Raw genomic sequence first — 55253 nt, forward strand, 5'->3', positions numbered from 1 at the left:
CTACCGCGTCATTGGACCGGGCTGCTTCGAGTGGACCAGTCCCCACGGCCATCGGTTCCGACGCGACTTCACCGGCACGCGACTGATCGACGAGCCTGAGACACCCCCGCCGCCCGGCATCCCGCGACCCCGCCGACGATGACCCCGCCCCGCACCCCGCCAGTCCCCACGATGGCGGGGGCACGATCACGCTCGCTGCACGAGGTACTCATCGCGGCTACTAAGAGACGTCCCTCAGGATCGGTGTCTGGCCAGACTTCGATCTAGGTGGTCGGCGGGACGCTCTCAATCGCGGCTGCCCACCCGGGCTCTAGGTGTGGCTCTCATCTGGACTGCGACCCGCCGGTCACCGTGACGAGGAGTGGCTCCAGAGGGGTCTGCCCAGCTCGTAGTAGCAATGCCCACCTCGTCGACCCACTGGTTCCAGGCGAAGACGAGGTGAGCAGATGAGCGAGAAGAAGAAGGGCGTGATCATCGGGGTCGATCCCCACAAGATGTCGGTCACGATCGAGGTCGTCGATACCCGCGAACGGTTGCTCGGCAGCGGCCGGTTCGACACCAACAACGCCGGCTACGCCGCGATGAGGCGTTATGTGAAGCAGTGGCCCGACCGGGTCTGGGCGGTCGAGGGAGCCAACGGCGCGGGCCGGCCCCTGGCCCAACGGTTAGTCGCCGCGGGCGAGCGGGTGGTCGATGTCCCGGCCAAGCTGGCAGCTCGGGTGCGGCTTTTCGACACCGGTCACAACCGCAAGACCGACGCCCTGGACGCCCACTCCATCGCGGTGGTCGCGGTCCGCACCGAAGGGTTTCGGGTCGTGACCGAGGACGGCGAGCTCGAGGCCCTGCGGATGCTCACCGACCGCCGCGACGAGCTCACCCACCAACGGGTGCAGACGGTCAACCGGTTGCAGCGTCTGCTCAGCGAGCTGCTGCCTGGCCAGCGCAAACGCGACCTGTCCGCTGCTCAGGCCAAAGCCATGCTGGCAACCGTGCGGCTCCGCGACATCGCGGGCAAGACCCGCCGCCGGATGGCCGCTGAGGAGATCGCTGACCTGGTCGCGGTCGATGCGAAGCTGAAGAAGATCAAGGCCGAGCTGAAGGCCGCGGTCACCGCCCGCGGATCCGGGCTGATGGACATCTACGGCGTTGGCCCGGCCGGCGCTGCCCGGGTGCTGGCCGACGTCGGCGACGTGGCCCGGTTCGCCGATCGCAACCGGTTCGCGTCCTGGACCGGCACCGCGCCCCTGGACGCCTCGTCCGGGGAGCAGAACCGGCACCGGTTGTCCCGGGCCGGGAACCGGCGGATGAACCACGTCCTGCATGTCGCGGCGATCGTGCAGATCCGTCACGACACCGAGGGCCGGGCCTACTACCGACGCAAGCTCGACGCCGGCAAGACACCGATGGAAGCACTGAGGTGCCTGAAGCGGCGTCTGTCCGACGTCGTCTACCGCCAGCTCGTCGCCGACGCCCAGCGGATGAGGCAGTCGGATGAGGCGGGTCCGGGAGGGCACTGCGGGGCGGCTCTTCAATCCAGCGCGGCCGACTCGCACCCGCTCATCGACACTTCGGATCAGCCACTTCCCGGACCCGCAAAGCCGACGCTACGCCGACCCTTAGCCAGCCGGAAGACCCTCGCTACGAGCGCTCCTTGACACAGAGGGGAGCCAGATGCGGAAGCTCATCGACCCGTGCCATCCAGTGCCGGGCCGTTGCGCCACTGCGGCGTGGCGCCGTCAGGATCGTTCGATACGGCGAGTGGCGTCGGCAGCGAACCAGCCGACGGCAAGGAGCAGCAGCACCCCACCGAGGAGTCGTTCCGGACCCGGTCCCTGGATGAGCAACCCGATGCCAGTGACGGCTGCGACAGGGCAGATGACCAGGAGGACCAGCAGCCGGACCATCTCGTCATGCCTCCTCGAGCAGTGGGTCAGGACAAGGCTGGCCACTGACTCGTGCGCGGGTGGTCGATGACACGTCAGGCAGTGACATCGGCACGTCCGGGCGTCAGCCGGAAGGCCCGTCGAGCGCTTCACGTCGCCGCTCGGTCGCCGGGCGCGTCAGCGCGAGGAGGTCGAAGCGGGCCAGTCCGACCATCACCTCGGCCTCGTCGACGTCGAGCAGCTGCGCGACCCGGACGAGCGCCTCGTCCGTGCTCTCCGCTTCCATGACCAGGCGCAGCACGTCGGCCGCGTTGTCGTGGACGGCCTGGGTGAACCGCAGGCGGCGGCGCCTCTGCTCCTCGGCGACCTCGGGATCTTGCGGATCGGGTGAGCGCAGCACGACGTCGGCGGCGTAGCGGTCCCCGTCGATCGCCCACAGGCGGTCGATGCGTGTCGCCACGGTGGTCAGGGCCGCGATGACCTCCGGCACCTGGTCGGTGCGGACCACCGCGGGTCCGCCATCGGACGTCCGCAGGCGCACGTGTGGACCCGGCGTGCCGCTGTCGGCGTGGCTCGCGAACCATCCCTCGCAGACGAGGCGCTGCCCTCGACGCCCGGTGTCGGTGCTGACCTGCGCATCGTCGTCGGGGCCGTGCTCAGGATCGGCGTCGGTCGGGGACATGCCCCGACGCTAGCGACCCGCCCGCTCCCACGCGCGGATCTCGACCGGGCACAGGTGGATGCACGTGGCAGGCTCTGGATCGTGTCCCACACCATCACCGGCCTGGTCGGCGTGTACGACGCCGACGGCGGCCTGCTCGGCGAGGCGGCGTACGTCTGGGGCAAGGTGCGCGGCACTCGCCACTGCTCCCTGTGCGACATCACGCACGGCACGCTCCGCCGCAAGCCCGAGTGGGACCGGATGGTCGCGGAGCTCGGGACGCCCGTCGACCTGGTCCACCTCAACGAGATGCCGCCCGACGTGCGCGCGGCGGTCGCCGAGTGCGGTGCGCCGGTGGTCCTGGCGCGGACGGTCGACGGCGTGCAGCCCCTCGTGCGCGCCGATGAGCTCGACGACCTGCACGGCTCGGTGGATCGGCTCGGCACGCTCCTGCGCGAGCGCATCGAGGCCGCCACGTGAGTGCCGGCTGGGTGGACACGGTGGTGTGGATCGCGATCGTCGCGGTCTATGCCGCCCTGGCGAGCACCTGGACCGCCCACGATCCCGGCTGGTACGCGGGACTCGCGAGGCCCTCCTTCCAGCCGCCGGACGTGGTCTTCGGGATCATGTGGCCGCTCAACTTCCTGGCCCTGTTCGCGGTCGGGGTGTGGTTCACCCGGTCGTCCGCCGCGGAGGACGTCTGGCCGACGATGGCCGTGCTGGCGGTCTCGGTGGTCGCCGCCCTCGCCTGGGCCTGGCTGTTCTACGTCCCGCACCGCATCGGGGCCGCGACGGTCGCGCTCGGCGTGGCGGCGGTCCTCACCTGGGTCCTCGTGGCGCTGGTCGCGCGGTCGCTGCCGTGGGCCGGCGTCCTGCTGGTGCCGTACGCCGCCTGGCTGAGCATCGCGACGGCGCTGTCGGTGCAGTACGCGCGCCTCAACTGACGCCGGCCCTAGGCTCGCTCCCATGTTCCGCGTGACGACGATCCTCGTCCTGCTGGCCGTCCTGGCCCCCACCTTCACGACACCGGCCGAGGCCGCCGTGGCCGAGCGCGCCGAGCGGCGCGTGGTGACGTACTCCGTCATCACCCGGGGCAAGGTCACCGCGTCGATGGAGGTCTTCCGCCGCCAGGCGCGGGAGACGTACGACGACGAGCGCGGCTGGCGGGCCGGCGGCGTGGAGCTCCGCCGGGTGCGGCGCGGCGGCGACTTCACGCTGGTCCTCGCGGCCGCGCGTGCGGTGCCGAGCTTCTCCTCGAGCTGCTCGGCGCAGTGGTCGTGCCGGGTGGGGCGCTACGTGATCATCAACCAGTACCGGTGGCGGCACGCCTCCGTCGCGTGGAACCGCTCGGGCAGGTCGCTCCGCGACTACCGCCACCTGGTGGTCAACCACGAGACCGGCCACTGGCTCGGGCTCGGGCACGCGACGTGCCCGAGCCGCGGCAGCAAGGCGCCGGTGATGATGCAGCAGTCCAAGGGCACCGGAGGCTGCCGGCTCAACCCCTGGCCGCTCCCGCGGGAGGCGGCCAGGGTCAGGTGATCCGGGTCGGGTGAGCCGTCAGCGCTTGTTGGCGTCGATCACCACGAGACCGATCCCGGGAGAGCCCACCAGCACCCCGTTGGAGGCCGCGCGGAGGGTGACGGCGACCAGCTCGCGCTCCTCGGTGACGTCGTCGTCGAGGATCCGCACCGGGACGTAGTGGCGCACCTCCCCGGGAGCGAAGGTGAACTGACCCTCGGCCGCGACGAAGTCGACGCCGGCCTCGGCGCTCACCCCGGTGACAGACCACGACACGTCGACGGCCGTGGTCATCGGGTCCTGCAGGTCGACGGGCACCCATACCGTGCGCTCGCGCTCGGTCGTGCGGCCGCGGAGGTCACCTACACGCACCTCGTTGCGGCTCATCCAGTGCGCCCGACCGGCGAGCCAGTCGCCGACGAACTCGACCTCGCCCTTGCGGGTGCGGGCGTGGCGGGTCCACTCGAGGTCGGCGTCGCCGGCGTGCCACAGGTCCCAGTCGGCCTCGGCCGACGGGGCGAGGGTCGCCGCGGCCTGCGGCAGCTGGGCGAGGACCGCGTCGACGGTCGGTCGCAGCACCTGCCAGCGCTTCTTGACCCGCCGGGCGAAGCCCGGGTCCTGCAGCAGCCGCGACATCCAGCTCGCGCCGGTCCGGGTGTACCACCCCTCGGGTGGCGTGGAGGCCTTCCACTTCGTCCCGGCGCTGAGGTCGAAGTCCCACACGGGTCCGAAGACGAACCGCTTGCCGGGGATCCAGCTGAAGTTCACGCTCGACTGGAAGTTCGAGTCCTGGTTGGCGAACAGCTCCTCGACGAGGTACCAGTCGATGAGCCGTCGTACGTCGACGTAGTTCCGGTAGCCGATCTTGGGATCGGCGAAGTCGGGCCCGTAGAGGACCTTCTCGAACCGCGTCACCGCACCGCGCACCTGCCGGCGCTGCTTCCTGGTCACCTCGTCGGGGTCCTTGAAGGCGATCGCGGAGCCGCGCTTGGTGCGGAAGCCCGGCTCGCCGTCGCGCAGGTAGCGCTTGTTGAACTCGAGCAGGTAGCCGTCGTCGGGCAGGTCCACACGGTCGCCGCCCTCCTCGACCTGCTCGGTGAGCATGTAGAGGCCCTGCGACTGGCCGTTGAGCACGACGTCGACGAAGCGGAACTTCGGCGTCCAGGCGAGTCGCGTCTGGGCGGCGATGGCGAACGCCGTGGCCGTACGCAGGCCGCTGCGGTCGCCGTAGTTGGCCAGCAGCACCCACTCGTCGTGGGCGTCGTCGCCGACGAGGGCGGCGTCCTCCTCGAGCTTGAGCTTGTAGGGCTTCTTGGCCCAGCTCCAGCTCGAGTTGCCGCGCCCACGAACCTCGGTGGTGTGCGTGACGCCGTCGAGGGTGACCGTGCCGGGCACGTAGTCCTCACGCCCGACCGGCGCGCCCAGTGTGTCGATGACGAGCTGGGTCGGCGGTGCCGGCGGCCAGCCGACGGCGGCCGCCGCAGCAGGGTCGGGCTCCGCGGCCGAGCCCGGGGACAGGGGCGCGAGGAGCGCCGCCGTGACGGACACGGCTACGGCCGCACACAGGGCTGGAACGCGCGTGACGATGTGCTCGAACATGGTGAAGCTCCCCCTTGACGACCCGGCCGGCTGCCCGGAACCCGGGCACTGTACGTCAGTTCGGGAGTGAGACGTCCAGGTCCTGCGCGGAGTTGTGCTCACTTCCGGGGACGGGGCCGAGGTCGAGCAGGTCGAGGGCGAGGTTGGCCAGGTCGCCGTTGCGGACCGGCTGGACCGACGCGCGGTAGGTGGTGCGCCGGGTGCCGGGGTCGCGGTAGTCGTCGGCGTTGAGGTCGTAGAGGTCGGCGCCCGCAGCCACGCCGGGACCGGCCACCATGAAGGCGACGCGGTAGTTGGCGAGCTTCGTGGCGTCGGAGTGGTCCTTGCCCCGACCGCCGTGGTCGCTGGTGAGGATGATCGCGGTGCTGCCGGCCCGCAGCGGGTCGGAGCGCACGGCTCCGACGATCTCGCCGACGAGGGCGTCGACCTTGCGGACGGCGCGCAGGTAGGCCTTCGACATGAAGCCCTTGTCGTGGCCGACCGCGTCCGGCAGCGACAGGTGCACGAAGCGGAAGGCCCGGGTCTCGTCGACCAGGTCGCGACGCACCGAGCGCGCGAGCACGGCGTTGTCCAGGCGGATCCGCGTCGTGTCGATGCTGAGCGGCCAGCTGCGCTTCCAGAGCGAGAACTTCGTCTTGCTGGCGAACAGCGCAGTGCTACCGCCGGCCTCGTGGATCGAGGTGAAGACCGACTCGATGCGCGTGCCCGCCGCGGCCTGCACGGTCGCCGGGCGGCGGCGGTCGTCGTTCCACGTCACGCCGTGACCGCCGGTGGCCGCCTCGATGCGACGCCCGGTGACCATGCCGGTGTGGTTGGGCAGCGTGATCGTCTTCTCGTGCTCGGTGCGTGCATTGAGCGTCGAGGCGCCGGTCGCCATCAGGTCGTGGAGGTGCGGCGTGCCGGCGGTGCCGAGCTGCTCGAGCGCGTCGGGGTTGAGCCCGTCGATCGAGATCGCGAGGACTGAGGTGATCGCGTCGTCGAGCGACCTCTTCTGCGCGTGCGTCTCGACGACGGGTGAGTCGCCGGTCGGCACCAGCGCGGGCGCCGAGGCCCCCGCGAGGACGATGCTGCTGCAGGTGAGCACGGACACGAGCACGGATCGCAGGGCCACCGAGCGACCCTAACGCGTGCGACCCGGTGTGACGGGGTCGACGCGTCGATGGGCGTGACCGGTGACCCGTCCAGCGCCTAGCCTGCTGCCTGTGCCGACCCCCAGCCCGACGAGCGCCGATGCCCCGATCGGCATCTTCGACTCCGGCTTCGGTGGCCTGACCGTCGCGCGCTCGGTGATCGACCAGCTCCCGCACGAGTCGGTGGTCTACCTCGGCGACACCGCCCGTCAGCCCTACGGCCAGAAGCCGATCGGCGAGGTCCGCGAGTACGCGCTCGAGTGCCTCGACCACCTCTACGAGCAGGGCGTCAAGGCACTCGTCATCGCCTGCAACTCCGCCAGCGCCGCGATGCTGCGCGACGCCCGCGAGCGCTACGACGTACCCGTCGTCGAGGTGATCCTCCCGGCCGCCCGCCGCGCCGCGGCCGCCACCCGCAACCGCCGGGTCGGCGTCATCTGCACCCGCGCCACGGCCAGCTCGATGGCGTACGACGACGCCTTCGCCGCCGCGCCCCACCTCGACCTGCACATCCAGGCGTGCCCGAGCTTCGTCGACTACGTGGAGCAGGGGATCACCGGCGGTGACGAGCTCCTCGCCGCCGCCCACGAGTACCTCGACCCGCTGGCCGCCGCCGGTGTCGACACCCTCATCCTCGGCTGCACCCACTACCCGCTGCTGACCGGCGTCATCTCCTACGTGATGGGCGACGAGGTCACCCTCGTGAGCTCGGCGGAGGAGTGCGCCAAGGACGTCTACAAGATGCTCGCCCGCACCGGGCTGATGCGCGAGGGCGGCGACGCCGAGTACACGTTCTCGACCACCGGCAGCCCCGAGGACTTCGCGACCATCGGCCGCCGGTTCCTCGGCTCCGAGCTCCTCGGCGCGAGCCAGTTCGCCGGCGGGCTGAGGTGATCCGGGCATGAGGCTCACCATCGTCGGGTGCTCCGGCTCCTACCCGGGGCCGGAGTCGTCGGCGAGCTGCTACCTCCTCGAGGAGGAGCACGAGGGGCGCACCTGGAGGATCCTGCTCGACCTCGGCAACGGCGCGCTCGGTCAGCTGCACCGCTACGCCGACCCGTTGGACATCGACGCCGTCCTGGTCAGCCACCTGCACGCCGACCACTGCCTCGACCTCTGCGGCTACTACGTGATGCGCAAGTACCACCCGTCGGGCCCGCAGCCGCGGATCCCCGTGTGGGGGCCGGACGGCACGGCCGACCGCATGGCGCGCGCCTACGACCTCCCCACCGACCCGGGGATGCACGAGGAGTTCGACTTCCGGGTCTGGGACAGCGTCATCGAGATCGGTCCGTTCACCGTCGAGCCCCGTCAGGTCGTGCACCCCGTGACGGCCTACTCGCTGCGGGTCACGGCCGGCGGTCGCACCGTCGTCTACTCCGGCGACACCGGGCCGTGCGACGCGCTCGACGACGTGGCGACCGGTGCCGACCTGCTGCTGGCCGAGGCCTCCTTCGAGACCGGTGCCGACAACCCGCCCGACCTGCACCTGACCGGCGCCGACTGCGGTCGTACGGCGGCACGCGCCGGCGTCGGCCGACTGGTCCTCACCCACGTGCCGCCGTGGCACGACCCGGCGGTCGCCGAGGCCGAGGCGCGCGGCGAGTGGTCCGGCCCGGTCGAGCTGGCCCGCGCCGGGGCGACGTACGAGCTCTGACCCCGGGACCGCTCAGACCAGTCCGGCGTCGTGCACCACCATCGCCACCTGCACCCGGTTGGTGCTGTCGAGCTTGGTGAGCAGGCGCGAGACGTGGGACTTCACGGTCGGCACCGAGAGGTAGAGCTCCGAGGCGATCTCGGAGTTGCTGAGACCGCGGCCGACGCAGACCGCGACCTCGAGCTCGCGCTCGGTCAGCACGGTCAGCCGGTCGGCGGCCACCGACGAGCGGTCGGTCGAGGTGGAGCTGCGCAGCCGCGCCAGGATGCTGCGGGTCGCCGACGGCGACAGCATCGCGTCACCCGCCGCGACCGTGCGGATGGCGTGGACGATGTCACCGGGCGGGGTGTCCTTGAGGAGGAACCCGTCGGCCCCGGCGGCGACGGCGCGGACGACGTGGTCATCGGCGTCGAACGTCGTCAGCACGACCACGGCGGGCGGTGCCGGCCGTTGGTGGAGGACCTGGGTGGCCTCGAGCCCGTCCATCTCGGGCATGCGGATGTCCATGAGCACCACGTCGGGTTCGAGCTCGCCGACGAGCGCGACGCCGTCCTGCCCGTTGGGGGCCTCGCCGACCACCTCGATGTCGCTCTGTCCGCCGAGCATCAGCGCCAACGCCGACCTGACCAGCGGGTCGTCGTCGACGAGCAGCACCCGGATCACGCCGTCCACGGTAGCCAAGCCTCCAGCACGAACGTCGCACCCTCGGTGCGCTGGTCGAGTCGTCCGCCTCGCAGCTCGGTGCGCTCGCGGAGCCCGACCAGGCCCAGGCCGGCGCCGGGTGCGCCTGCGCGGCGGGTGTGCGCAGGGTCGGCAACCGGGTCGGCCAGCGGGTTGGCCAGCACGACCGTGATCCCCGAGCGTGGGTCGCCGGTCGAGCTGATCGCGACCTCCGAGCCGGGGGCGTGCTTGCGCACGTTGGTGATGCCCTCCTGCACGATCCGGTAGACGGTGCGACCGGTCGCGGGTGGCACCGGCGTCGTGGCGTCCACGAGGTCGCTCCAGTCGACCTCGAGGCCGAGGTCCCGGGCCTCGGCGACCAGCGCCGGGATGTCGGCGTACGTCGGCTGGGGTCGCGCCGTGAGCGGTCCGGGATCGTCCTCGCGGAGCACGCCGAGGACGTCGCGCAGCTCGTGGAGGGCGTCGTTGGCCTGGCTCTGGATCTGCCCGAGGCCCTCGCGCAGGCGCTGGCTGTCGAGGTCGTCGCGGAAGGCGAGCGCGCCCGCCTGCATCGAGACCTGCGTGATCCGGTGCGCCAGGACGTCGTGCATCTCGCGGGCGATCCGGGCCCTCTCGGTGGAGCGGGCCTGGCCCAGCCGCAGGTCCTGCTCGGTCTCGGCGCGCTCGGCGCGGGTCCGGAGGGTCCACATGATCTCGCGCCGCGTGCCGATGTAGAGGCCCCAGCCCATCATCCCGGCGTTCACGACGAAGTTCACGACGGTCGTGATCACCTCGTCGTTGTCGGCGAACGGCGCGATCGTGGTCCAGGTCTGCGCCGCGGCGAAGTTGGCGGCGCCGACCAGCAGGACCTGGCGCAGGTCGCGGCGGGTCGCGACCGACACCGCGGCCAGGGTCGCCGGACCGGCCGCGACCCCGGACACGGCACTCATCGCAGCGATCACGAGCGCGATCGGGACCGGTGCGCGCCGGCGGAAGTGCACCAGCACGAAGGCCGCCGCGCCCAGGACCACCTCGACGAAGAAGAGCGCCCGGTGCTCGCGCCACTCGATGTCGGCGACGGTGAGCCACACGGCGGCGGAGAACGCCACGCAGAGCGCGTCACGCCACGCGTGGTCCATCCAGCGCAGTGCAGGCTGGGTCTCGGCGGCGGTGGGGCGGGTCTCCACCGGCGTGAGCCTAGCGATCGGCCCCCCTACTTTGGTCGCACACGAGAGCGCCGTTGGACCGATGCGCCCGACCTGCTGACAAGGCGACCCTTGGTCCACCACCGCGTGGAGGGAGCTGCGCGGCGTGGGGCTGCGCAACAGGGCCCCATGGGGTAGGGGCCTCGCAGCCGGGTCCGGTAACACACGGGGGTGACCGGACCCGGCTCAGCCAGAGCCGGTCGCGCGTCTAGGGTCGTCCCCATGACTGCCGAACCCCGTGCCATCCCTCGTGCAGACGGCCGCGCCGACGACGAGCTCCGCCCGATCACGATCACCCGCCACTGGCTCGACCACGCGGCCGGCTCGGTGCTCGTCGAGTTCGGCGGCACCAAGGTCCTCTGCGCCGCCTCGGCCTCCGAGGGCGTGCCGCGCTGGCGCAAGGGCTCGGGCCTGGGCTGGGTCACCGCCGAGTACGCGATGCTGCCCGCCGCGACGAACACCCGGTCCGACCGTGAGTCGGTCAAGGGACGCATCGGCGGACGGACCCACGAGATCTCGCGCCTGATCGGCCGCTCGCTGCGTGCCGTCATCGACTACGAGGCGCTCGGGGAGAACACCATCGTCCTCGACTGCGACGTCCTCCAGGCCGACGGCGGCACCCGTACCGCGGCGATCACCGGTGCGTACGTCGCCCTGGCCGACGCGGTCGCACACCTGCGCGGCAACGGCGCACTGACCGGCGAGCCGCTCACCGGGTCGGTGGCCGCGGTGAGCGTGGGCATCATCGACGGCGTGCCGCGCCTCGACCTGCCCTACGTCGAGGACGTGCGCGCCGAGACCGACATGAACGTCGTGATGACCGGCGACGGGAAGTTCGTCGAGGTGCAGGGCACCGCCGAGGGAGCCGCCTTCGACCGCGCCGAGCTCGACGCCCTCCTGGCCCTGGCCGAGAAGGGCTGTGCCGACCTCACGCGCATGCAGCAGGAGGCCCTGGCGCGATGACGCGCATCTTCCTCGCCTCGGGCAACGCCAAGAAGATCGGCGAGATGCAGCGCATCCTCGCCGAGCACGTCGCAGACGTCGAGGTCCTCGGCATCGGCGACATCGACGGCTACGTCGAGCCGGTGGAGGACCAGCCCACCTTCGAGGGCAACGCGCTGCTCAAGGCCCGCGCCGGCGTGGCCGCGACCGGGCTGCCGTCGATCGCGGACGACAGCGGGCTGTGCGTCGACGCGCTCAACGGGATGCCGGGCGTCCTGTCGGCGCGGTGGTCGGGACCTCCGACCCTTCGAGACGGCTCGTCCCTCGCCTCCTCAGGGACCGACGGTGTCTCGCTCCGCTCGAGTCAGGACGACCGGAACAACGCGCTGCTGCTCGACCAGCTGCACGACGTACCCGACGAGCGGCGCGGCGCGCACTTCACCTGTGCCATCGCCTGGGTCCTCCCCGACGGGCGCGAGCGGGTGGTCGAGGGGCGGATGCCCGGCAGGATCATCCGCGAGCAGCGGGGGAGCGGTGGCTTCGGCTACGACGTGGTCTTCGTCGCCGACGAGCACTCCGCGGAGGCGGACGGCCGCGGACTCACCTCGGCCGAGCTCGAGCCCGGAGAGAAGGACCGCATCTCCCACCGCGGACGAGCGCTGCGCGAGCTCGCGCCGACGGTGGCGGCGGACCTGTCAGGTCGCTGACGCGGTCTCGCGCTCGGCGACCCGTCGCGAGACCCACGTGCCCCACAGGGCCGCGAACAGGAACATGATCAGCGAGTAGACGGCCGCCGGCACCGAGATCTCGACCTCGTCGAGCACCTCGACCGCGACGAAGATCGCGAGCGTCGCGTTGTGCACGCCGACCTCCATCGAGGACGCGATCGCCTGCGGACCGGTGACGCCGAAGGCCTTCGGCACGACGTAGCCCACGACGAGGCTGATCGCGCAGAAGAGGGCGGCGATCAGGCCCACGTCGGCGAGGTAGTCACCGACGCTCTCGAGCTGGTCGAGCAGGATGCCGAGCACGAGGATCGCGAGGATCACCGCCGACCCGATGCGCACGGACCTGTCCATCCGACGGGCGAAGCCGGGCGCCCGGTCGTTGACGACCATGCCGATGCCCACGGGCACGAGGATCAGCGCGAACACCTTGACGATCTCGACCAGCGGCATCGTCACGTCGTCCTGCCGGTCGAAGTAGGCGATCGCGAACCCGGTGATCAGGGGGAGCGTCACGACCGCGATCACCGTGTTGATCGCGGTCAGCGTGATGTTGAGGGCCACGTCGCCCTTGAAGAGGTGGCTGAAGAGGTTGGCCGTGGTGCCGCCGGGGGACGCCGCGAGCAGCAGCATGCCGATGCCGAGCAGCGCGGGCAGGTCGAAGAGGACGACCAGGCCGAAGCAGATCAGCGGCAGCAGCACGATCTGGCAGGCCAGTGCGACGGCCACCGCCCGGGGTGCGCGCCCGACCCGCCGGAAGTCCGCGACCGTCAGGTCCAGGCCCAGCCCGAACATGATGATCGCGAGCGCGAGGGGCAGTCCGACAGTCGTCAGCGCGGAGTCCATGCGCGGACCCTAGTGGCGGCCCACGCCGCTCGGGAGTGGCTGGATCGAAGTCGGAACTTTGGTCGCGTCTGTGCCGAAGGCGGGATTCGAACCCGCACGCCCTGAGGCACGGCGTCCTAAGCGCCGCGTGTCTGCCGTTCCACCACTTCGGCTCAGCGAGGAAGTCTAGGAGGGCCCGTCCGTGCTGCGGTGCGGGGTCGTGTACTTGCCCCGGCTCCGCCCGGCGGGGTTCGGTGTCTGGCGATGGCAATTGGGACAGAGGAACCGGAGGTTGGAGATGAGGTTGTTGAGGTAGTCCCCGTCCATGTGGTCGACTTCGAGCGTCAGCGCGAGGCCCTGCCACGTCCCGTCACATCCGCAGAATGCGCATGCGTAGGGCACGCCGGACTCCACGAGACCGCGAGTGAGCATGTGTGGGCTCGCCCGGCGTGCACCGTGGGGGAGCCTCACGAGGATCTGGTCTGGCCCTTTGCGAGCATGGTGCTGCGCAGTAGGCAGCCCTCGGCGAAAGTGCGAGGTGTCGATCTCGAATGCCTCGATGGTGCGGCGGAGGTGCGCATGGGTCCCTCCCGCCGGGACCAACCCGAGGGAACGCATCACCCCCGCCATGGAGGTCGACGACGCAACTGTCTCGGCGAGGAGCTCACGTGTGTACGTGCGCCGCGTCGTCATGCCGGGACGCTACGGCCGGCCACCGACAGTCGTACGCCTCAGTCGACGCCCAGGTCCCGGCGCAGCTTGGCGACATGACCGGTGGCCTTCACGTTGTACTGGGCGAGCTCGACCTTCCCGGCCTCGTCGATCACGAAGGTCGAGCGGAGCACGCCCTCGACCTCCTTGCCGTACAGCTTCTTCGTGCCGTAGGCGCCGTAGGCCCGGTGCACGGCGAGGTCCTCGTCGGACAGCAGCGTGAGGGTGAGCGCGTCGCGCTCGCGGAACTTCGCGAGCTTGGCCGGCTTGTCCTTGGACACCCCGAGCACCTCGTAGCCGGCACCCCGCAGCGAGTCGAGCGACTCGGAGAAGTCGCAGGCCTGCTTCGTGCAGCCGGGGGTCATCGCGGCCGGGTAGAAGTAGACGATGACCTTCTTGCCGCGGAGGTCGGCGAGGCTCACCTGCTCCTCGGTGTCGCTGGTGAGGGTGAAGTCGGGTGCGGTGTCGCCGGGGGCGAGGCGGTCGGGCATCGAGATTCTCCTCAAGGGTGGCCAATCCGAATGGTTGGCTGTTGCGAATGACTTGCAATAGTGTCGGTGGGCCAGCTGGACTTGGGAACCGGCTGGCCACGAGACATCCAAGCAGCCGAGGTCAGGAGCCACCACGTGCACGTCCCCGACGGATTCCTCGACGCCCCCACCTCGGTGGCGACCGGCGTCGTGGCGGCCACCGCCGTCGCGGTCGCGCTCCGCGGCGCGCGACGTGAGCTCGACGACCGTACGGCGCCCCTGGCCGGCCTCGTCGCGACCTTCGTCTTCGCCGCCCAGATGATCAACTTCCCCGTCGGCGCGGGCACCAGCGGGCACCTCATGGGCGGGGCACTGGCCGCCGTCCTGGTCGGGCCGTGGACCGCGGTCCTGTGCGTCTCGGTGGTGCTCACCGTGCAGGCGCTGCTGATGGCCGACGGCGGCATCACGGCGATCGGCACCAACATCACCCTGATCGGCATCGTGACCGTCGCGGTGGGCTGGAGCGTCTTCGTGCTCCTGCGCCGCCTCCTGCCGAAGACCCTCGCCGTGGTGGCTCCCGCGGCCGCGGTCGCCGCGTTCGTGAGCGTCCCGGTGGCCGCCCTCGTGTTCACCGGCCTGTTCGCGGTCGGCGGCAACGCCCCGGTCGACCTCGGCGCGGTCGCCGCCGCGATGCTCGGCTGGCACACGGTCATCGGGATCGGCGAGGCCGTCGTCACCGGACTGGTCGTCGCCAGCGTGGTCGCCGCCCGTCCCGACCTGGTCCACGGTGCCGCCCCACTGATCGCCGAGCGCGAGCTCGTCACCCGGAAGGTCGATGTCTCATGACGAGCAGGACGAGCAACCGCCGCATCTTCGCCGTCGCACTGATCGTGAGCCTGCTCGTCGCGGGCGTCGCGAGCTACTACGCCAGTGCGCACCCCGACGGCCTCGAGTACGTCGCAGAGCAGACCGGGTTCCTCGACTCGGCCGAGGACTCGGCCGCCTCCGACAGCCCGCTGGCCGACTACCAGACCGAGGGCGTCGACGACGCCCGCATCAGCGGCGGCCTGGCCGGTGTCATCGGGGTCGTGGTGATGCTGGTGCTCAGCTCGGGGCTGTTCTGGGCGGTCCGCCGCCGCGAGCCCGCCGACACGGACGCCTGATGGGCGCCGGGCACGGACACCGGCTGCACTTCCACGGCCACAGCCCGGTCCACCGGGCGCCGGCACACGTCAAGGTGCTGGTGCTGCTGGGCTTCATGCTCGTCGTCGTCGCGACCCCGCGCCAGGCGTACGCCGTCCTCGCCGCCGAGGCCGCCGTCCTCCTCGGCGTGGTCCTGCTCTCGCGCGTCCCGCTGACCTACCTGCTGCCGCGGATGGTCGTCGAGGTGCCGTTCGTGGTCTTCGCGGTGCTCATGCCCTTCATCTCGCACGGACCCCGCACCGAGGTCCTCGGGCTCACGGTGTCCGAGCCCGGCCTGGTGGCGGGCATCGCGCTGCTCATCAAGGGCAGCATGGGTGTGCTCGGGGCGCTCACCCTGGCCGCGACCACCGAGCCGCAGGACCTGCTCCGCGGCCTCGAGCGACTGCGGATGCCCGACCTGATCGTGCAGATCATGGGCTTCATGATCCGCTACCTCGACGTCGTGACGGCGGAGCTCTCCCGGATGATGACCGCGCTCCGCTCGCGCGGGTGCGACCCGCGCTCGCCGCGCCACTGGCCGGTGCTCGCCCGGTCGCTCGGCGCGCTGTTCATCCGCTCCTACGAGCGCGGTGAGCGGGTCCACCTCGCCATGCTGTCGCGCGGCTACGACGGCAGGCTCCCCGACATGGAGCGCCCATGAACACCCCGGTCCTCGACGTCCAGGGCCTCGCCTTCGCCTACCCCGACGGCCACCAGGCCCTCTTCGGGGTCGACCTCCACGTCCACGCCGGCGAGCGGGTCGCGCTGCTCGGCCCCAACGGCGCCGGCAAGACCACACTGGTGCTGCACCTCAACGGGATCCTCAGTGCGGGCAGGGGCTCGGTCACCGTCAGCGGCCTGCCGGTCGCCAAGGAGCACCTGAAGGAGATCCGCCGCCGGGTCGGCATCGTCTTCCAGGATCCCGACGACCAGCTCTTCCTCGGCACGGTCCGCCAGGACGTCGCGTTCGGTCCGGCCAACCTCGGCGTCCGCGGCGCCGAGCTCGACCGCCGCGTGATGGACGCGCTCGACCGGGTCGGGATGGCCGACTTCGTCGACCGCCCGCCGCACCACCTGTCGTACGGCCAGAGGCGGCGCGTCGCGGTCGCCACGGTCCTGGCGATGGAGCCGGAGATCCTGGTGCTCGACGAGCCGTCCTCCAACCTCGACCCCGCCTCTCGCCGCGAGCTGGCCGAGATCCTGCGCAGCCTCGACGTGACGGTGCTGATGGTGACCCACGACCTGCCCTACGCGCTCGAGCTGTGCTCGCGGAGCATCGTGCTCAGCGAGGGCGTGGTCGTGGCCGACCGGTCGACCTTCGACGTGCTCACCGACGACGCGCTGATGGCCGCCCACCGCCTGGAGCTGCCGTGGGGTTTCGACCCCCGGCGCATTGATAGCCTTCCGACGTGACCCAGGACATGAGCGCGCTCGAGCGCGAGATCGAGGAGACGCGTCAGCGGCTGGCCTCGACCATCGACCAGCTCGCGCACCGCGCCCACCCCAAGACGATCGTCGGGCGCCAGGTGACGACGGTGAAGTCGACCTTCGTCGACCTCGACACCGGTGCCCCGCGCACCGACAACATCCTCAAGGTCGCGGGGGCGGTCGTCGGCGTGGTCGTGCTGTTCGCGCTGGTCCGCAAGGTCGCCGGCTGAGTGGAGGCGTCGTGAGCGCCCCGATCAAGATGCTCCACGACCGGGTCCTCGTCGAGGTCGACGAGGAGGCCGGTGAACGCCGCTCGAGCGGCGGCATCGTCATCCCGGCGACCGCGGCGATGGGCGCCCGGCGCCTGGCCTGGTCGCGCGTGATCGCCGTCGGCCCGCACGCGAGGTCCGTCGAGGCCGGCGACCGGGTGCTCTTCGACCCCGAGGACAAGGCCGAGGTCGAGGTCCAGGGCGAGGTCTACGTCGTGATGCGCGAGCGCGACGTCCACGCGGTCGCGGCCGAGCGCCTCGAGGGCGGATCGACCGGGCTCTACCTGTGATCACTCCACCTGTGAGGATGGCCTGATGGGCTACCTCGTCTCGCAGGCGGACCGTGCTCCCGCGGTCACCGAGCGCGTCCCCGTCGACGAGTCGCTGCCCCGCGCGTGCGTCATCGGGGCCGGCTCGTCGGGCATCGCCGCGGCCAAGCACCTCTACCTCGCCGGCATCCCGTTCGACTGCTTCGAGCGCGGCCACGACGTCGGCGGCAACTGGGTCTTCGACAACTCCAACGGCACGTCGGCCTGCTACGACAGCCTGGAGATCAACACCTCGTGCCCGCGGATGTCGTACTCCGACTTCCCGATGCCCGCCGACTACCCGCCCTACGCCCGCCATGACCAGGTCGCCGCCTACTTCGAGCAGTACGTCGACCACTTCGGGTTCCGCGACACGATCACCTTCGACACGTCGGTCGAGCAGGTCTCCCGGACCGCCGACGGACGGTGGGACGTCCAGGTCTCCGGGCCCGACGGCACCGAGACCCGGACCTACGACGCCGTGCTGGTCGCCAACGGCCACCACTGGGACGCCCGCTGGCCCGAGCCCGCCTATCCCGGCACCTTCGACGGAGAGCAGATCCACGCCCACGACTACCGCTCGCGCGAGCAGCTCGCCGGCCGCGACGTGGTGGTGGTCGGCGCCGGCAACTCCGCCATGGACATCTCCGTCGAGTCGTCCTTCGTCGCGAGGTCGACGACGTGGTCGGTGCGGCGCACCGAGTGGGTGCTGCGCAAGTTCTTCCTCGGCAAGCCCTCCGACCAGGGCCTCCTCCCGCCCGGCTGGGTGCCGTGGTGGGTGACCGCGCTGCGCCTCCGGATCGGCGCCCTCAGTGCGGGCAGCATGACGAAGTACGGCCTGCCGGCCCCGACGCACAAGCCCGGCCAGTCGCACCCGGTGCAGTCGGAGCGGATCCGCGAGCGGCTGGCCGCGAAGGCCGTCACGGCCAGGCCCGCGATCGAGCGCCTCGACGGCGATCGCGTCGTGTTCGTCGACGGCACCAGCGCGCCCGCCGACCTCATCGTGTGGGCCACCGGCTACCGGGTCACCTTCCCCTTCCTCTCGCCCGACCTCGTCTCGGCCGAGGGCAACGACCTGCCGCTGTGGAAGCGGGCCGTCCACCCCGACCTGCCCGGCCTCTACTTCCTCGGCCTGCTCCAGCCGCTCGGCGCGGTCATGCCGCTCGCCGAGGCCCAGGCGGCGTGGATCACCGACATGCTGACCGGCGACTACGTGCCGCCTGCGGACTCCGTCGTACGCCGTCAGATGCGGGCCGAGCACGAGCGCGACACCCGGCAGTTCTACCCGTCTCCGCGCCACACGCTCGAGGTCGACTTCGACCACTACCTCTGGGACCTCGCGCGCGAGCGCAAGAAGGGACGTGCCCGTGCTTCGACGTGAGGTCGCGAGGCTCGCCCTGCGCGCCGTGCGCTGGCAGGCCGTCGGTGAGGTGCCCGAGCGCGGGGTGCTCGTCGGCGCGCCGCACACCTCCAACTGGGACTGGGTCCTGACCCTGCTGCTCGGCTGGACCTACGGCATCGACATCAAGCTGCTGGTCAAGCAGGAGCTCTTCGTCGGCCCGCTCGGCTGGCTGCTGCGGCGCACCGGCGCCGTCGAGCTCGACCGCAAGAACCCGTCGGCGACGATCAAGACGATGCTCGCCGAGTCCGAGGGCGACGCCCCGTGGCTGATCGGGATCGCCGCCGAGGGCACGCGCTCCCGGGGCGAGTACTGGAAGTCCGGCTTCTACCGGATCGCGCAGCAGACCGGCCTCCCGATCACGCTCGCCTTCCTCGACGTGCCGTCGCGCACCGTCGGCTGGGGGCCGACCTTCCACCCGACCGGTGACGTGAAGGCCGACATGGACGTGCTGCGCGCGTTCTACGCCGACAAGACCGGCTTCAACCCCGAGGACTTCACGCCGCCGCGGCTGCGCGAGGAGGGCCCGGCGCTGGAGGCATGAGGCGGGCCATCCGTCGGGGTGTGGCTCGTTGGGGCCAGGTTCGCGCGAGGGCTAGGTTGGGGACGAAACCTAGGGAGGGAGCAACGCAATGATGTTTCTGCTGTGGATCCTCGCCGTCATCCTCGTGGTGTCCGGCATCGTCTCGCTCGTCCGTGGCCAGATGCTCTGGGGGATCGTCCTCATCATCGTCGGTCTCGCGGTCGGACCGGGCGGGTACAGCATCTTCAAGTAGCTGTCTCCGTGAGGAGCACGACGAGGAGCCGGTCCACGGACCGGCTCCTCGTCGCTGGAGAGAGGACGACAGATGACCGGTGGGGCCAGGGACGAGGTCGAGCGGCTGCTCGACCGCATGGCTGTCGTCGAGCCGCTGGTCAACGCCGTCTGCACGCTCCACCCCGACGCCGTGGGCCAGGCCGACCTCCTCGACCGCGAGGCGGCCGACGGTCGTCGCCGCGGACCTCTGCACGGACGCGCCGTGCTGGTGAAGGACAACGTCGACACCCACGACCTGCCCACCACCGCGGGCTCCCTGGCGCTGGCGGACGCGCCGCCCCCGTCCCGCGACGCCGATCTCGTGGCGCGGTTGCGCCGGGCCGGGATGGTCGTCCTCGGCAAGACGAACCTGTCCGAGTGGGCCAACATCCGCGACGAGGGCTCCGCCTCCGGTTGGAGCGCCTTCGGCGGGCTGACCCGCAACCCCTACGCGCTCAACCGGTCGGCGGGCGGCTCCAGCTCCGGGAGCGGCGCAGCCGTGGCGGCCGGCCTGACGGCGTACGCCGTCGGCACCGAGACCGACGGGTCCATCACCTGCCCGGCGGCCTTCAACGGGTGTGTCGGCATCAAGCCCACGGTCGGCACCGTGCCCACGGCCGGGGTCGTCCCGATCTCCGGGTCGCAGGACTCTCCCGGCCCGATGGCGCGGACGGTCCGCGACGCGGCCGCGCTGCTGACGGTGCTCGCGGACGACGGTCGCGACCTCGCCTCGCACGCAGTGGACGGTCGGCTCGCCGGCAAGCGCATCGGCGTGCCCCGTACGACCTACTGGGGCTACTCGCCCCACGCAGACGCCGCCGCCGAGCGGGCCGTCGCGCTGCTGGCGGCCCACGGCGCCGTCATCGTCGACGCGACCGACCTGCCGACGCTGGAGGAGGAGGTCTGGGACGACGAGCTCGTGGTCCTGCTCGCCGAGTTCCGCTCGGGGGTCGCCGACTACCTCGCCACCAGGGCCGGTGACGTGCCACGAACGCTGGACGAGCTCGTGCGCTTCAACCGCGAGCACGCCGGCACCGAGCTCGCACACTTCGGGCAGTCCCTGTTCGAGAAGGCGCTCGACGGTCCTCGCGCCGGTGACCCGGCGCACCTCGACGCACGTGCGCGCAGCGCCCGCGCCACGCGCGAGGCCATCGACGGCGTGCTGCGCGATCACGACCTGGACGCCCTCGTCACTCCGTCGTACGCGCCCGCCCACCCGATCGACCTCGTCAACCCCGAGACCTTCCCCGGTTCGTGCAGCGGCCCGACGGCGGTGGCGGGCTACCCGCTGCTGACCGTGCCGACGGAGCTGACGGCGGGACTGCCCGTCGCCGTGTCCTTCTGGGGCAGTGCCGGGTCGGAGCCGACGCTCGTCGAGGTCGCCCACGGCTACGAGGTGGCACGGGACGCCTCCTCGGGCCCGCTCCCGGAGCCGACGTTCGAGACCTTCGTCTAGAGGTCGATGGCGCTCGTCAGCGCGACCAGACCCGCACCCAGTCCACCTTCGCGGTCTGCCGCATGATCCCGGGTGTCAGCTTCTCGAGCTCGTAGTCGGAGGTGAGCATCGACAGCAGGAGGTACTGCGGGGCCTGCGACACGATGCGGGTCTCGCGGTGGAACTCGCGGCCGTCGACGCGGAAGACGATCGCCTGGGGCGTCCACTCGGCGCTGAAGACGTGGAACGCGTTGGACCACGTCTCCGCGCGCTTCTTGAGGCGGTTGGCGCCGGGGAACTTGCCGCCCAGCTTGTAGTGCGTGTTGTCGGCGTCGTACCAGTGGAGGAACGCCGCGATGTGCGAGTCCTTCTTCGTGCGCCCGAAGAACTCCACGACGTCGATCTCGGTCCCCTTGGACGGATCGCCCGGGGTGTACCAGTTGGCCGGCTGCATCCAGAACGACGCGTGCATGCCCTTGTCGAGGTGCATCTTCATCCGCACGGCGGCGTAGCCGTAGGTGAAGTCGAACTTCCCGCCGGTGTAGAGCTGGGTGTTGAGCATGTAGGGGTGCGAGCCCGAGCGGCCGTTGAGCGTCCAGGAGCACGTCTGCCCGGCGCGCGCGGGGTCTTGAGCAACGCCCATGCGGAGCACGCCGGCCGAGATCGTTCGGGCCTTCGAGGACAGGCGCGAGCACATCCGCATGTGTGCCGGGGCCAGGGTCGGCTGGTCGGTCCACTTCGTGCGGTCGAGGCGCTTGCGGGAGAACTCGTCGCGGAAGAGGGTCGTGAAGGCGCGCCCGCGCACGATGTCGGTGACCGCGCGTGCGTCGCCCGAGCGTGAGAGTGCCACCGCCCGGTAGAGGCTCGTGGTGTCGGGCAGGGTGAAGATCGTCGAGCCGCTGCGGTGCTGTCGGCCGCGAGCCACCGTCTGCCAGCCCGACCCGTCGTCGCGCTGCAGCACGACGACCTGCCCGGTGCGGCCCTCGGAGAACGTCGCCAGCGCCTGGGTCTGGGAGAGCGACCGCGCTGGCCGCTTGCCGGGCTGGGCGATCGCGGGTCGCAGCTCGAGCGTGCCGGTGCCCACCTCGGCGTCGGCACGGGACGGCACCGTCGTGCTGCCGGAGGGTGCGGCCAGCAGGCTCACGGCGAGGGCGAGCCCGACCAGCAGGGATCGGATCGGCAATGGCACGGGTCGTACCTCTCGTGAGGACTGCGCACCCGTGCAGCAGCCATGTCCGGCGGTGTGGCGAGGCTAGTGGACCGAGCGATCCTCCCGCACGGAAACTCCGCCACGTCTCCCGGACGCTGCATCGTCGAGCCCGGTCAGTCGGTGGGTGGGGGTGGCGGCGTCGGCGCGCCGCGCGGCGGAGCGATGCGGGCAACCGCGGCGAGCGACGCACGTCCAGGCGCGGCTGCCTCCTCCGCGTTCGAGGTGCCGCTCGGCCTCTCGCGATGTGGAGCGGGGTCCCACCCTGCGTCGACCACTCGCTTCTGCCAGAGGATCGCGCCGCCGAGGATCACTGCCCCGACCAGGACGATCAGCGCGATGCCTGGTGACCCGAGCATCGCCGGGTAGCCGGTGGCAATGCCCACCCAGCCGAAGTCGGTGTCCCCGAAGGTCGTGTTGGCGTCGCCGAAGTCACCGAGCACCTGCAGCAGCAGCGTGGGCAGGAAGGTGATCAGCAGGCCGTTGATGAACCCGCCGGCAACTGCTCCAGCTCGCCCGCCGGAGGCGTTCCCGTAGACGCCTGCCGCGCCGCCGGTGAAGAAGTGGGGCACCAGACCGGGCAGGATGAGCGCCAGGCCGAGCCACGGGTTGAGCCACACCGACAGCACGGCCAGCCCGACCAGCCCGCCGGCGAAGCTGGACAGGAACCCGATGAGGACGGCGTTCTGCGCGTAGGGGAACACGATGGGCGCGTCGAGGGCAGGGATCGCTCCCGGGACCGCCTTGTTGGCAATGCCCTGGAAGGCCGGCACGAGCTCGGCCAGGATCGTGCGGACGCCGAAGAGGATGACCGCGACCGCGACGCCGAACTGGAGGCCCTGGGTCACCGACTGCATGACGTAGTCGCCCACACCGGTGGCGCCACCGTCGAAGGCGTCGAACGCGGTGTCGCGTCCCCGCCGGGCGAGGAAGGCCACGGCCAGCACGACGTACATGATCACCATGGACAGTGCGGTCGCGACCATGGAGTCGCGCAGGAACCGGAGCGACTCGGGCAGCCGCAGGTCCTCGGTGGAGCGGCTCTTGCGGCCGATGCGGCTGCCGACGGCGCCCGCGGCGACGTAGGCGGCGGTACCGAAGTGGCCGATCGCGATGCTGTCGTCACCCGTGATGCGCCTGGTCCAGGGGTGGGCGAACGCCGGCAGCGAGACCATCAGGATGCCGAGCACGAGGCCGCCGAGCCCAACGACGATCGCAGGTGCGTAGTCGGCGGAGGCGAGCACGATCGTGAGGAGGGTCGCCATGAAGAGCATGTGGTGGCCGGTCAGGAACACGTAGCGCAGGGGAGTGAAGCGGGCGAGCACCAGGCTGACGGCGAAGCCGAGGATCATCAACCACGAGACCTGGGCGCCGTACTCCGCCTGCGCGATGCCCGCGATGGCCTCGTTGGTCGGTACGACGCCACGGGCACCGGTCGCGCCCTGGATCATCACTCCGAGGGGTGCGAGAGAGGCCACGACGAGCGTGGCGCCGGCCCCGATCAGCAGGAAGCCGAGCGTGGCCTTGAGCGCACTGCCCACGACCTGTCCGACCGGACGTCGCAGCGCTGCGAGCCCCACTGCGGTGATGATGCCGATGAGGAAGGCGGGAACGCTCAGCACCTCGTTGACGACGAACTGTGCAATGGTCAGGAGCCAGTCCATGGCGGTATCTCCTCGCTGCCCGGGGTGGGCTCGCTAGATGTCGTACGACCCACGCAGTGCGGCGTCGATCTCTTTCTGGCTGGTGAAGTTCTCGATGACGACCACCGGCACGCCGACCTCCCCGAGCGCGCGGGCGATCTCGCCAGAGGTCAGGATGAGGTCGGCGTCCTTGGCCTTGCCGCGTGCCGAGACGGTGTCCGTGGCCTCGACGCTGATCAGTCCGCCCCATCCCCAGCGGTCGAGCACCTGCTCCAGGGTGTTCTTGAGGAACAGGCTCGTCCCGAGGCCGTTGCCACAGACGGTGAGGATGTGGTCACGGGTCCGGGCGACCCCGGACGACGATGCTTCGCGGGGAGGGTCGTGAGGCGCCTCGGCCTGATCGGACTTGTCGGCCTCGTGATCGTTCTCGCTCCGGAGCACCGCGTGGACCTCGGCGGGCGTGGTCGCGGCATCGAGCCGCGCGCGCAGCTCGTCGTCCGTCAGCAGGGTCGCGAGGGAGACCATCGCCTGCTGGTGGGTGGAGCTGTCAGTGGCTGCGAGAGCCACGACGAGGGTCACGGGGTCGTTGGCACGGCTGCCGAACTCGACGGGCGTCGCCAGCCGCACCCAGGCCATCCCGGTCCGACGGACCGCGGACGACGGCCGCGCGTGCGGGAACGCGAACCCGGGGGCCAGCACGATGTAGGGGCCGTTGTCGCGGACGCTGTCCACCATCGCCCGGGTGTACGCCGCCTCCGCCACGCCGGTCGACTCGAGCAGGCCACCGGCCAGCCGGATGGCGTCCTCCCAGGTCTCGGCGGTGAGGTCCAGGGCGATGGCGTCCTCGGCCAGCAGCTCGCTGAGCTCGGTCACTGGTCCTGCCCTTCCTTGGTGAACGTGGCGAGGAGGTAGTCCTCCGCGTCCTGGCTCCAGATGTGGTCGTGTGCCGCGCAGATCTCGGCGAGGCGCGCGAAGCGCTGGTCCCGGGCTGATCGCGCCTCGAAGTCGCTGATCGCGGTCAGGTCGAGGTCGACGTGGGGGTAGATGAGGATCTTGCCGCCGCGGAAGGACGGCAGGTCCGACAGTGCGTCGGGCACGGCGTCGAGCCCACCTACGTGGGTGACCATGCGCGAGGGGTTGATCATGCCCGTGGCCGAGAGCGCCAGGCTCTCCTCCATGTCGGTGCGCGACCCCCCGGACGTGCCGACGAGGTGGGTGCTCTCGTAGTGGATGTTGTAGAGGTTCAGCGACGCGGCGAAGGCACGGTCCGTCGGGCCGGCGAAGAAGTTGAGGCAGCCGTCGTTCGCGAGGACCGCATCGCCGGCCTCCACGAGCTCGGTGAGTGCAGCGAAGACGACGACGTCGTCGAACCCGTCGGGAGAGATCGAGCGCAAGGTCTCGACGAGGTCGGCGTCGCTCGCGTCCACCACCTCCAGGCGGCACCCGCTCCGGGCAGCCTCGTCGGCCGGGAAGAGCGTGCGCAGCCGCGCCAGCCGCTCGGCGTCCACATCCACGGCGACGACCAGGCTCGGGGAGAAGGGCCCGTGGAGCGCGTAGTCGAGGGCGCCGATGCCCATCGCGCCGCCGCTGCCCAGCAGGGCGAGGCGACCGCCGGGCCGGATGCCCATCCGGTGCTCCCACACCAGGGGCTCGGTGTGATAGCTCGAACGGAACGCGCCGATGATGCACGACATCGGCTCGGCCAGGGAGCCGTTGGCGTAGTAGCCGTCGTCGTAGGGCAGCACGCAGCCCTTCTCCACCGCGACCGCCGGAATGATGCAGTAGGTCGCATCGCCGCCGAAGTGGGGATAGCTGTAGCCCGGCGAGAAGCCGCTGGGCAGGCCCATCGTCGGCAGGATCGCCACGCTCGCGCCGACGGTGAAGCGGTCGGCGAGGTCCGCTCCGACCTCCTCCAGCACGCCGGCGAACTCGTGGCCGGTGATGACGGGCTCGGTGGCGATCGTGTCGGGGACGCGCTTGTGCTCGCTCCCCAACGAGAGGGCCTTGTAGGTGGACAGGCACATGCTGCTGCTCACGACCCGGAGCAGGAGCTCGTCCGGACCGATATCGGGGAGCTCCACCTCGCTGACGCCCACCTTGTGGCTCCCGTGGATGCGGGCAGCGCGGGCCAGGCGGGTGCGATCAGTGCTCGACATCGCTGGTCGCCCTCTCGGTCAGTCGGTCGCTGAGCGCGTCGAGGGCAGGGTCGCCCAGGTAGCTCTGGATGGTGACGAGCTCCACGTCGGGTCGCGCGGCCCGCGCACGGTGGGCGAGGTCCTGGTGCACCACCACCAGGTCGGCGTCGTCCGGCACGGCCTCGATCGCCGCGTGCGTCACGCGTACGTCGTCGCGACCGACTCCTCGTAGCCGCTTGCCGAACGCGCTCGCGCCCATCGCGCTGCTGCCCATGCCGGCGTCGCAGGCGAAGACGATGCGACGTACGTCCGTCGCGACCCGGTCGGTGCCGGGCATGGCGCCGGCCAGGACGGCGTTGCCCTCCGCCTTCATCGCCCGGGAGCGCGCCGCCTGCTCGTCGAGGTCAGCGTCGTCGGCTCCGCCGCCGAGCTTGAGGATCACGGAGGTGATCAGGAAGCTGACCGCGGCCGCGACGACCACGCCGGCGACGACCCCGACGTGGTCACCGGGCGGGGTGAGCGCGAGGTAGGCGAAGATCGAGCCCGGGCTGGGGCCAGCGGTCAGGCCGACGCCGAACAGCATGAAGGTCGCGATGCCGGAGGCTCCGCCGGCGATCATCGCCAGGATCGTCAGCGGCTTCATCAGCACGTAGGGGAAGTAGATCTCGTGGATGCCTCCGAAGAAGTGGATGATCACCGCTCCCGGCGCGCTGTCGCGGATGACGCGGTTGGGGCCGAAGAGCCAGAACGCGAGGAGCAGGCCGAGGCCGGGGCCGGGGTTGGAGGCGACCATGAAGAAGATCGACTTGCCCTCGTCGGCCGCGACCTGGAGGCCCAGCGGGTAGTAGATGCCCTGGTCGATCACGTTGTTGAGGAACAGCACCTTGGCCGGCTCGTTGAGGATCGAGAGGAGCGGCAGCGCCCCGGTGTCGACAAGGGCGTTGATCGCACGGAGCAGCTGGTCGTTCAGGGCGCTGATGACGGGACCGACGACACGGTAGGACCCCACGATCAGGCCGAGTCCGAGGATGCCGAGGGTGAAGTTGTTGACGACCATCTCGAATCCCGAGCGGATGCGGGGCTCGAGCACCTCGTCGACCTTCTTGATCAGCCACGCGCTGAGCGGGCCCATGATCATGGCGCCGAGGAACATCGGGATGTCGGCGCCCACGATCAGTCCGATGGTGCCGATCGCGCCGGCGACGCCACCGCGGTGCCCGTGCACCAGGCGTCCGCCGGTGAAGGCGAGCAGCAGGGGCAGCAGGTAGGTGATCATCGGGCCGACCGGCTTGGCCAGGTCCTCGTTGGGCAGCCAGCCGGTCGGGATGAAGAGGGCGGTCAGCAGGCCCCAGGCGATGAACGCGCCGACGTTGGGGATGACCATCGCGGTCAGGAAGCCGCCGAAGGCCTGGATGCGTGCACGCGGCCCGGCGCCGGACGCGCCTCCCGGGTCGGGTCCGCGGAACTGTGCCGGGACGTGGTCGTTCGGTTGGCTCATCGCATCTCTCCTTGCTGGATGGTCTGGATGGTTCCGTCGTTCTGGACGGCGAGCGCCAGATCGACCGTGCTGAAGTCGGAGGAGCCCAGCACCCGATCGATGTTGGGTCGGTCGCTGCGCTCGAAGAAGGCGGCCGCCTCGGCGGGGTCGAGACCGCCGCGCACCTTGCGCTCGATCAGGCGCTTGCGAAGGAGAGCGGGGTCTGCGGTGAGGAGCACCACGCCGGAAGCGTGGTCCACGAGGTCGCGCCACCCCGGCTCGTCGAGGAGCAACCAGTTGCCCTCCACGACGAGGAGGTCGGCGGTGACGGGGGCGGCGTCCGGAACGACGTCGTGCACGCGGCGGTCGTACGCCGGCCACGCGAGGTCGCGCTCGGCCGAGGCGTCGAGGTGGCGTGCGAGTCCCTCGACGTCGAAGGTCTGCGGTGCTCCCTTGAAGGCGCTGAGCGGGACCGCGCCGGACGGGGTGCTGACGTAGTGGGTCGCCAGGTGGTCGTGGGGGAGGTGGAAGCCGTCGATGCCGACTGCCTGGACGGCGAGCGGGTGCGGCGCGCGGCCGGCGGCGTCGGCCATGACGGCCGCGAGGGTGGACTTGCCGACACCGGGAGGCCCCACCATGAAGACGAAGGCGCGCCGGGAGGCGCGTGGGCGGGCGGCGACCTCGGTGAGGAACGGCACGAGCACCGCCTCGAGCAGGTGCGCGTCGACCTGGACCTCCACGTCGAGGCCGTTGACCAGCAGCCGCGTGGGCGGGTGGGGCGACATGGTGTCATCTCCGATCGCTCATTTGAGCAATTCTGCACATTTGAGTGATCTGGATTACAGCACCGTCCTCCGGGCACGTCAAGGGCCCGCAGCCGCCTGGGTGCGTGCGGGGGATGGGCCCGGGGCGTCGGGCTGAGGGGGTGCTGCGACGGTCGGGCGTGGTCACCGACCCGTGCTGGCTAGCGCTCGACGGGTCGCAGCCGGAGCAGCGCCGCAGCGCAGCGATCGTCCGTGACGAGGCTGCGCACGATGCCCGATCGGCTGACCGCGGCGATGGCGGCCGCCTTCTCCGCAGAGCCGGCGACAGCCATGACGCGCGGCGTGCGGCGCAGCTCGTCCGCGCTCACCGAGACGCGCCTGCGACTGAGAGAGGTCTCGATGACAGACCCGTCCTCGCGGAAGAAGATCCCCGCCACCTCGGCGACGGCGCCCTCGCGCTCCAGCTCTGCTCGCTCGTGCTCGCGCAGCAGCGGTCCCAGCTGGGTGATGGGCGGGTCCCACGAGCCGACTGCGACGACGGCGAGCGACAGCTCGGAGTAGCGACGCAGGGCCGCCTCGATGGACGGGTCGCTGCGGAAGGTCGCGGCGGCCTCCTCGGAGGCTGCGAAGAGAGGCGCGAAGACGGCGACCGCATCCACCGAGGAGCGTCCGCTGATGCGCCGGATGACCTCCACCGGCGACTGACGCAGGTCGTTGCCGACGGTGCCGGTGAGCTGGATGACGGTGCTCGGCGGGAGCGCAGGCAGTTCCTCACCGATCGCGACGAGGGTCCGGCCCCAGGTGAGGCCGAGGACGTCACCCTCGCGGATGGCGCGGGCGATGCGGGGGGCTGCAGCGCGGGCGAGGCGGCGGCGGTTGTCATCGCCGGACTCCCCGGCGGTGACGACCACGCAGTCGTCGAGGCCGAGGTGGGCGGCCAGGTCGGCGGACAGGTCATCCCGGGGCTCGTCCAGGTCGTGGATCTGGATGGTGACGACGCCGAGCTCGCGCGCCTGCTGCAGGAGCCTCGCGACGCGGAACCGGCTGATGGAGAACTCGTCGGCGAGCTCGGTCTTCGAGGCGTCCTCAAGGTAGAACCGGCGCGCGATCGACGTCAGCTTGCGCCACTGCGCCTCGTCCACTGCGGCCCCCTCGCTCGGTGTGCGTCGACGGAAGAAGGCCAGGTCCCGTCGGGGCCTGGCCTTCTCGAGTGGTACGCCATCAGGGACTCGAACCCCGAACCCGCTGATTAAGAGTCAGCTGCTCTGCCAATTGAGCTAATGGCGCGTGCGGTGAAGCGAGTAGAACTCTACAGGCCGGTGACGGGCAGGCGAAATCGGGCTCCGGCTCCGCTCACAGGTCGGCGAGGACGGCCTGCGCGGCGTTGTGTCCGCCCAGTCCCGACACGGCTCCGCCGCGGCGCGCGCCGGACCCGCAGAGCAGGACTGCGTCGTGCCCGGTCTGCACACCCCACTGCTGGGCGGGGGTGTCGAGGCGTGACCGGTTGGGCGCCCACGGCCACTCGAGGTCGCCGTGGAAGATGTGGCCGCCGGGCATCGCGAGGTCCTTCTCGACGTCCTGCGGGATCTTCGCCTCGATGCACGGGTTGCCGTCGGCGTCCTTCGCGAGGCAGTCCGACAGGGGCTCGGCGAGCACGGCGTCGATCGAGGCGAGCGCGCGACGGACGGCGGTGTCGCGGGCGCCGGGATCGGTGTCGAACAGCCCGGCCGGCACGTGCAGGCCGAAGTAGGTCAGCGTGTGCGCGGAGCCGGCGCGGTCGCCGAGGATCGAGGGGTCGGTGAGGCTGTGGCAGTAGACCTCGCCCGGCATCGGGTCGGGCACCCGGCCGCCGGCAGCGGCGTCGTACGCCCGCTCGAGCTGGGTGTAGTCCTCGGCGAGGTGCAGCGTGCCAGCGAACGCAACCTCCGGGTCGGCCCCGGAGCGCAGCGCGGGGAGCCGATCAAGGAGGAAGTTGATCTTGAGCTGCGATCCGGCCGGCTTCGTCTCGGCCTCCTCGCCCTCGCCGAGCAGGATCCGCAGCACCCACGGGGCCACGCCCGCGAGCACCCGGCGGCCCGTGACCGAGTGCTGGCCGCTGCCGTCGTGCCAGCTGACCTCGGCGCCGTCGGGGCCGGGGGTGATGGCGCTGACGCCGGCGCCCGTGATGATCTCGGCGCCGGCCTCGACGGCCGCCTTCGCGAGGGCGTCTGTGACCGCGCCCATCCCGCCGATCGGCACCCGCCACTCGCCGGTGCCGTTGCCGATCAGGTGGTAGAGGAAGCAGCGGTTCTGGACCAGTGACACGTCGTCCATCGAGGCGAAGGTCCCGATCAGCGCGTCCGTCGCGACGACGCCACGGACGGTGTCGTCGGTGAAGCGCGACGTGATCGCCCGGCCGAGCGGCTGCTCCACGACGTCGGCCCACGTGCCCGCGTCGACCAGCGAGCGGATGTCGCGCTCGAGGGGGAGGGGCTGCATGAGGGTCGGCGCCACCACCTCGGCGAGCCGGCCGACCTCGGCGTAGAACGCCTGCCAGGCGGCGTACTCCTCGTCGCCACCGGTGAGGTCGCGGAACGACGCACGTGTCGCCTCGCCCTCGGGGCGCTCGACGAGCAGGCCGCCGGAGCGCTCGCCGCGCAGCCAGGGGGTGTACGACGCCGTGGTGCGCGAGGCGAGCCGGACGTCGAGGCCAAGGTCGGCCATCAGCTGCTCGGGCATCAGGCTGACGAGGTAGGAGTAGCGCGACAGGCGGGCGGGGTGGCCGGAGAAGGGCTCGACGGACACCGCGGCGCCACCGGTGTGGTCGAGGCGCTCGAGCACCACGACGGACAGGCCGGCGCGGGCGAGGTAGGCGGCGCTGACCAGCGCGTTGTGACCGCCGCCGACCACGACGACGTCATAGGACTGGGAGCCGGAAAGCATCCGGACAACGTAGTCCCTCCTCCGGGTCCTTCGCCTGCCGCCACCGGGTCCAAGGACCCTTTGCGCCGGTGGTACCAGCGGCGGACAGTGGATCCACCAGGACCAGTGGAGGAGGACGTCATGACCGAGCAGCTGTCCCACGGACGACCCGTCGTCGTCGGGGTGGGGACGACGGAGGTGGACTCCGCCCTCGAGTACGCCGCCGAGGAGGCGGTGCGCGACGGGTGCGACCTGCACCTCGTGCACGCCGTCCACCTGATGCCCGACGGACCGCGGGGCCCGCTCGTCCCGCAGGCCGACCTCGACCTGTGGGGACGCGAGACGCTGGACCGTGCCGTGAAGTCGGCCGAGGAGCTCGTGGCCGGCGCCGTGCCGGTGACCCACGAGCTGCGCCACGGCACGCCGGTCGAGGTGCTGACGGACGTCGCCGCCACGGCCCGCATGCTCGTGCTCGAGCACCGCCACCTCTCGCGGGTGGCCCGCGTCGTCAACCGCACCATTGCCGGCGGTGTCGCCGCCCGCGTGCGGGTGCCGGTCGTGGCCGTGCCCAGTGGCTGGAAGCGGTCCGACGGCGCTCCCACCGTCGTCGTCGGTGTCGACGTGCCGGAGCGCTCGGCGCAGGTGCTGTCGGCGGCCGTGGCCGAGTCCCGTGCGCGGGGCGCGTCGCTGACCGTGGTGCACTCGTGGGCGATGCCCGTGCACGAGGGAGTGCCCGTCGAGCCTGCCGAGCGGGCGCGCTGGACCGACCGGTCCAGGGCCGAGGTGCGTGCGGCGCTCGACGCGCTGGGCGACGAGTCCGTGGCGATCGAGGCCGAGGTCGTGGTCCACCCCGGGCGCGCCATCGAGGCGATCCTCGACGCCGCGGAGGGGGCCGACCTGCTCGTGATCGGTCGCCACGACCCGCTCGTGCCGTACGGCTCCCACATCGGTCCGGTCGCCCGAGCGGTGCTCCGCGAGGCCACGTGCCCGGTCCTGCTCGCCAGCCCGGAGGGGTCACGCCGCACGGCGGTGCCGGCCGGGATCAGCGGCCGGCACGGCTCCTGACCGACGCCCGGTCGGGTCAGTGCGCGGGGAGTGACCCGGTGAGGCGCTGGTGTCGCTCGGCGCTCGCCGGGTCGAGCCCGACGATGTCCACCCGGGTGCCGCGTCGCTCGTACTTGGTGGTGATGGCGTCGAGCGACGCCACCGTCGAGGCGTCCCAGACGTGGGCGTTCGTCAGGTCGATCACCACGCGGTCGGGGTCCGCGGCGTAGTCGAACTGGGTGTAGAGGTCGTTGCTCGAGGCGAAGAACAGCTCGCCGGCGACGCGGTAAACGGCCGTCACGTGGCCCTCGGCGTCCTCGCCGAGCTCGCGGTGGGTCTCCGTGAGGTGCGCGACGCGCCGGGCGAAGAGGGTCATCGCGACCAGGACGCCGACCCCGACGCCGATCGCCAGGTTGTGGCTCAGCACCGTCACGACGACAGTGGACGCCATCACGGTCGTCTCCGACTTCGGCATCCGGCGCAGCGTCGCCGGGCGGACCGAGTGCCAGTCGAAGGTGCCGACCGACACCATCACCATCACGGCGACGAGCGCGGCCATCGGGATCAGCGCGACGACGTCGCCGAAGCCGACGACCAGGACGAGCAGGAAGACGCCGGCCAGGAAGGTGGAGAGCCGCGTGCGCGCGCCGGAGGCCTTCACGTTGATCATCGTCTGGCCGATCATCGCGCAGCCGCCCATGCCGCCGAAGAGGCCGGTGACGATGTTGGCGCCGCCCTGCCCCCACGCCTCGCGGGACTTGTCGGAGTGGGTGTCGGTGATGTCGTCCACCAGCTTGGCGGTGAGCAGCGACTCGAGCAGGCCGACCAGCGCCATCGCGACGGCGTACGGAGCAATGGTCTGCAGCGTCTCGAGGGTCCACGGCACGTCGGGGACGACCAGCGACGGCAGGCTGTCGGGCAGCTCGCCCTCGTCGCCGACGGTCGGCACCGTGATCGTCGCGAGGAGCGTGAAGGCGGTGAGCGCGACGATGGCGACCAGCGGAGCCGGTACGACGTCGGACACCCGCGGCAGGCCGACGATGACGGCGATGCCGACGGCGACCATCGGGTAGACCAGCCACGGCACGTCCACGAGGTGGGGGACCTGCGCGAGGAAGATCAGGATCGCGAGCGCGTTGACGAAGCCGACCATCACCGATCGCGGGATGAACCGCATCAGCCGGGCCACCCCGAGCAGGCCGAGGACGACCTGGATCACACCGCCGAGGAGCACCGTCGCGACGAGGAAGTCCATGCCGTGCTCGCGCGCGACGGGCGCGATCACGAGCGCGATCGCCCCGGTCGCCGCCGAGATCATGGCCGGACGGCCGCCGAGGAAGGCGATCGAGACCGCCATCGTGAAGGAGGCGAAGAGCCCGACGCGCGGATCCACGCCGGCGATGATCGAGAACGAGATGGCTTCCGGGATGAGTGCGAGCGCCACCACGAGGCCGGCCAGCACCTCGGTGCGCAGCAGCCGGGGGGAGCGGAACGCGTCGCGGACGGTGGGTCCGGATGCGGCGGGGGAGACGGTCGGGGCAGACTGGGGCACGAGCAGGAACTCTAACCTCACGTAAGGGTAGGTTTGAAATGCCCGTCATGCACATCGGCGAGGTGGCCGCGCGCACCGAGCTGTCGTTGCGCAGCCTGCGGCACTGGGAGGAGGTCGGCCTCCTCCAGCCCTCGGGGCGCACCGAGGGTGGCTTCCGGCTCTACACCGAGGCGGACGTGGAGAAGATCCTGGTGATCCGCCGCATGAAGCCCCTCGGCTTCAGCCTCGAGCAGATGAAGGACGTGATGCGCGACCTCGAGGTCCTGGCGGACCCGGGCGCGACCGCGGCCGACCGCGACGACGTACGCACGCGGCTGGACGCGATCCGCGCCGAGGCGACCGAACGCCGACTGGCGCTGGTGCGGCAGCTCGACATGGCCGACGAGTTCCTCGCCCTCATCGACGCCCAGTCCGACTGAGCCGGACCAGGCGCCTCAGCGACCGAAGAGCCGCGCGAGGAAGCCGCCACCGCCGGCGGCTGCCTTCTCCTCGGCGCTGTGCTGGCCGTTGCACCAGTCCTTCGCCGGGACGCCGGCCCTGACCTGCGCGACGTGCTGGCCGCAACCGGCCCAGGTGGTCTTGCCGCAGGTCTTGCAGCGGGTGGGACGACACATGGTGGATCTCCTTCGTGGGTGGTGTGAGGATGTCAGGTCAGTGCCGGCAGCGCCTGCACGGCGGTGTACGCCGCGACGGTGAGGACCAGCCCGGTGAACGCGGCCGAGAGGCGGTCGGTGTCGACGCGGTCCGCGACGCGTGCGCCCACGGTCGCGCCGGCGGCGGCGGTCACGGTGAGGGCCGCGACGAGCCACCAGTCGGGGGCGATACCGGTGCCCGCACGGGCCGCCAGCGCGGCGGTGCTGGTGATGGTGATGGCGACGAGGGAGGTGCCGGCGGCGTACGCCATGGGGAGCGCCAGCGCGAGGCTCAGGGCCGGGACGACGAGGAACCCTCCGCCGACGCCGAGGAAGCCGGTGAGCAGGCCCACCGCGGTCGCGGTGACGAGCACCTTCAGCGCGCGCGGACACTGGCACATGAAAGTGGGGCTGAACGTGAGGATCGGGTCGTCGAGCCGCGGCCGGTCGGCGTGGGCGCCCCGGCGGGTGCCGCGGTGGCTGCGGACCTGCCGGGCGGTCATGAGGCCTGCCACGACCAGCATGAGCCCGGCGAACGCCGCCAGAAGCACCGGCTCCGGAACCGCTGCGGACGCATGCGCGCCGAGCACGGCGCCGACGATCGCGACCGCGCCGAATGCCGCGCCGCGGGCGAGAAGGACGTTCCCGGCCCGGTGGGCGGTCACGGCGCCCGCGAGGGAGGTGACGCCCACGACGACCAGCGACCCGGTGGTGGCCTGCGTCGCGGTCTGTCCCAGCGCGAGGAGCACGGGGGCGGCGAGGATCGACCCGCCGCCGCCGAGCGCACCCAGGCTGAGCCCGATGAGCGCCCCGGCGACGACCGCGGTCAGGATCGCCAGGCTCACGCCTCGGGTCCCACGAGGTGGAGTCCGACCTTCTCGGCGTTGTCGAAGCTGTCGTCGACGGCGACGAGGGTCCTGCCGGCGGCCGAGAGGAACGATGCGGCCACCGACGCGCGGTAGCCGCCGGCGCAGTGGACCCACACCTCGCCCGGCGGTACGTCGGCCAGGCGCTGCGGCAGCTCGTGGATCGGGACGTTGACGGCGCCGGCGATGCGGGCGGCGTCGTGCTCGTCGGCGCGACGGACGTCGAGGACGACGACCTCGCGGTGGTGCCGTACGTCGGCGAGGTCGGCGAACGTGGCGGTCGGGAACGACGCCAGGTCGCGGTCGGACCAGTGCTCGGGCTTGCCGGTGGCGTGGGCAGCGGGGCGGTCGATCCCGATGCGGACGAGCTCGCGCTGGGCCTCGGTCACGTCGTCGGCGGTCTCGCCGAGGAGGGTGACGGGGGTGCCCCACGGGACGAGCCAGCCGAGGTAGGTCGCGAAGCCGCCGTCGAGCCCGAAGTTGAGGGTGCCCGGCGCGTGCCCGGCGGCGAAGGCGGTGCGGTTGCGCAGGTCCACCACCCACTCGCCGGCCTCGATGCGGCGCCGCAGCTCATCGGCGTCGGCGACCACCGGCAGGGACAGGTCCGGCGCGGAGGGGCCGGCGGCGTTGGCCGGGGCCATGTGGGCGTAGTAGGCCGGCCAGGCGCCGAGGCCTGCCAGGAGCTCGTCGACGTAGGTCTGCTCGTCCAGGGTGAGGACCGGGTTGGCCTGCCTCTCCCGCCCGATCGTCGACGAGGTGGCGTCGGACTGGGTGGCGGAGCAGAACGACCCGAACCCGTGGGTGGGGAAGACCTCGGCCTCGTCGGGCAGGAGATCCGCCAGCCGGTGCGCGGACGCGTGCTGGTGGTGCACGAGGTCGTGGGTGTGTTCGGGTCCGAGGAGGTCTGGTCGGCCCGTGGCGCCGAAGAGCAGCGAGCCGCCGGAGAAGACGCCGACGTGCTGGTCGCCGTCGGAGACCGCGTCGGAGAGGACGTAGGAGAGGTGGGTGAACGTGTGGCCGGGGGTCGCCAGCGCCGTGAGGCGCATCCGTCCACCCACCTCGACGACGTCTCCGTCGGCGACGGGGGTTCGCGTGTAGTAGACGTCGTCCTCGCCGTTGACGAGGTACTGGGCACCGGTGTGCTGCGCGAGCGCGAGGCCGCCGGTGACGTAGTCGTTGTGGATGTGGGTCTCGAGGACGTGCGTGAGGCGTACGCCGTGCTCGTCGAGGAGGTCGAGCACGCGATCGATGTCGCGCTGGGGGTCGACCACGAACGCCACCTCGCCGTCGTGGACCAGGTAGCTGCGGTCGCCCAGGGTGGGGGTCTCGACGGGGATCACGGTCAGGTCGCCCATCAGAGCCCCACCCCGACGGCGCGGCCCGACTGGATCCAGGCCTGCGTCCCACCGGCGACCGACACGGCGTCGAAGCCGGCCGCGACCAGGAGGTCGGTCATCGCCCTCGACCGGTTGCCCGAGGCGCAGATCACGTGGACCCGGGCGGAGCGGTCGAGCTCGCCGAGTCGCGAGGCAAGCTGACCCATCGGCAGCAGCACTGCTCCCGGGACGTGGGCCTGGGCGTACTCGGCCTTCTCGCGGACGTCGACGGTCGTGCCGGCCTCGCGCTCCGCGGCGAAGTCCTCGACGGAGATCTCGGGTGTCTGACTCATGCGGAATACCCTAGGGGGTATCCAGCACAGATGCAAAACACCCCCGGGGGTATGCTGTGGAAGTCCTGCAGGTCCGCCGACGAGAGGGACCCACCCATGAGCTTCACCATCAGCCGCACGCTCGCGATGCCGTACGACGATGCTCTCGCCGCGACGCGGGAGGCGTTGTCCGGCGAGGGCTTCGGCATCCTCACCGAGATCGACCTCGCCGCCACCATGAAGGCCAAGCTCGACGTCGACCTGCCGTCCCAGATGATCCTGGGTGCGTGCCGGCCGGCCCTGGCCTACGAGGCGATCCAGGTCGACCCCTCCATCGCCGCGGTCCTCCCGTGCAACGTGGTGGTGCGCTCCCTGGGCGACGCCACCACGCAGGTCGAGGCCTTCGACCCGGACGCGATGATGGGCCTGGCCGATACGGGGGCGCTCGACTCCGTGGCCGCCGACGCCAGGCAACGCCTGACCGCGGCGCTGGCCGCGCTGTCCGCACTGGCCGAGGAGGACTGATGCAGCTCGACCCCACGGAGATGGTCCCGGTCATCAACCGCATCAAGCGCGCCCAGGGGCAGCTCGCCGGCGTCCTGAAGATGCTCGAGGAGGGCCGCGAGTGCGAGGACGTGGTCACCCAGCTCGCTGCCGTGTCCAAGGCACTGGACCGCGCCGGCTTCGCCATCGTCGCCAACGGCCTCCAGCAGTGCCTGGTCGCCGGCGACGGCGAGGTCGACTCCCTCGACGTGAAGAAGATGGAGAAGCTCTTCCTCTCCCTCGCCTGACGGGGTGAGCGATTTCCGGGCCGGGCCGTCCGGATCGTTAGTGTCGGCCGGATGAGCATGCGGCTGAGGGAGCGCGTCGACGAGCGGCTCGGCGACCCGATCTGGTGGAACGACGTCCTCCAGCTCGCCAAGACGGTCCTGGCCGCGGTCGCCGCCTGGGTGGTCGCCTCGAGCGTCCTCGACGTGCCGCAACCCTTCCTGGCGCCGTGGGCCGCGCTGCTGGTGGTCCACGCGACGGTCTACCGCACCTTCTCCAAGGGCACCCAGCAGGTGGCGGCCACGGTCGTCGCAGTGCTGCTGGCCACGGCGGTGGGGGAGACCCTCGGCCTCTCCACGACGGCGATCACGGTGCTGCTCGTGGTGGCCCTCGTGCTGGGCTCGGTCCCGTGGCTGGGCGCCGAGGCGACGACGATCGCCACCACCGGCCTGGTCGTGCTGACCACCGGGTTCGACGACGACGTGATGCTCATCTCGCGGCTCTATGACACGGCGATCGGCGTCGGGGTCGGACTGCTGGTGAACGTGATCGTGTGGCCACCACTGCGACGACGTACGGCCGCCCAGGCACTCGACCGCATCGACGACGGCATCGGTGAGCTGCTCCTCGACATGGCGGCCGGTCTGCGTGACGCGGCACCCGACGAGGACGTCGCCGCGTGGATCGACCGCACCCGCGACCTCGACGAGGACCTCGACCAGGCCTGGGCTCTCGTGCGTGTGGCCCAGGAGAGTGCGCGGATGAACCCGCGCCGATCGGCGAGGCCGATGAAGAACCCGAAGGAGTGGCTCGGGCTGCTGCGCCGGATGGAGCAGGCCGTCGCCGAGACCCGCAGCCTGGCCCGCACCCTCGGCGGCCAGCAGGCGCACCGCGCGACCTGGGGCGAGGCCTTCGCGGTGCCGTGGATCTCGATGCTGAGGGACACCGGACAGGCGGCGTCGGACGCGGACCCTGCCGCGCTCCTCGACGTACGCCGACGGCTCGAGGAGTTCAGCGAGGACCTGAGGTCCACCGACCGGTCGCCCGAGTGGCCGATCTACGGCGCGCTGATCATCAACCTCCGCAACATCGTCGACGCGATGGGTGAGGTGGCGGACGCCAACCCCATCGGCGGCAACCGGCTCCCGATCCGGATCCCGCAGCGGCGCGCTTGACCTTGACCCTGGGACAGGCCGGACGGTCGTCCCACCGGCGACACCAGGTCCCGGTCACGAGAGGACGACGATGCTGACGATCGGCGAGTTCGCGCGGGCGACCGGCCTGACGGCCAAGGCGCTGCGGTTGTACGACGACCTGGGGCTGCTGGCCCCCGCGGACGTGGACGCACACACCGGCTACCGGCGCTACACGCCGGACCAGGTCGACCGGGCCAGGCTGGTCGCCCGGCTGCGGTCGGCGGGCGTGCCGCTGAAGCGGATCGCCACGATCGTCGAGCTGGACGACCGCGAGGCCGCAGCGGCCGAGCTGCTGTCCTACTGGCGCCAGGTCGAGGCCGACACCGCCTCGGCCCGCCAGGTCGTCGCCACCCTCGTGTCACAGATGAGAGGACACGACCCCACCATGGACAACAGGATCGAACCCATCACGACCCACGCCCCCTCCGTCCGCTCGGCGCACCGCGCCGGCCGGGGCGGGCGGTCCCTCGACCTCGACCGCGTCTACCCCCGCGAGCACCGCGTCGCCGCCCAGGTCACCGGCCAGCGGCTCTTCGCGGTGGCAGACGGCTACGGCGACGACGGCGCGGCCGACACCGCCCTCGACGCCCTCGCGGCACTCGACGACGCCGAGGCCCACACCGACCCGCTCGGTGCCCTCGACGAGGCGGTCGGTCGGGCCGCCGAGGCGGTGGCCGGCCGGTCCGCCGACGCGGGCGGCACGACCCTCACCGCGCTGCTGCTCGCGGGCGACCGCGCCCTCGTCGCCCACGTCGGGGACTCGCGGGCGTACGTCGTCCGCGACGGCGGACTGGAGCGGCTGACCCGCGACCACACGGTCGTCCAGTCCCTCATCGACGAGGGCAGGCTGACCGACGACGAGGCGCGCTCCGACCCGGACCGCAACCTGCTCAACCGCGCCCTGGCGCCGGGATCGCCCACTGCGCCGGACCTGTCGGTGCGCTCGTCGCTGCCGGGCGACCGGTTCGTCCTCACCACGGACGGGGTGCACAGCGTCCTCGAGCCGCGCCACCTCGCCGAGGTGCTGCTGACGCCGGGCACGCCCGACGACGTGGCTGCCGCGGTCGAGGCCGCGGTCCTCGCGGCCGGGGCGCCGGACAACTACGGCGTCGTGGTGGTGGACGTCTGACCCGAGTGACCGCGGGGGACACGTGTCCGAGCGGTTGCCCTCGATTCGGCGGCGCGAGGGCGACATCTCGGACACGTGCGGCGAGCGGCCGACCAAGGCCGACCGCTAGGAGGACGTGGCCGCGCACCCCTCGTCCAGGCACCACGGGTCGGTCCGGACGTTCCCGGTGACCTGTCCCGGAGCAGGTCCGGTCGCGGACCCCCACCAGTTCCCCGAGGCGTCGACCAGCTCGGCGACATGGCTGACGACGTTCGCCCCGGACAGCGAGCGGAAGCGGTTGCCGTGCAGCTCCAGGGTGGCTGCACCGACAGTGACGTAGGTGCCATCGAAGGTGCTACCGCGGATGCGCGAGGTGCCGTACGCGCCCACGGCAGGCAGGTTGCCCGACGAGATCGCGTTGCTGAAGGTCGAATCCTCCACCACGAGGTCGCCCGCGTAGGAGACGACGGACATCTGCCACCCGGCGCCCTCGTGGACGAGGTGGCGCAGCCGGACGGTGCTCGCCTCGGAGCCGACGACGAACTGCTGGGCGCCACTGGCGCGAGCGTGGTCGAGCAGGAGGGATCCGTCACTGGCGACGGAGAGCCCGCGCCACGAGTCCGAGGCCCACGAGTCCGAGAAGCGGTTGACGTCCGCACCGGCCGCCGACAGCGTGGGGGCGAACACGACAGGTGCGCTGGCGGTCCCTGCAGTGACCAACGTCCCGGCCACGTCCATCCCCTGGTTCCGCGTGGTCTTCACGATGGCGCCCGGCCCGAGCGTGAGCGTCGCGCCCGGCAGGATCCGGAGGCCGTAGGTCAGGAAGTAGGTCCGGCCGCCGGGCCACGTGATGTCCGTGTCGACCACGTTGCCGTACGACGACAGTGTCAGCGGCACGGACGAGCCGTCTGCATACCGCACGTCGAGCGCCGAGCCCGCGGCCGCAGCGCTGACGTAGAGGGGCAGCGAGATCTGCTCGGAGAACACGACGTCCTGAAGGACCGCGTCGGCAGCCATGACCTCGATGGTGGTCCCGACGAATGAGCTACGTCGGACGGTTCCGCCGCCCGAGAGCCACAGCGCCCGCATGCCGTAGACCGAGGAGAAGGTGCTGTCGTCGATGGTCAGCAGGTCCGAGTGGTTGATCAGGGCTCCCTGGGACGACGTGGTGGTCTCCCAGGTCACGTGCGAGAGCTCGGCGGTGACTCCGTCGTGGACCACGATGGCATCAGCGGTGTCACGCAGCACGGTGTGACGCAGGACCAGGCTCGGGAGGCGGTCCTCCCAGGGTTGGAGCCCGATCCCGCGCCACTGGGCCCCGTTGGTGTACGGGTCCGTGGTGCTGGCATCGGCGCCGACGGAGTCGTCGTTCAGGCTCGTGATGACGACCGGACGGTCAGCGGTCCCCAAGGACCGCAGGGCGCCGCGGACGTTGAAGGTCATGCCGCCGCGGTAGGCGGTGCTGCCCTTCACCACCGTCCCCGGGGCGAGGGTGAGTGCGACGTCCTGCATCACCAGCAGGTCCCAGACGCGGTACGTCACCCCGGCACGCCACGTGACGTCGCGATAGAGGGTGCCGGTGACGTCGACCACCAGGTCATCGCCTGTTGCCGTGAGGTTGTCGCTGAACAGCGCGCCGGAGCCGTCGCCCTCGGCGCGCACCCCCGACGGCACTGCGGTGAAACGGTTGCCTGTGAGCACGGCATCGGAGCTGCGCACCATGACCTGGCCGCCGGCGAACTGGCTGTTGCGCACGGTCCACCTCCCGCCCACGTTCGTCTGCCGGAGCCTGCTCCGCGAGACGGTCCCGGAGCCGTGGTTGACCGCGAAGAGGCCTGCGGTCGGGTCCATCACCACGCGGTCGATGTTGCCGATGCCGCCGCCGGCCTCGAACCCGGCACCCTGCGTGAAGACGACGTCGTTCATCGTCACCGTTCCGCCGTACGACGTCAGGCCGACGTAGCGCAGCTCGGTGGATCGGATCACCACGACGCCGCTCTCGCTGACGTTGATCGGCGCCCAGCCGGCGGGGTAGGTCGGGCTGCCGTCGGTGTCACCGTCGAGCGAGTCGTCACCGATGCGGCTGATCACCACCCTTGGCGCGCCGTCCTGCCCGACCCTGACCAGACCTCCGTTGACCACCAGGCAGCTGACCGCGTCCCACCAGATCGTCCAGTTGCAGTGCCCCATCTTCAGGTGGGCGCCCGGCTCGACCGTCAGGGTCACGCCTTCCGGCACGATGAGGGGCTTGCTGAACAGGTAGCGCCCGCCGGACTGGAGGGTGATGTCCTGGTTGAGCGTGTAGTAGTCGCCGTTCCCGGTGATCGAGCCGATGGGGAAGGGGGAGTCCGACCACGCCGGTGTCACGGAGGTGTACGACGCCGTGGGGTTGTCACCGACCATGGGGTCGAGAACGATCTCGGTGTCGGGGTCGCCCGCCGTCGGCAGGCACGTCCGCTCGTCGGTGAAGGGGTGGATGAATGGTGCCAGCAGCGGCTGTTTCCACGTGCCGACGAAGTAGTCCAGCTTGGCTCCGACCTCGAACTCTAGGCCGGACTCGAGCGCCACGCAGAATTCCGGGACCGCCGCCTCGTAGGTCGCCTTCACCTCGGCGTAGGCGCCGGAGACCGTGTAGAGGCCGACGAAGCCCTTATAGAGCAGAGAGGTGTCGAACCCGACCCGCGTGCGGACGCCGACCGTGGCGCTTCCCTCGATCGTGGCGGGCGAGGAGCGGAAGTCCTTGACGATCCGTGCCGGTGCGCCACCACTCTTCTCGATGCCGACAAGGAGGGTCGCCGTCTTGGTGATGACCGCCTTGCCCTCGACGGAGAACTTCACGGACAGGTCCGGGCTCAGGGTCAGGAACATGTCGCCCACCGGGATGCGCTTGGTCGCCTTGGCGACCAGCGACGGCTTGAGGGCGCACTTCGCCTTGGCGGCGAAGTTGGCCACGATGCGCAGGGTCGGGGTGCCACTCACCGTCGCGCGGTAGCGCTGGTCGGCCTGGTCGCTGCGGTCGAGCAGGTCGACAGTGAGATCGGCGATGGTGAAGTTGACCTGCACGCGGCCCTCGGTCTCGGGCATGTCGATGTAGCGCTCGTTGGGGGTGCCCGCATCGACGAGCTTCTGGCAGTCGATCCACGACCGTCGCACTGACAGCACCGACTGGGTGGTTCCTGTGGCACGTGCAGCCGACTCACCACCTTCCGCAGCGTCACCGACGACTGCCGTGGTGGAGAAGTCGCGCGATGCCAGTACGTCGTCGAGCGGCGTCTGCTCGAGCTCGAGCACGGCGCGACCGTCGTCGTCCATGCGCGCTCCTGCCACTCGGGCGGCCAGGCCCGTCGGGTAGTCCGCGTGCCCTGGGTGCACGTACACGCGGGTGCCGGAGGGGAGCTCTGCACCGGCAGTGAGGGTCACGTCGAAGTCGCCATTGGTGTAGGCGTCGATCGACACGATGTCGGCAGGCAGGAGCTCGACCGTCCCGTCTTCTGGGACGATCTCGTCCGTCTCGGGCAGCGCGGCCGCGACGTACTCGTAGGTCCCGACCACCTGGTCGGCGCGTCCGGAGAACGATGCTCTCACGGCGACCGGCCCGGGCAGCCGGGCCGGTGGCCTGACCTCGAGAGATCGCGCGGTGCGGCTGACGATCTCGGCCGGCACGCCGTCGAACTGGACGGCGGTCACAGTTCCGAGCGCCCAGCCGGTCACAGTGACGGTCGACTCACCGGTCGAGGGACCAGTCGTCGGCGTCAGGTCGGTGACGATCGAGGTCTCGGTGAGGGTGATGGACGTCGGGACGCTGCGCGCGGAGGTGTTGCCGGCCCTGTCGTGGGCGAGCACGGCGAACCACCAGGTCTGCCCCGGCTCGACCTCCACGGTCGCGCTGGTCGTACCTGTGGCCACCCTCGTCAGCTCGGACCACGGTCCGCCGGGCGAGGTCGCCCCCTGGACGGAGACGTCGAGCACGTCGTCGGCGAGCGACGGCGTCCAGGACAGGGTCACCGACGCCCCCTCAGCGGTGCTGATGACCCCCGTGGGCGCGTCCGGTGGGGTCGTGTCCGGCGGCGTGACGGTCGGCTCGACGGTGGGCGTCGGGGTGGGTGTCGGGGTGGGTGTCGGGGTGGGTGTCGGGGTGGGTGTCGGGGTGGGTGTCGGGGTGGGCGCGATCACGACGATGCGGGCGGCACGCGTCGTTGCCTTCGTGGCCGGATGCGGGCCACTCGCCACTCGTGGAGCAACGACGGCGTACTCCCAGCGGCCCGGCGTCGCCGGTGCCTTCGTCGCGAAGCGGTAGGCGCCGGTGCGCTTCGTGGCGCCGCGTGCGGCGCGCTTCCACGTCGAACCCCCGACTGCGCGCACCATGAGCTGTACAGGTCGGGTGCGCTTGGTCGACAGGCGGCCCGAGACCGCGATGGCGGCTCCGGGAGCGGGACGCACCGGGCGTACCGTCGGGGCAGCTTCCGCGCGACGCTCGGCGCTTGATGAGAGAGCGGCACCCGTCTGCCTCAGAGGAGTGGTGCCGTGCGCGGCCGCACTGATGAGCGTCAGCAGCACGACCAGGACAGCGATTGGTGGGCCGAACCAGCCGCTCGTCGTCGCGCGCGATGGTGTCAACGTGTCCTCCGGAGGTAGGCGCGCGGGTGCGGCGCAGCCGGACCGTAACCCGGGGAGCGAGTGCTTCGTGACCGTTTTCGGTGACGACCACAAAATCGCTCGAGGCCCTGACCTGACGGTCAGGGCCTCGCGCTGTTGGGGTGAGTAACGGGACTTGAACCCGCGACATCCGCCACCACAAGGCGGCGCTCTACCAGCTGAGCTATACCCACCATGTCTGCTCGCCCGGCATGGTTTCCCAGTCGGCGAGGACGACGTGAAGTGTAGGGCAATCAGGCGCCGGAGCTGGAATCCGGTCCGCCATCAGGGCCACCCTCGAGCCCCAGGCCGGTCAGCTGCCCGCCGTGGCGCGCCGCGATCTCCTTGGCGTGGGCGCTGTCCGGTCCGGGGTGGGGCACGAAGACGGCCTCCCGGTAGTAGCGCAGCTCCTCGATGCTCTCCTGGATGTCGGCCAGCGCGCGGTGGTTGCCGCGCTTGGTCGGAGCGGCGAAGTAGGCGCGGGGGTACCACCGGCGCGAGAGCTCCTTGATGGAGGAGACGTCGACGATCCGGTAGTGGAGGAAGGACTCGAGGGCCTGCATGTCGCGCGCGAGGAACGCCCGGTCGGTCGCGACCGTGTTGCCGGCGAGAGGCGGCCGGCTGCCCTCGGCGCAGTGCTCGTGGATGTAGGCCAGCACCTGCTCCTCGGCGTCCGCGAGGGTCGTACCGCCGTCGAGCTCGTCGAGCAGGCCGGACTTCTCGTGCATGCTGCGCACGAACTCGACCATCTGGTCCAGCGACTCCTGCGACGGCTTGATGATCACGTCGATGCCCTCGCCGAGGACGTTGAGCTCGAAGTCCGTGACGAGCGCAGCGACCTCGATCAGCGCGTCGGCGCCGAGGTCGAGTCCGGTCATCTCGCAGTCGATCCACACCAGTCTGTCGCTCACGACCGGCAACCCTACTCACCGCCGACCCAGGCTCGCCCCGTGCCACCTGTCGGCCTCTCAGGCACGACTCAGGCTCACCTCATAGCCTTCGGGGTGTGAGCCGGGGTGTCAGCGAGGGTGTGAAGGACTGGATCGGCCTCGTCGCGCGCCTGGTGACCGGTGGCGTGTGGATCGTGGCCGGCGCCCTCAAGCTGCCGCACCCCGCCGACAGCGTGCGCGCCGTGCGGGCGTACGACCTCCTCCCGGAGGCGGTCGTCCCCGCAGTGGGGCACCTGCTCCCGGTCCTGGAGGTCGTGATCGGGCTCTGCCTGGTCGTCGGCGTCCTGGTCCGCGGTACGTCGATCGTCTCGGCGCTGCTCTTCGTCGCGTTCATCATCGGCATCTCGAGCGCCTGGGCGCGCGGCCTGTCGATCGACTGCGGCTGCTTCGGCGGCGGGGGCCAGATCCCCGACGCCGCGGCGAAGTACCCCGGCGAGATCGCCAGGGACATCGGACTCCTGGCCCTGTCGGCGTGGCTGGTCGTCCGGCCACGCTCACGGCTGGCGCTCGACACCGTCCTGTTCCCTGTCGGCACCGACCACGACCCCGACCACGACCCTGACCACGACCCCGACACTGATCCCGAAGACGAAGGAAGCCTCGATGGCGCAGAAGAAGACCTCGCACAGGACCGCTGAGGAGAAGGCCGCCAACGCGGCCAAGCGCGACGCCCGGCGGGCCCGGACCGAGCGCGCCCGCGCACAGGCCGAGGAGCGCCGCAAGGCCGCCAAGCGCAAGGAGCAGCTGACCCGCTACGGGCTGGTCGCCGGTGTGCTGGTGCTGATCGTCGGCGGGTACTTCCTGATCACCAACCTCGGGTCCGACAAGCCGGACACCGCGCCCACCGGGGCGAGCGGCAACTACGGCCTGGTGGTCGGCGACGCGAACGCCCCGAAGTCGGTCGTGGTCTACGAGGACTTCCTCTGCCCGTTCTGCGGCCAGCTCGAGGCGACGGTGCGCGACCAGCTCGACGCCGCGGTCGAGGCCGGCGAGGTCAAGGTCGAGTACCGCCCGCTCAACTTCCTCGCCCGGCTGGGTGACTACTCGGCCGAGTCCACCAACGCCTTCGCCGTCGTGCTCGACACCTCCGGCCCGGAGGTCGCGAAGGAGTTCCACGACCTGCTGTTCGACAACCAGCCCGCGGAGGAGGGCCCGTTCCCCAGCACGGACGACCTCGTCGACCTGGCTGTCGAGGCCGGCGCGACCGAGGCGGACGTACGCCCCGGGATCGAGGACATGCAGTTCGAGGGCTGGATCGACGCCGCCGACGACGCAGCCTCCAAGGCCGGCATCAACTCGACCCCGTCGGTGCTCGTGGACGGCGAGAAGATCGAGGGCGAGGGCCTCACGATCGCGGATATCGCCCAGCAGATGGTCGGCTGACACACTTCCGGGCGTGAACCTCCAGCCCTTCATCGCCGGCCTGCCGAAGGCCGAGCTGCACGTCCACCACGTCGGGTCGGCGTCGCCGCGGATCGTCTCCGAGCTCGCGGCGCGCCACCCCGGCGCGGGGGTGCCCAGGGACCTCGACGGCCTCAAGCGGTTCTTCACGTTCCGCGACTTCGCGCACTTCATCGTCGTCTACCTCGCGGTCGTCGACCTGATCCGCACGCCGGAGGACATCCGGCTGCTGACCTACGAGGTCGCGCGCGAGATGGCCGAGGGACAGAACCTCCGCTACGCCGAGCTCACCTGCACGCCGTACACCTCCGTCGTGCGGGGCCTCGCGATCGAGGCCTACACCGAGGCCATCGAGGATGCGCGCGTCGCGGCGGAGCGCGACTTCGGGCTGGTGCTGCGCTGGATCTACGACATCCCGGGCGAGTCCGGCATCCCCGCCGCCGACGCGACCCTGGAGTACGCGCTCGCGCACCGCACCGACGCCCTGGTCGGCTTCGGCCTGGGCGGGCCGGAGATCGGCGTGCCGCGGGCGCAGTTCCAGGAGCACTTCGACCAGGCCCGTGCCGCCGGTCTGCACTCGGTCCCGCACGCCGGCGAGACCACCGGGCCGGAGACGATCTGGGAGTCGCTGCGGCTGCTGGGTGCCGAGCGCATCGGCCACGGCTGCTCGGCCGCACAGGACCCCGAGCTGCTGGCGCACCTCGCCGGGACCGGCGTCGTGCTCGAGGTCTGCCCGACGTCCAACGTCGCGACCCGCGCGGTCGACCGGATCGAGGACCACCCGCTGCGGACCTTCGTGGACGCCGGGGTGAGCGTCACGATCAACTCCGACGACCCCCCGATGTTCTCGACGTCCCTCAACCACGACTACGAGGTGGCCGCCGGACTGCTCGACCTCGATGAGGCCGGCGTCGCCGACCTGGCCCGTGCGGCGGTGGCCGGGTCCTTCGCGCCGGACGACGTGAAGACCCGGATCGGGGCCGAGATCGACGACTACGAGGCCGCTGCACGGCGTGTCTCGACGGACACGCCGCAGCCCTGAGAAATCCACCCTTGCGAGGGCTTGTGGCGCTCGTCACGTGAGGGGTAGAACGGGGGTGTCGGAAGGACTTCGGTCCGGAAGACACCGAGACCCCGGCAACTCATACTTGCCGGGGTTTCACCTATTTCGGCCCTCGGTCGTGATCCGGCCGGGAAATGTATTCGGCCCCGCAACCTCATACGTGGCGGGGCCTGACCACATCCTCATGTCTCGCCGCGCACGGAGCGGGGAGGTGGCCCCGCGTGTCGCGAGGCCTCCCGAGATGTGGCGGTCACCGGATATCCGGTGACCGCAACGACTGTGCGGTGATCCTGGTGCGGCAGCCGCACCGGGATCACCGCACAGTGAGAAGGACAGCGCCCCCGGCAGGACTCGAACCTGCAACCCACGGATTAGAAGGCCGTTGCGCTATCCATTGCGCCACGGGGGCCGGCGGGAGCCAGTATCCCAGCGAGGCCGGACGCGCGACGAGCCGGCGGTCAGGACCGCCGGCTCGTCACACGTCGTCGGGGTCGGTCAGGCGGTGGACCCGACCGGCTGCTGAGCCACGACGTCGGTCGTCGCGTCCTGGCGCCAGGCCGTACGCCCGCGCGGGGCGTCGTAGGTCGGCAGGTCGAGGATGCCCTCGCGCTTGGCGACGATCGTCGGGACGAGCGCCTGGCCCGCGACGTTGACCGCGGTGCGGCCCATGTCGAGGATCGGGTCGATCGCGAGCAGCAGGCCGACGCCCTCGAGGGGCAGGCCGAGGGTCGACAGGGTGAGCGTCAGCATGACGGTCGCGCCGGTGACGCCGGCGGTCGCGGCCGAGCCGATGACGGAGACGAACGCGATCAGCACGTAGTCGGTGATCGAGAGGTCCACGCCGAAGAACTGCGCCACGAAGATCGCCGAGATGGCGGGGTAGATCGACGCGCAGCCGTCCATCTTGGTGGTCGCGCCGAGCGGCACGGCGAAGGAGGCGTACGACCGCGGGACGCCGAGGTTGCGCTCGGTGACCGACTCGGTGACGGGCATCGTGCCGACCGACGAGCGGGACACGAAGGCCAGCGAGATCGCGGGCCACGCGCCGGAGAAGAACTGCTTCACCGACAGGCCGTTGAGGCGCAGCAGGACCGGGTAGACGCCGAGCAGCACGATCAGCAGGCCCGCGTAGATCGCGATGGTGAAGGTGCCGAGGGAGCTGAGCGCGTCCCAGCCATAGCTGGCGACCGCGTTGCCGAGCAGGCCGACGGTCGCGATCGGGGCGAGCAGGATGATCCACCAGAGGATCTTCTGCACCACGGCCAGCGCCGAGCGGACGAACGTCAGGAAGGCATCGGCGGCCTCGCCCACCTTGAGCGTGGCGATGCCGACGGCGATCGCGATGACCAGGATCTGCAGGACGTTGAACGAGAACCCGACCGAGCCGTCACCGTTGTCGTAGCCCTCGAGCCCGAGCACGTTGGCGGGCACCAGGCCGGTGAGGAAGTCGAGCCACGAGCCGCTGGAGGACGGAGCCGACGCGGCGTCCGCGCTCACGCTGGTGTGGTCGCCGGGCTGGAGCACCAGGCCGAGGACCATGCCGATCGACACCGCGATCAGCGCGGTGATGGCGAACCACATGAGCGTCTTCCACGCCAGGCGGGCCGCGTTGGTGACCTCGCGGAGGTTGGCGATCGAGGCGACGATCGCGAGGAAGACGAGCGGAGGTACGACCGCGCGCAGCAGCGTCACGAACGTGCCACCGACCGTGCTGAGGGTCTCGGTGAGCCAGTTGGGGTCGACCTCGCCGGTGGAGGCGTCGACGCCGTCCGCGCCCATGCTGCGGGCGACCAGGCCGAGGGCCACGCCGAGGACCAGGCCGATCAGGACCTGGACGCCGAACGAGGGGAGCCGGAAGCGGCGGGTGTGCTGCTCCGGCTCAGTAACAGAAGTATTCATACTGAAAAGATAACCTTTTGAAACGGCGCCTCGTCAAAGCAAGGACGCCGGTGACGTACGAGTGGAGCCTGGGGTCAGTCGACGGCGCGGGAGGGCCGACAGAGCGCGCTCCCGGTGCGCAGGAGGTCGACGGCGCGCCGCTGCGTCAGCAGGTCTCCGACAGTCGTGGGGGCAGTCACACTGGCGCAACCGACATGGCCGGCGAGGGATTCCGTGCTTCGAGTCACACGTCAGGCCTCGCCTGACTAGCATGCGCGCATGTCTCCTCGTCCCGGCCTTCGGCTGCTCGCCGTCGTCCTTCCCCTCGCGCTCCTCGCGCCCGCGGCTGCGCACGCCGAGAAGGTCGTGACCGAGGACGCGGTCGGGGACGTCGTGACCCTCGGGCCGACCGAGCCCGGCGAGGACGATCTCGCCAACCTCGTGCCGGCGCCCGACAACACCACCACTGACGTCGTCCGCACCACGGTCGACCACACCGGCTCGCGCCTGCGGATCCGGATCGACCTGCGCGAGCTCGGCGACGCCAGGCTCTACTTCGCGGGTGTGAGGGTGCGGACTCCCCGCGGGACCTACGAGGTCGAGATCGACGACCTGGGACGGAAGCCGAAGCCCGAGCTGACCCGCAGGGGCGCCGTCGAGTGCTCGCGGTTGCGTGCCGACGCCGATGCCGCGACCGCCCGCGTGGTCGTCACGATCCCGACGACATGCCTCGAGGACCCGCGATGGGTGCAGGTCGGCGTCGGCGTCGCCTCGGGCGAGATGATGACCAACGCCGACGGTGCCGAGGAGATCGTCGTGCACGGTGACGACGCCCACCGCGCCGGCGACATCCGCAATCGCATCGCACTCGGCCCGAAGGTGCGTCGCGGGTGACGAACCGACGGGGGCTCCGCCTGCTTGCCCTCGGCCTCCCGCTCGCCCTCCTCGCGCCCGCTGCGGCACACGCCGAGACGGTCGTGACGGACGACACGGTGGGCGACGTGGTCAAGGCCAACTGGGAACAGCGTGACCTGAGCGAACCGGCGATGGTGCCGGCGCCCGACGAGGTCTCGACCGACATCGTCCGCACCGTCGTCGCTCACGGCACGAGGCGGCTGAGCCTGACGGTCCGCTTCCGGGAGATCGCCCGTGTCAACGACCAGAGCACGTTCGCCCGCATCCGGACGTCGGACCGGGGAGCGTTCGACCTCGGACTGGACAAGGAGCGGGGCTCGCGCGCGACCGTTTCCCTGGGTACGCCACAGGGCGACGTGGACTGCCAGGGGCTGCGCGGGGCCATCGATCGCGGCGCTGACCGCGTCGTGTTCTCCGTGCCGACCACCTGCCTCGGCGACCCGCGGTGGGTCCGGCTCGGAGTGGGCGCCACCGGCGTCTCCTGGCCGCCGGAGGGCCAGGACCAGATGAACTTCGACCTCTTCGCCGACATCGCGGGGCGCCCGACGTTCGCCAACGAGCCCCCGGTCCTCGGTCCCAGGGTCCACCGCGGCTGACGTCACCGGCGCGACAGCAGCACGATCACCTCGTAGTGGGTGGTGTGCGGGAACATGTCGAGCACCCGCGCCTCGACCGGTCGCAGTGACGGCATCAGCGCGAGGTCGCGCGCCAGGGACTCGGCGTTGCACGAGGAGTACACGAGGTGGTCCGCGCCCGACGTCTCCAGCCAGCCCGCGAGGTCGGCCCCGATCCCGCGCCGCGGCGGGTTGACGACCACGAGGTCTGGCAGGCCGCCCGAGTGGGGAGGGTCCTCGTGAGATGACGAGGGCGATCCTCCCCGTTGTCCCCCGGCCAGCGCGTACGCCGTCGCGTCGCCCGCGACGAACGATGCCGCCACCCCCAGCTCGGCCGCCGTCGACGTGGCCGCGTCGATCGCGTCGGCCGACACCTCCACACCGAGGACCTCCCGCCCGGGGCCCGCGAGGTGGAGGGCGAAGCCGCCGACGCCGCAGTAGAGGTCCCAGATCGTGCGGACGTCGAGCCCCTCGACCCAGGTGCGCGCCTGGTTGTAGAGCGCCTCGGCGACGAAGGTGTTGGTCTGGAAGAACGACCTCGGGCCGAGCCGCAACGTCACGCCCGTCGCCAGCCGCATCGGCAGCACCGTCGACTCCGTCAGCACGATCTCGCGGTCGCCCTCGAGCACGGCCTTGTGCTCGGGCTGGACGTTGAGGGTCACCACGCGCAGCTCCGGCACCGCCCCCAGGAGCGCCGGGAGCCGCGACCGCACCCGCGCCTCCAGGGCGGTCGAGCGCACCACCAGCCGCAGCATCAGCTCGCCGGCGGGCGACTCGGTCAGCAGGACGTGCTTGAGCTCGCCGGCGCGCGCCGCGACGTCGTACGGCGTCAGGGCGGCGCTGCTGATCCAGGAGGCGATGCGGTCGAGGGCCGACGTGAGGCCGGGGGAGTGCAGGCCGCAGTCACGCAGGTCGACGCCGGCGAGGTCGCGGTCGAGGATCCCCAGCGTCGGGGCCTCGACGGTCCCGCCGACGGCCATCTTGGCCTTGTTGCGGAAGCCCGCCTCGTCGCCCGCGACCGTTGGCAGCCACACCGGGGAGTCGACGAGGGAGCGGGCGTGCGCCTCCTTGTCGGAGAGCTGACGTGCACGCGGCACCTCCAGCAGCGTGCAGGAGCGGCAGCGGAAGGCGTCGTAGTGGTGGCAGTCCACTACCGGCGCAGCCCGCCCATCCACTCCTCCACGTCGGCCGACGTGCGAGGGAGCGAGGCGGAGAGGTTCCGGTGGCCGTCGGCGGTCACGAGGATGTCGTCCTCGATGCGGATGCCGATGCCGCGCAGCTCCTCGGGGACGAGCAGGTCGTCCTCCTGGAAGTAGAGACCGGGCTCGACGGTGAGCACCATGCCCTCGGCGAGGTCGCCCTTGGGGTAGATGTCGACCGACGTGCGACCGCAGTCGTGGACGTCCATGCCGAGCATGTGCGAGGTGCCGTGGAGGGTCCACCGCGCGTAGACCTTCGACTCCGGGTCGAGCGCCTCCTGCGCCGAGACCGGCAGCAGCTTCATGTCCTCCAGGCCCTGGGCGAGCACGGCCATCGCGGCGTTGTGGGCGGCGAGGAACGGCACCCCCGGGCGTACGGCGTCGATGCCGGCCTGCTGGGCCTGGAAGACCAGGTCGTAGAGCTCGCGCTGGAGCGGCGTGAAGGTGCCGTCGACCGGGAGCGTGCGGGTGACATCGGCGGTGTAGAGGTTGCTGCCCTCGACGCCCATGTCGAGCAGGACGAGCTTGCCGGGCTCGATGGCGCCGGTGTTGTCGATCCAGTGCAGCGTCGTCGCGTGCGAGCCGCCGGCACAGATCGAGTCATAGCCGATGTCGTTGCCCATCGCGCGCGCCCGACGGAAGAAGGTGCCCTCGATCCAGCGCTCGCCGAACTCGAGCACCCGGTCCCACTCGCGCACGGAGTCCTCGAAGCCGAGGGTGGTGATGTCGCACGCCTCCTGGAGCTCGGCGACCTCCCAGTCGTCCTTGACGAGGCGCAGCTCGTCGGCGACGCGGCCGAGGTCCTCGTCGGTCGTGACGTCGCGGCTCTTGCGGTCGTCGTCGAAGGACGGCAGGTCCTTGACGTGGCGGACCTCGATGCCGAGGGAGTCGGAGATCTCCTGCGCGGACGGACGGCGACCGGCCCACAGCTCGCCGTACTGCCGGTCGCGGAAGAACTCGTCGGTGTCGCGCTCGGAGCGCGGGCGGGCGTAGAGCACGGACTCGCCGTCGTCGATGACGAGCACGGCGTCGGAGGTCTGGTTGCCGGTGAAGTAGGCGTGCGCCGTGTCGGGCCGGAACCGGTAGTCGGTGTCGTTGGCGCGCACCTTGTAGGTGCCGGCCGGGAGCACGAGCCGCTCGCCGGGGAACGCGTCGACGAGCTTCTGCCGGCGCGCCGCGGCGGCGTCGGCCACGGGGTGCCGCGGCACGTCGAGGGTGCGGTCGCCCCAGCCCTCGCGCATGAAGGCGGCGTAGGCGGCAGGCACGGCCGGGTCGTGGGACTCGGTCTTCGGCTGGTCGGCAGGGATCTCGGCAGTCGGCTCGGTCACCCGGTCACTGTACGCGGCCCCGGCCGCGCCCGAGCGGGTGCGAGGTGCCACTCGAAAGGGTGCGGCGAGGCGGGTCGCGCGAGCGTGCTCCGTTAGGGTCGTGGCATGCACCGAGGTCGCCGCGACAGTGTCGCGTTCACCATCGTGGTGGGCATCCTCGTCCTGCTCGGCGGCCTCGCCATGGCCCTCGTCATCGGGCTGTCCGGCGCACCCGGATCGCTGGCCCTCGCGGCACTGCTCGCGGCCGTGCCCGTCGGCCCGCTCGTGGGCTGCTTCATGTGGCTCGACCGCTACGAGCCGGAGCCGCGCAACCTGCTGACCGCCGGCCTGCTCTGGGGTGCGTTCGTCGCGACCGCCGCCGCCCTCGTCTTCCAGGGCATCGGTCTGGCCGGTGGCGCCAGCGAGCGCGACAGCCTCGCCGTCGTGGCACCGCTCACGGAGGAGGCCACCAAGGGTGCCTTCCTCCTGCTGCTGCTGTGGTGGCGACGCCACGAGCTCGACGGCGTCCTCGACGGGATCGTCTACGCCGGCATGGTGGGCATCGGCTTCGCCTTCACCGAGAACATCCTCTACCTCGCGGCGGCCTACGACGGCACGGACGGCCTCGGCCCCGGAGGCACCGAGGCGCTCACCGGCACCTTCATCGTCCGCTGCCTGATCAGCCCGTTCGCGCACCCGCTCTTCACGGTCTTCACCGGCATCGGCGTCGGGCTGGCGATCGCGTCCCGCCGTGGCTGGGTGCGGCTGCTCGCGCCGGTCGCCGGGTTCCTGGTGGCATCGCTCCTGCACGGGTTGTGGAACGCCTCGACCCTCTCGGGGACGGGCCACTTCTTCCTCGTCTACGGCACGCTGATGCTCCCGGCGCTGGTCGCCGTGATCGCCTTCGCGATCTACCGTCGCCGCTCCGAGCGCCCGCTGCTGCTGGAGGCCCTGCAGGACGCCGCCGACCGCGGCCTCCTCCCCGCGACCGACATCCCGTGGCTCGTCGACCTGAGGGCCCGCCGCCACGCGCGCCGCTGGGCCAGGGCGCACGGCGGCACCCCGGCCGAGCGCGGGATGCGCGAGTACCAGGCGGCGGCCATCGAGCTCGGCTACCTCCACCACCGCTACCTCCGTGGCACCGCGCCCGACGACTTCTCCGTGCGCGGCCAGGAGCACGTCGAGGAGCTGCGCCGCATCCGGCCCTACCTCTCGTTCCCCGGACAGGTGGTCCCGACGCGATGACCGAGCCGCAGGGTCGTCCCACGACCGAGCCCACGACCGCCACGACAGCGATGGTCACCGCCCTCGTCCGGATGCGCGGTGCGCTCCAGGAGACCAGGCTGCCCCTCGAGCTGCCGGGCGCCGACGAGCAGCGCGCCTCGCGTGCGGAGATGGTCGACCAGCTCGAGGACTACGTCATCCCGCGCCTGATGACCCTCGACGCGCCGCTCCTCGCCGTCGTCGGCGGCTCGACCGGCGCCGGCAAGTCGACGCTGGTCAACTCGCTCGTCGGCACCCGCGTCACCACGCCGGGCGTGCTCCGA

The 55253-nt window shown here is 71.3% G+C and carries 58 protein-coding genes and 4 tRNA genes (1 of these 62 running past the window's edge); 31 read left to right on the top strand and 31 right to left on the bottom strand.

The genetic code is table 11. From position 1 onward, the window contains the following. The first annotated feature begins 446 nt into the window (after positions 1–446). Positions 447–1655, top strand: a complete 1209-nt coding sequence (locus tag JI751_RS05660) for an IS110 family RNA-guided transposase (protein ID WP_201934646.1) — start codon at positions 447–449, stop codon at positions 1653–1655. A gap of 352 nt (positions 1656–2007) precedes the next feature. On the opposite strand, the gene JI751_RS05665 is transcribed toward JI751_RS05660, so the two are convergent. Continuing rightward, on the bottom strand, positions 2008–2565 hold the full coding sequence (locus JI751_RS05665) for a hypothetical protein (protein WP_201934648.1): 558 nt from the start codon (positions 2563–2565) through the stop codon (positions 2008–2010). Between the two features lie 81 nt (positions 2566–2646). On the opposite strand from JI751_RS05665, the gene JI751_RS05670 reads away from it, so the two are divergent. The 3 genes from JI751_RS05670 to JI751_RS05680 are packed head-to-tail and all read left to right on the top strand — an operon-like array spanning position 2647 to position 4083. Further along, positions 2647–3024 (top strand): hypothetical protein, encoded by a 378-nt coding sequence (locus JI751_RS05670; RefSeq protein ID WP_201934650.1) that lies wholly within the window; start codon positions 2647–2649, stop codon positions 3022–3024. Beyond that, positions 3021–3488: a TspO/MBR family protein gene (locus JI751_RS05675; RefSeq protein WP_201934651.1), complete on the top strand. Its 468-nt coding sequence runs from the start codon at positions 3021–3023 to the stop codon at positions 3486–3488. Before JI751_RS05670 ends, JI751_RS05675 begins: the two co-directional genes overlap by 4 nt. Positions 3489–3510: 22 nt before the next feature. Then, positions 3511–4083 (top strand): DUF3152 domain-containing protein, encoded by a 573-nt coding sequence (locus JI751_RS05680; protein ID WP_201934652.1) that lies wholly within the window; start codon positions 3511–3513, stop codon positions 4081–4083. A gap of 18 nt (positions 4084–4101) precedes the next feature. Here the strand turns inward: JI751_RS05680 and JI751_RS05685 are convergent, their stop codons facing one another. Both JI751_RS05685 and JI751_RS05690 read right to left on the bottom strand, forming a co-directional pair. Continuing rightward, positions 4102–5661 (bottom strand): CotH kinase family protein, encoded by a 1560-nt coding sequence (locus JI751_RS05685; RefSeq protein ID WP_201934654.1) that lies wholly within the window; start codon positions 5659–5661, stop codon positions 4102–4104. A gap of 55 nt (positions 5662–5716) precedes the next feature. Further along, positions 5717–6772: an alkaline phosphatase family protein gene (locus JI751_RS05690; protein WP_201934658.1), complete on the bottom strand. Its 1056-nt coding sequence runs from the start codon at positions 6770–6772 to the stop codon at positions 5717–5719. 91 nt (positions 6773–6863) lie between these two features. On the opposite strand from JI751_RS05690, the gene murI reads away from it, so the two are divergent. Next, positions 6864–7685 carry a glutamate racemase gene (gene murI / locus JI751_RS05695; RefSeq protein WP_201934659.1) on the top strand — a complete coding sequence of 274 codons (822 nt, stop codon included), beginning with the start codon at positions 6864–6866 and terminating at the stop codon, positions 7683–7685. 7 nt (positions 7686–7692) lie between these two features. Continuing rightward, entirely contained in the window at positions 7693–8448 is a 756-nt protein-coding gene (locus tag JI751_RS05700) for an MBL fold metallo-hydrolase (RefSeq protein ID WP_201934661.1), read from the top strand. A gap of 12 nt (positions 8449–8460) precedes the next feature. Here JI751_RS05700 and JI751_RS05705 read toward each other — a convergent pair whose 3' ends face one another. Next, complete coding sequence (locus JI751_RS05705; protein ID WP_307813872.1) at positions 8461–9120, bottom strand: response regulator; 660 nt, start codon at positions 9118–9120, stop codon at positions 8461–8463. Continuing rightward, positions 9108–10295 (bottom strand): sensor histidine kinase, encoded by a 1188-nt coding sequence (locus tag JI751_RS05710; RefSeq protein WP_307813875.1) that lies wholly within the window; start codon positions 10293–10295, stop codon positions 9108–9110. The genes JI751_RS05705 and JI751_RS05710 overlap by 13 nt, the downstream gene beginning before the upstream one ends. Before the next feature lie 240 nt (positions 10296–10535). Between JI751_RS05710 and rph the strand changes: the two genes are divergently transcribed. Continuing rightward, complete coding sequence (gene rph / locus JI751_RS05715) at positions 10536–11276, top strand: ribonuclease PH (RefSeq protein ID WP_201934663.1); 741 nt, start codon at positions 10536–10538, stop codon at positions 11274–11276. Continuing rightward, entirely contained in the window at positions 11273–11962 is a 690-nt protein-coding gene (locus JI751_RS05720; RefSeq protein WP_201934665.1) for a non-canonical purine NTP pyrophosphatase, read from the top strand. Before rph ends, JI751_RS05720 begins: the two co-directional genes overlap by 4 nt. Here JI751_RS05720 and JI751_RS05725 read toward each other — a convergent pair. The 4 genes from JI751_RS05725 to bcp all read right to left on the bottom strand — a co-directional run bounded on the left by JI751_RS05725 (position 11951) and on the right by bcp (position 14007). Beyond that, positions 11951–12826: a bile acid:sodium symporter family protein gene (locus JI751_RS05725; protein WP_201934667.1), complete on the bottom strand. Its 876-nt coding sequence runs from the start codon at positions 12824–12826 to the stop codon at positions 11951–11953. The genes JI751_RS05720 and JI751_RS05725 overlap by 12 nt on opposite strands. Before the next feature lie 71 nt (positions 12827–12897). Continuing rightward, positions 12898–12978, bottom strand: a tRNA-Leu gene (locus tag JI751_RS05730). A gap of 13 nt (positions 12979–12991) precedes the next feature. Next, positions 12992–13498, bottom strand: coding sequence for an HNH endonuclease signature motif containing protein (locus JI751_RS22055; protein ID WP_201934668.1), 507 nt, complete (start codon positions 13496–13498; stop codon positions 12992–12994). A gap of 38 nt (positions 13499–13536) precedes the next feature. After that, positions 13537–14007, bottom strand: a complete 471-nt coding sequence (gene bcp, locus JI751_RS05740; RefSeq protein WP_201934671.1) for a thioredoxin-dependent thiol peroxidase — start codon at positions 14005–14007, stop codon at positions 13537–13539. A 135-nt stretch (positions 14008–14142) separates the two neighbouring features. Between bcp and JI751_RS05745 the strand changes: the two genes are divergently transcribed. The 10 genes from JI751_RS05745 (at position 14143) to JI751_RS05790 (ending at position 20824) form a co-directional block, all read left to right on the top strand. Next, positions 14143–14832 (top strand): energy-coupling factor ABC transporter permease, encoded by a 690-nt coding sequence (locus JI751_RS05745; RefSeq protein ID WP_201934673.1) that lies wholly within the window; start codon positions 14143–14145, stop codon positions 14830–14832. Beyond that, entirely contained in the window at positions 14829–15149 is a 321-nt protein-coding gene (locus JI751_RS05750; RefSeq protein WP_201934674.1) for a PDGLE domain-containing protein, read from the top strand. The genes JI751_RS05745 and JI751_RS05750 overlap by 4 nt, the downstream gene beginning before the upstream one ends. Next, positions 15149–15829, top strand: a complete 681-nt coding sequence (gene cbiQ / locus JI751_RS05755) for a cobalt ECF transporter T component CbiQ (protein ID WP_201934676.1) — start codon at positions 15149–15151, stop codon at positions 15827–15829. The genes JI751_RS05750 and cbiQ overlap by 1 nt, the downstream gene beginning before the upstream one ends. Then, positions 15826–16581 (top strand): energy-coupling factor ABC transporter ATP-binding protein, encoded by a 756-nt coding sequence (locus JI751_RS05760; protein ID WP_201934679.1) that lies wholly within the window; start codon positions 15826–15828, stop codon positions 16579–16581. Before cbiQ ends, JI751_RS05760 begins: the two co-directional genes overlap by 4 nt. Beyond that, positions 16578–16826 carry a DUF3618 domain-containing protein gene (locus tag JI751_RS05765; protein WP_201934681.1) on the top strand — a complete coding sequence of 83 codons (249 nt, stop codon included), beginning with the start codon at positions 16578–16580 and terminating at the stop codon, positions 16824–16826. Before JI751_RS05760 ends, JI751_RS05765 begins: the two co-directional genes overlap by 4 nt. 29 nt (positions 16827–16855) lie before the next feature. Further along, entirely contained in the window at positions 16856–17155 is a 300-nt protein-coding gene (locus JI751_RS05770; RefSeq protein WP_201935790.1) for a GroES family chaperonin, read from the top strand. Between the two features lie 25 nt (positions 17156–17180). Continuing rightward, complete coding sequence (locus JI751_RS05775; protein WP_201934683.1) at positions 17181–18554, top strand: flavin-containing monooxygenase; 1374 nt, start codon at positions 17181–17183, stop codon at positions 18552–18554. Further along, entirely contained in the window at positions 18541–19116 is a 576-nt protein-coding gene (locus JI751_RS05780) for a 1-acyl-sn-glycerol-3-phosphate acyltransferase (RefSeq protein WP_307813878.1), read from the top strand. Before JI751_RS05775 ends, JI751_RS05780 begins: the two co-directional genes overlap by 14 nt. Positions 19117–19204: 88 nt before the next feature. Further along, positions 19205–19348 (top strand): GPGG-motif small membrane protein, encoded by a 144-nt coding sequence (locus JI751_RS05785; protein ID WP_201934686.1) that lies wholly within the window; start codon positions 19205–19207, stop codon positions 19346–19348. 72 nt (positions 19349–19420) lie between these two features. Next, on the top strand, positions 19421–20824 hold the full coding sequence (locus JI751_RS05790; protein WP_201934687.1) for an amidase family protein: 1404 nt from the start codon (positions 19421–19423) through the stop codon (positions 20822–20824). 16 nt (positions 20825–20840) lie between these two features. Here JI751_RS05790 and JI751_RS05795 read toward each other — a convergent pair whose 3' ends face one another. The 9 genes from JI751_RS05795 to JI751_RS05835 all read right to left on the bottom strand — a co-directional run bounded on the left by JI751_RS05795 (position 20841) and on the right by JI751_RS05835 (position 30951). After that, complete coding sequence (locus JI751_RS05795) at positions 20841–21992, bottom strand: glycoside hydrolase family 16 protein (RefSeq protein WP_201934689.1); 1152 nt, start codon at positions 21990–21992, stop codon at positions 20841–20843. Positions 21993–22126: 134 nt separating this feature from the next. Beyond that, a complete protein-coding gene (gene ulaA, locus JI751_RS05800) occupies positions 22127–23674 on the bottom strand; it encodes a PTS ascorbate transporter subunit IIC (protein ID WP_201934691.1) in 1548 nt (515 codons plus the stop codon). A 33-nt stretch (positions 23675–23707) separates the two neighbouring features. Continuing rightward, on the bottom strand, positions 23708–24526 hold the full coding sequence (locus JI751_RS05805; protein ID WP_201934693.1) for a PTS sugar transporter subunit IIAB: 819 nt from the start codon (positions 24524–24526) through the stop codon (positions 23708–23710). Continuing rightward, complete coding sequence (locus tag JI751_RS05810; RefSeq protein ID WP_201934695.1) at positions 24523–25809, bottom strand: alcohol dehydrogenase catalytic domain-containing protein; 1287 nt, start codon at positions 25807–25809, stop codon at positions 24523–24525. Before JI751_RS05810 ends, JI751_RS05805 begins: the two co-directional genes overlap by 4 nt. Next, entirely contained in the window at positions 25796–27286 is a 1491-nt protein-coding gene (locus JI751_RS05815) for a PTS mannitol transporter subunit IIBC (RefSeq protein WP_201934697.1), read from the bottom strand. The genes JI751_RS05810 and JI751_RS05815 overlap by 14 nt, the downstream gene beginning before the upstream one ends. Then, on the bottom strand, positions 27283–28050 hold the full coding sequence (locus JI751_RS05820; RefSeq protein ID WP_201934699.1) for a nucleoside/nucleotide kinase family protein: 768 nt from the start codon (positions 28048–28050) through the stop codon (positions 27283–27285). The genes JI751_RS05815 and JI751_RS05820 overlap by 4 nt, the downstream gene beginning before the upstream one ends. A gap of 179 nt (positions 28051–28229) precedes the next feature. Then, entirely contained in the window at positions 28230–29171 is a 942-nt protein-coding gene (locus JI751_RS05825) for a sugar-binding transcriptional regulator (protein ID WP_201934701.1), read from the bottom strand. 69 nt (positions 29172–29240) lie between these two features. Next, positions 29241–29316 (bottom strand) — tRNA-Lys (locus JI751_RS05830). Positions 29317–29382: 66 nt separating this feature from the next. After that, complete coding sequence (locus tag JI751_RS05835) at positions 29383–30951, bottom strand: phytoene desaturase family protein (protein WP_201934702.1); 1569 nt, start codon at positions 30949–30951, stop codon at positions 29383–29385. Positions 30952–31071: 120 nt separating this feature from the next. On the opposite strand from JI751_RS05835, the gene JI751_RS05840 reads away from it, so the two are divergent. Beyond that, a complete protein-coding gene (locus JI751_RS05840) occupies positions 31072–31995 on the top strand; it encodes a universal stress protein (RefSeq protein ID WP_201934703.1) in 924 nt (307 codons plus the stop codon). 16 nt (positions 31996–32011) lie between these two features. Here JI751_RS05840 and JI751_RS05845 read toward each other — a convergent pair whose 3' ends face one another. Next, positions 32012–33526: a SulP family inorganic anion transporter gene (locus JI751_RS05845; RefSeq protein WP_307813880.1), complete on the bottom strand. Its 1515-nt coding sequence runs from the start codon at positions 33524–33526 to the stop codon at positions 32012–32014. Between the two features lie 38 nt (positions 33527–33564). On the opposite strand from JI751_RS05845, the gene JI751_RS05850 reads away from it, so the two are divergent. Continuing rightward, complete coding sequence (locus JI751_RS05850; RefSeq protein ID WP_201934704.1) at positions 33565–33945, top strand: MerR family transcriptional regulator; 381 nt, start codon at positions 33565–33567, stop codon at positions 33943–33945. 15 nt (positions 33946–33960) lie between these two features. Here the strand turns inward: JI751_RS05850 and JI751_RS05855 are convergent, their stop codons facing one another. From JI751_RS05855 to JI751_RS05870, 4 genes are read right to left on the bottom strand one after another with little or no spacing between them, the layout of a single operon-like run. After that, positions 33961–34140, bottom strand: coding sequence for a DUF8730 family Cys-rich protein (locus tag JI751_RS05855; protein ID WP_201934705.1), 180 nt, complete (start codon positions 34138–34140; stop codon positions 33961–33963). Between the two features lie 32 nt (positions 34141–34172). Next, entirely contained in the window at positions 34173–35003 is an 831-nt protein-coding gene (locus JI751_RS05860) for a sulfite exporter TauE/SafE family protein (RefSeq protein WP_307813883.1), read from the bottom strand. Next, complete coding sequence (locus JI751_RS05865) at positions 35000–36379, bottom strand: MBL fold metallo-hydrolase (RefSeq protein WP_201934706.1); 1380 nt, start codon at positions 36377–36379, stop codon at positions 35000–35002. The genes JI751_RS05860 and JI751_RS05865 overlap by 4 nt, the downstream gene beginning before the upstream one ends. Then, complete coding sequence (locus JI751_RS05870; protein ID WP_201934707.1) at positions 36379–36693, bottom strand: rhodanese-like domain-containing protein; 315 nt, start codon at positions 36691–36693, stop codon at positions 36379–36381. The genes JI751_RS05865 and JI751_RS05870 overlap by 1 nt, the downstream gene beginning before the upstream one ends. Positions 36694–36789: 96 nt before the next feature. On the opposite strand from JI751_RS05870, the gene JI751_RS05875 reads away from it, so the two are divergent. The 4 genes from JI751_RS05875 to JI751_RS05890 all read left to right on the top strand — a co-directional run bounded on the left by JI751_RS05875 (position 36790) and on the right by JI751_RS05890 (position 39765). Beyond that, entirely contained in the window at positions 36790–37197 is a 408-nt protein-coding gene (locus tag JI751_RS05875; protein WP_201934709.1) for a DUF302 domain-containing protein, read from the top strand. Continuing rightward, a complete protein-coding gene (locus JI751_RS05880) occupies positions 37197–37463 on the top strand; it encodes a metal-sensitive transcriptional regulator (RefSeq protein WP_201934712.1) in 267 nt (88 codons plus the stop codon). Before JI751_RS05875 ends, JI751_RS05880 begins: the two co-directional genes overlap by 1 nt. Positions 37464–37514: 51 nt before the next feature. Further along, positions 37515–38615, top strand: coding sequence for an FUSC family protein (locus JI751_RS05885; protein WP_201934713.1), 1101 nt, complete (start codon positions 37515–37517; stop codon positions 38613–38615). A gap of 70 nt (positions 38616–38685) precedes the next feature. Continuing rightward, entirely contained in the window at positions 38686–39765 is a 1080-nt protein-coding gene (locus JI751_RS05890) for a MerR family transcriptional regulator (RefSeq protein WP_201934714.1), read from the top strand. 105 nt (positions 39766–39870) lie between these two features. Here JI751_RS05890 and JI751_RS05895 read toward each other — a convergent pair whose 3' ends face one another. From JI751_RS05895 to orn, 3 genes are all read right to left on the bottom strand, one after another. Further along, complete coding sequence (locus JI751_RS05895; RefSeq protein ID WP_201934716.1) at positions 39871–44184, bottom strand: IPT/TIG domain-containing protein; 4314 nt, start codon at positions 44182–44184, stop codon at positions 39871–39873. A 313-nt stretch (positions 44185–44497) separates the two neighbouring features. Next, a tRNA-His gene (locus JI751_RS05900) sits at positions 44498–44573 on the bottom strand. A 60-nt stretch (positions 44574–44633) separates the two neighbouring features. After that, complete coding sequence (gene orn, locus JI751_RS05905; RefSeq protein WP_201934717.1) at positions 44634–45290, bottom strand: oligoribonuclease; 657 nt, start codon at positions 45288–45290, stop codon at positions 44634–44636. Positions 45291–45385: 95 nt separating this feature from the next. Here orn and JI751_RS05910 point away from each other — a divergent pair, with 95 nt between their 5' ends. The 3 genes from JI751_RS05910 to JI751_RS05920 are packed head-to-tail and all read left to right on the top strand — an operon-like array spanning position 45386 to position 47772. Beyond that, the gene (locus tag JI751_RS05910; RefSeq protein ID WP_307813886.1) at positions 45386–45967 is read left to right on the top strand and encodes a MauE/DoxX family redox-associated membrane protein; all 582 of its coding nucleotides are present in this window, start codon (positions 45386–45388) and stop codon (positions 45965–45967) included. Further along, positions 45933–46712 carry a DsbA family protein gene (locus JI751_RS05915; protein ID WP_201934718.1) on the top strand — a complete coding sequence of 260 codons (780 nt, stop codon included), beginning with the start codon at positions 45933–45935 and terminating at the stop codon, positions 46710–46712. The genes JI751_RS05910 and JI751_RS05915 overlap by 35 nt, the downstream gene beginning before the upstream one ends. 13 nt (positions 46713–46725) lie before the next feature. Next, on the top strand, positions 46726–47772 hold the full coding sequence (locus JI751_RS05920; RefSeq protein ID WP_201934719.1) for an adenosine deaminase: 1047 nt from the start codon (positions 46726–46728) through the stop codon (positions 47770–47772). A 357-nt stretch (positions 47773–48129) separates the two neighbouring features. Here the strand turns inward: JI751_RS05920 and JI751_RS05925 are convergent. From JI751_RS05925 to JI751_RS22060, 3 genes are all read right to left on the bottom strand, one after another. After that, positions 48130–48202: transfer RNA gene (locus JI751_RS05925), tRNA-Arg, on the bottom strand. An 86-nt stretch (positions 48203–48288) separates the two neighbouring features. Next, positions 48289–49692 (bottom strand): dicarboxylate/amino acid:cation symporter, encoded by a 1404-nt coding sequence (locus JI751_RS05930; protein ID WP_201934721.1) that lies wholly within the window; start codon positions 49690–49692, stop codon positions 48289–48291. A 74-nt stretch (positions 49693–49766) separates the two neighbouring features. Further along, positions 49767–49919, bottom strand: a complete 153-nt coding sequence (locus tag JI751_RS22060; RefSeq protein ID WP_372440552.1) for a putative leader peptide — start codon at positions 49917–49919, stop codon at positions 49767–49769. Between the two features lie 31 nt (positions 49920–49950). Here JI751_RS22060 and JI751_RS05935 point away from each other — a divergent pair, with 31 nt between their 5' ends. Beyond that, positions 49951–50565 (top strand): hypothetical protein, encoded by a 615-nt coding sequence (locus JI751_RS05935; protein ID WP_201934723.1) that lies wholly within the window; start codon positions 49951–49953, stop codon positions 50563–50565. Beyond that, entirely contained in the window at positions 50562–51182 is a 621-nt protein-coding gene (locus JI751_RS05940) for a hypothetical protein (protein WP_201934725.1), read from the top strand. Before JI751_RS05935 ends, JI751_RS05940 begins: the two co-directional genes overlap by 4 nt. A gap of 2 nt (positions 51183–51184) precedes the next feature. Here the strand turns inward: JI751_RS05940 and JI751_RS05945 are convergent, their stop codons facing one another. Then, positions 51185–52297: a methyltransferase domain-containing protein gene (locus tag JI751_RS05945; RefSeq protein WP_307813888.1), complete on the bottom strand. Its 1113-nt coding sequence runs from the start codon at positions 52295–52297 to the stop codon at positions 51185–51187. Between the two features lie 53 nt (positions 52298–52350). Beyond that, the gene (locus tag JI751_RS05950) at positions 52351–53727 is read right to left on the bottom strand and encodes an aminopeptidase P family protein (RefSeq protein ID WP_307813890.1); all 1377 of its coding nucleotides are present in this window, start codon (positions 53725–53727) and stop codon (positions 52351–52353) included. Between the two features lie 105 nt (positions 53728–53832). Here JI751_RS05950 and JI751_RS05955 point away from each other — a divergent pair, with 105 nt between their 5' ends. Both JI751_RS05955 and JI751_RS05960 read left to right on the top strand, forming a co-directional pair. Continuing rightward, entirely contained in the window at positions 53833–54951 is a 1119-nt protein-coding gene (locus JI751_RS05955; protein ID WP_201934727.1) for a PrsW family intramembrane metalloprotease, read from the top strand. Beyond that, positions 54948–55253: the start of a dynamin family protein gene (locus JI751_RS05960; protein ID WP_236665812.1), read on the top strand. Its footprint extends 1497 nt past the window's final position; the window shows 306 of its 1803 coding nt (coding positions 1–306); its start codon is at positions 54948–54950; its stop codon lies off the right edge, out of view. Before JI751_RS05955 ends, JI751_RS05960 begins: the two co-directional genes overlap by 4 nt.

This window comes from Nocardioides baculatus (assembly GCF_016735675.1).
In the GTDB taxonomy this organism is placed as follows: domain Bacteria; phylum Actinomycetota; class Actinomycetes; order Propionibacteriales; family Nocardioidaceae; genus Nocardioides; species Nocardioides baculatus.

What these genes read in the sequence shown, in the direction of transcription:
- JI751_RS05885 (WP_201934713.1), top strand. Translation starts at nt 37,515, where the DNA reads ATGAGCATGCGGCTGAGGGAGCGCGTCGACGAGCGGCTCGGCGACCCG.
- JI751_RS05725 (WP_201934667.1), bottom strand. Translation starts at nt 12,826, where the DNA reads ATGGACTCCGCGCTGACGACTGTCGGACTGCCCCTCGCGCTCGCGATC.
- JI751_RS22055 (WP_201934668.1), bottom strand. Translation starts at nt 13,498, where the DNA reads ATGACGACGCGGCGCACGTACACACGTGAGCTCCTCGCCGAGACAGTT.
- JI751_RS05810 (WP_201934695.1), bottom strand. Translation starts at nt 25,809, where the DNA reads ATGTCGAGCACTGATCGCACCCGCCTGGCCCGCGCTGCCCGCATCCAC.
- JI751_RS05865 (WP_201934706.1), bottom strand. Translation starts at nt 36,379, where the DNA reads ATGGGCGACCTGACCGTGATCCCCGTCGAGACCCCCACCCTGGGCGAC.
- JI751_RS05815 (WP_201934697.1), bottom strand. Translation starts at nt 27,286, where the DNA reads ATGAGCCAACCGAACGACCACGTCCCGGCACAGTTCCGCGGACCCGAC.
- JI751_RS05760 (WP_201934679.1), top strand. Translation starts at nt 15,826, where the DNA reads ATGAACACCCCGGTCCTCGACGTCCAGGGCCTCGCCTTCGCCTACCCC.
- JI751_RS05880 (WP_201934712.1), top strand. Translation starts at nt 37,197, where the DNA reads ATGCAGCTCGACCCCACGGAGATGGTCCCGGTCATCAACCGCATCAAG.
- JI751_RS05850 (WP_201934704.1), top strand. Translation starts at nt 33,565, where the DNA reads ATGCCCGTCATGCACATCGGCGAGGTGGCCGCGCGCACCGAGCTGTCG.
- JI751_RS05820 (WP_201934699.1), bottom strand. Translation starts at nt 28,050, where the DNA reads ATGTCGCCCCACCCGCCCACGCGGCTGCTGGTCAACGGCCTCGACGTG.
- rph (WP_201934663.1), top strand. Translation starts at nt 10,536, where the DNA reads ATGACTGCCGAACCCCGTGCCATCCCTCGTGCAGACGGCCGCGCCGAC.
- bcp (WP_201934671.1), bottom strand. Translation starts at nt 14,007, where the DNA reads ATGCCCGACCGCCTCGCCCCCGGCGACACCGCACCCGACTTCACCCTC.
- JI751_RS05750 (WP_201934674.1), top strand. Translation starts at nt 14,829, where the DNA reads ATGACGAGCAGGACGAGCAACCGCCGCATCTTCGCCGTCGCACTGATC.
- JI751_RS05890 (WP_201934714.1), top strand. Translation starts at nt 38,686, where the DNA reads ATGCTGACGATCGGCGAGTTCGCGCGGGCGACCGGCCTGACGGCCAAG.
- JI751_RS05775 (WP_201934683.1), top strand. Translation starts at nt 17,181, where the DNA reads ATGGGCTACCTCGTCTCGCAGGCGGACCGTGCTCCCGCGGTCACCGAG.
- JI751_RS05685 (WP_201934654.1), bottom strand. Translation starts at nt 5,661, where the DNA reads ATGTTCGAGCACATCGTCACGCGCGTTCCAGCCCTGTGTGCGGCCGTA.
- JI751_RS05835 (WP_201934702.1), bottom strand. Translation starts at nt 30,951, where the DNA reads ATGCTTTCCGGCTCCCAGTCCTATGACGTCGTCGTGGTCGGCGGCGGT.
- JI751_RS05930 (WP_201934721.1), bottom strand. Translation starts at nt 49,692, where the DNA reads ATGAATACTTCTGTTACTGAGCCGGAGCAGCACACCCGCCGCTTCCGG.
- JI751_RS05790 (WP_201934687.1), top strand. Translation starts at nt 19,421, where the DNA reads ATGACCGGTGGGGCCAGGGACGAGGTCGAGCGGCTGCTCGACCGCATG.
- JI751_RS05935 (WP_201934723.1), top strand. Translation starts at nt 49,951, where the DNA reads ATGTCTCCTCGTCCCGGCCTTCGGCTGCTCGCCGTCGTCCTTCCCCTC.
- JI751_RS05785 (WP_201934686.1), top strand. Translation starts at nt 19,205, where the DNA reads ATGATGTTTCTGCTGTGGATCCTCGCCGTCATCCTCGTGGTGTCCGGC.
- JI751_RS05870 (WP_201934707.1), bottom strand. Translation starts at nt 36,693, where the DNA reads ATGAGTCAGACACCCGAGATCTCCGTCGAGGACTTCGCCGCGGAGCGC.
- JI751_RS05915 (WP_201934718.1), top strand. Translation starts at nt 45,933, where the DNA reads ATGGCGCAGAAGAAGACCTCGCACAGGACCGCTGAGGAGAAGGCCGCC.
- ulaA (WP_201934691.1), bottom strand. Translation starts at nt 23,674, where the DNA reads ATGGACTGGCTCCTGACCATTGCACAGTTCGTCGTCAACGAGGTGCTG.
- JI751_RS05660 (WP_201934646.1), top strand. Translation starts at nt 447, where the DNA reads ATGAGCGAGAAGAAGAAGGGCGTGATCATCGGGGTCGATCCCCACAAG.
- cbiQ (WP_201934676.1), top strand. Translation starts at nt 15,149, where the DNA reads ATGGGCGCCGGGCACGGACACCGGCTGCACTTCCACGGCCACAGCCCG.
- JI751_RS05720 (WP_201934665.1), top strand. Translation starts at nt 11,273, where the DNA reads ATGACGCGCATCTTCCTCGCCTCGGGCAACGCCAAGAAGATCGGCGAG.
- JI751_RS05855 (WP_201934705.1), bottom strand. Translation starts at nt 34,140, where the DNA reads ATGTGTCGTCCCACCCGCTGCAAGACCTGCGGCAAGACCACCTGGGCC.
- JI751_RS05875 (WP_201934709.1), top strand. Translation starts at nt 36,790, where the DNA reads ATGAGCTTCACCATCAGCCGCACGCTCGCGATGCCGTACGACGATGCT.
- JI751_RS05680 (WP_201934652.1), top strand. Translation starts at nt 3,511, where the DNA reads ATGTTCCGCGTGACGACGATCCTCGTCCTGCTGGCCGTCCTGGCCCCC.
- JI751_RS05955 (WP_201934727.1), top strand. Translation starts at nt 53,833, where the DNA reads ATGCACCGAGGTCGCCGCGACAGTGTCGCGTTCACCATCGTGGTGGGC.
- JI751_RS05770 (WP_201935790.1), top strand. Translation starts at nt 16,856, where the DNA reads ATGCTCCACGACCGGGTCCTCGTCGAGGTCGACGAGGAGGCCGGTGAA.
- JI751_RS05665 (WP_201934648.1), bottom strand. Translation starts at nt 2,565, where the DNA reads ATGTCCCCGACCGACGCCGATCCTGAGCACGGCCCCGACGACGATGCG.
- JI751_RS05840 (WP_201934703.1), top strand. Translation starts at nt 31,072, where the DNA reads ATGACCGAGCAGCTGTCCCACGGACGACCCGTCGTCGTCGGGGTGGGG.
- JI751_RS05700 (WP_201934661.1), top strand. Translation starts at nt 7,693, where the DNA reads ATGAGGCTCACCATCGTCGGGTGCTCCGGCTCCTACCCGGGGCCGGAG.